The sequence below is a fragment of the Streptomyces sp. NPDC013457 genome, assembly GCF_043089925.1.
In the GTDB taxonomy this organism is placed as follows: Bacteria; Actinomycetota; Actinomycetes; order Streptomycetales; family Streptomycetaceae; genus Streptomyces.
Genome location: NZ_JBICBL010000001.1, coordinates 342,023 through 399,693, shown reverse-complemented (window position 1 = coordinate 399,693; position 57,671 = coordinate 342,023). Strand labels below are relative to the sequence as shown.

The 57,671-nt window shown below is 72.6% G+C and carries 41 protein-coding genes (2 of these 41 running past the window's edge); 18 read left to right on the top strand and 23 right to left on the bottom strand.

Annotated features, from left to right (window positions below; genetic code table 11):
* On the bottom strand, positions 1–468 hold the 5' end (the start) of the coding sequence (locus ACF1G2_RS01725) for a serine hydrolase domain-containing protein (RefSeq protein WP_391796304.1). The gene continues 786 nt to the left of window position 1, outside the view; the window shows 468 of its 1,254 coding nt (coding positions 1–468); its start codon is at positions 466–468; its stop codon lies off the left edge, out of view.
* Between the two features lie 222 nt (positions 469–690).
* Complete coding sequence (locus ACF1G2_RS01720; RefSeq protein WP_391796303.1) at positions 691–1,494, bottom strand: endonuclease I family protein; 804 nt, start codon at positions 1,492–1,494, stop codon at positions 691–693.
* A 290-nt stretch (positions 1,495–1,784) separates the two neighbouring features.
* On the opposite strand from ACF1G2_RS01720, the gene ACF1G2_RS01715 reads away from it, so the two are divergent.
* Complete coding sequence (locus tag ACF1G2_RS01715; RefSeq protein ID WP_391796302.1) at positions 1,785–3,167, top strand: flavin-containing monooxygenase; 1,383 nt, start codon at positions 1,785–1,787, stop codon at positions 3,165–3,167.
* 21 nt (positions 3,168–3,188) lie between these two features.
* Here ACF1G2_RS01715 and ACF1G2_RS01710 read toward each other — a convergent pair whose 3' ends face one another.
* The 7 genes from ACF1G2_RS01710 to ACF1G2_RS01680 form a co-directional block, all read right to left on the bottom strand.
* Positions 3,189–4,295 carry a tryptophan dimethylallyltransferase family protein gene (locus ACF1G2_RS01710; RefSeq protein ID WP_391796301.1) on the bottom strand — a complete coding sequence of 369 codons (1,107 nt, stop codon included), beginning with the start codon at positions 4,293–4,295 and terminating at the stop codon, positions 3,189–3,191.
* 269 nt (positions 4,296–4,564) lie between these two features.
* The gene (locus ACF1G2_RS01705; protein WP_391796300.1) at positions 4,565–5,908 is read right to left on the bottom strand and encodes a cytochrome P450; all 1,344 of its coding nucleotides are present in this window, start codon (positions 5,906–5,908) and stop codon (positions 4,565–4,567) included.
* 15 nt (positions 5,909–5,923) lie between these two features.
* Positions 5,924–6,517: an ATP/GTP-binding protein gene (locus tag ACF1G2_RS01700; protein ID WP_391796299.1), complete on the bottom strand. Its 594-nt coding sequence runs from the start codon at positions 6,515–6,517 to the stop codon at positions 5,924–5,926.
* The gene (locus ACF1G2_RS01695) at positions 6,492–6,872 is read right to left on the bottom strand and encodes a DUF742 domain-containing protein (RefSeq protein ID WP_391796298.1); all 381 of its coding nucleotides are present in this window, start codon (positions 6,870–6,872) and stop codon (positions 6,492–6,494) included. Before ACF1G2_RS01695 ends, ACF1G2_RS01700 begins: the two co-directional genes overlap by 26 nt.
* The gene (locus ACF1G2_RS01690; RefSeq protein WP_352188906.1) at positions 6,869–7,270 is read right to left on the bottom strand and encodes a roadblock/LC7 domain-containing protein; all 402 of its coding nucleotides are present in this window, start codon (positions 7,268–7,270) and stop codon (positions 6,869–6,871) included. Before ACF1G2_RS01690 ends, ACF1G2_RS01695 begins: the two co-directional genes overlap by 4 nt.
* On the bottom strand, positions 7,267–8,436 hold the full coding sequence (locus ACF1G2_RS01685; RefSeq protein ID WP_391796297.1) for an ATP-binding protein: 1,170 nt from the start codon (positions 8,434–8,436) through the stop codon (positions 7,267–7,269). Before ACF1G2_RS01685 ends, ACF1G2_RS01690 begins: the two co-directional genes overlap by 4 nt.
* 282 nt (positions 8,437–8,718) lie before the next feature.
* Complete coding sequence (locus ACF1G2_RS01680) at positions 8,719–9,699, bottom strand: LuxR family transcriptional regulator (protein WP_391796296.1); 981 nt, start codon at positions 9,697–9,699, stop codon at positions 8,719–8,721.
* A gap of 152 nt (positions 9,700–9,851) precedes the next feature.
* Between ACF1G2_RS01680 and ACF1G2_RS01675 the strand changes: the two genes are divergently transcribed.
* Positions 9,852–11,264: an aminopeptidase P family protein gene (locus tag ACF1G2_RS01675; RefSeq protein ID WP_391796295.1), complete on the top strand. Its 1,413-nt coding sequence runs from the start codon at positions 9,852–9,854 to the stop codon at positions 11,262–11,264.
* 89 nt (positions 11,265–11,353) lie between these two features.
* Positions 11,354–13,399, top strand: a complete 2,046-nt coding sequence (gene recQ / locus ACF1G2_RS01670; protein WP_391796294.1) for a DNA helicase RecQ — start codon at positions 11,354–11,356, stop codon at positions 13,397–13,399.
* 38 nt (positions 13,400–13,437) lie between these two features.
* On the opposite strand, the gene ACF1G2_RS01665 is transcribed toward recQ, so the two are convergent.
* Positions 13,438–14,547: a winged helix DNA-binding protein gene (locus ACF1G2_RS01665; RefSeq protein WP_391796293.1), complete on the bottom strand. Its 1,110-nt coding sequence runs from the start codon at positions 14,545–14,547 to the stop codon at positions 13,438–13,440.
* Between the two features lie 120 nt (positions 14,548–14,667).
* The gene (locus ACF1G2_RS01660; protein ID WP_391796292.1) at positions 14,668–15,615 is read right to left on the bottom strand and encodes a methionyl-tRNA formyltransferase; all 948 of its coding nucleotides are present in this window, start codon (positions 15,613–15,615) and stop codon (positions 14,668–14,670) included.
* A gap of 252 nt (positions 15,616–15,867) precedes the next feature.
* On the opposite strand from ACF1G2_RS01660, the gene ACF1G2_RS01655 reads away from it, so the two are divergent.
* The 4 genes from ACF1G2_RS01655 (at position 15,868) to ACF1G2_RS01640 (ending at position 33,105) form a co-directional block, all read left to right on the top strand.
* Positions 15,868–17,220 carry a lysine N(6)-hydroxylase/L-ornithine N(5)-oxygenase family protein gene (locus ACF1G2_RS01655; RefSeq protein ID WP_391796291.1) on the top strand — a complete coding sequence of 451 codons (1,353 nt, stop codon included), beginning with the start codon at positions 15,868–15,870 and terminating at the stop codon, positions 17,218–17,220.
* Positions 17,221–17,368: 148 nt separating this feature from the next.
* Complete coding sequence (locus ACF1G2_RS01650) at positions 17,369–18,415, top strand: iron-siderophore ABC transporter substrate-binding protein (protein ID WP_391796290.1); 1,047 nt, start codon at positions 17,369–17,371, stop codon at positions 18,413–18,415.
* A 174-nt stretch (positions 18,416–18,589) separates the two neighbouring features.
* Positions 18,590–32,899 (top strand): amino acid adenylation domain-containing protein, encoded by a 14,310-nt coding sequence (locus ACF1G2_RS01645; protein ID WP_391796289.1) that lies wholly within the window; start codon positions 18,590–18,592, stop codon positions 32,897–32,899.
* Positions 32,896–33,105 carry an MbtH family protein gene (locus tag ACF1G2_RS01640; protein WP_391796288.1) on the top strand — a complete coding sequence of 70 codons (210 nt, stop codon included), beginning with the start codon at positions 32,896–32,898 and terminating at the stop codon, positions 33,103–33,105. The genes ACF1G2_RS01645 and ACF1G2_RS01640 overlap by 4 nt, the downstream gene beginning before the upstream one ends.
* Positions 33,106–33,316: 211 nt before the next feature.
* On the opposite strand, the gene ACF1G2_RS01635 is transcribed toward ACF1G2_RS01640, so the two are convergent.
* Positions 33,317–35,107 (bottom strand): ABC transporter ATP-binding protein, encoded by a 1,791-nt coding sequence (locus ACF1G2_RS01635; RefSeq protein ID WP_391796287.1) that lies wholly within the window; start codon positions 35,105–35,107, stop codon positions 33,317–33,319.
* 71 nt (positions 35,108–35,178) lie between these two features.
* Positions 35,179–36,876 (bottom strand): ABC transporter ATP-binding protein, encoded by a 1,698-nt coding sequence (locus tag ACF1G2_RS01630; RefSeq protein WP_391796286.1) that lies wholly within the window; start codon positions 36,874–36,876, stop codon positions 35,179–35,181.
* Positions 36,877–37,140: 264 nt separating this feature from the next.
* On the opposite strand from ACF1G2_RS01630, the gene ACF1G2_RS01625 reads away from it, so the two are divergent.
* The 7 genes from ACF1G2_RS01625 (at position 37,141) to ACF1G2_RS01595 (ending at position 43,363) form a co-directional block, all read left to right on the top strand.
* Complete coding sequence (locus ACF1G2_RS01625) at positions 37,141–38,217, top strand: FecCD family ABC transporter permease (protein WP_391796285.1); 1,077 nt, start codon at positions 37,141–37,143, stop codon at positions 38,215–38,217.
* Positions 38,214–39,320: a FecCD family ABC transporter permease gene (locus tag ACF1G2_RS01620; RefSeq protein WP_391796284.1), complete on the top strand. Its 1,107-nt coding sequence runs from the start codon at positions 38,214–38,216 to the stop codon at positions 39,318–39,320. The genes ACF1G2_RS01625 and ACF1G2_RS01620 overlap by 4 nt, the downstream gene beginning before the upstream one ends.
* The gene (locus tag ACF1G2_RS01615) at positions 39,317–40,189 is read left to right on the top strand and encodes an ABC transporter ATP-binding protein (RefSeq protein WP_391796283.1); all 873 of its coding nucleotides are present in this window, start codon (positions 39,317–39,319) and stop codon (positions 40,187–40,189) included. The genes ACF1G2_RS01620 and ACF1G2_RS01615 overlap by 4 nt, the downstream gene beginning before the upstream one ends.
* Before the next feature lie 15 nt (positions 40,190–40,204).
* Positions 40,205–41,785, top strand: coding sequence for an amidohydrolase (locus ACF1G2_RS01610; RefSeq protein WP_391797013.1), 1,581 nt, complete (start codon positions 40,205–40,207; stop codon positions 41,783–41,785).
* Positions 41,782–42,009 carry a hypothetical protein gene (locus tag ACF1G2_RS01605; protein WP_391796282.1) on the top strand — a complete coding sequence of 76 codons (228 nt, stop codon included), beginning with the start codon at positions 41,782–41,784 and terminating at the stop codon, positions 42,007–42,009. The genes ACF1G2_RS01610 and ACF1G2_RS01605 overlap by 4 nt, the downstream gene beginning before the upstream one ends.
* Entirely contained in the window at positions 42,003–42,749 is a 747-nt protein-coding gene (locus ACF1G2_RS01600; RefSeq protein ID WP_391796281.1) for a 4'-phosphopantetheinyl transferase family protein, read from the top strand. Before ACF1G2_RS01605 ends, ACF1G2_RS01600 begins: the two co-directional genes overlap by 7 nt.
* Before the next feature lie 89 nt (positions 42,750–42,838).
* On the top strand, positions 42,839–43,363 hold the full coding sequence (locus ACF1G2_RS01595) for a GNAT family N-acetyltransferase (protein WP_391796280.1): 525 nt from the start codon (positions 42,839–42,841) through the stop codon (positions 43,361–43,363).
* An 83-nt stretch (positions 43,364–43,446) separates the two neighbouring features.
* On the opposite strand, the gene ACF1G2_RS01590 is transcribed toward ACF1G2_RS01595, so the two are convergent.
* The 8 genes from ACF1G2_RS01590 to sigJ all read right to left on the bottom strand — a co-directional run bounded on the left by ACF1G2_RS01590 (position 43,447) and on the right by sigJ (position 51,117).
* Complete coding sequence (locus tag ACF1G2_RS01590) at positions 43,447–43,824, bottom strand: hypothetical protein (RefSeq protein ID WP_391796279.1); 378 nt, start codon at positions 43,822–43,824, stop codon at positions 43,447–43,449.
* A 238-nt stretch (positions 43,825–44,062) separates the two neighbouring features.
* The gene (locus tag ACF1G2_RS01585; protein ID WP_391796278.1) at positions 44,063–45,253 is read right to left on the bottom strand and encodes an acetylornithine transaminase; all 1,191 of its coding nucleotides are present in this window, start codon (positions 45,251–45,253) and stop codon (positions 44,063–44,065) included.
* Complete coding sequence (argB, locus tag ACF1G2_RS01580; RefSeq protein WP_391796277.1) at positions 45,250–46,233, bottom strand: acetylglutamate kinase; 984 nt, start codon at positions 46,231–46,233, stop codon at positions 45,250–45,252. The genes ACF1G2_RS01585 and argB overlap by 4 nt, the downstream gene beginning before the upstream one ends.
* A gap of 20 nt (positions 46,234–46,253) precedes the next feature.
* Positions 46,254–47,405, bottom strand: a complete 1,152-nt coding sequence (gene argJ, locus ACF1G2_RS01575; protein WP_391796276.1) for a bifunctional glutamate N-acetyltransferase/amino-acid acetyltransferase ArgJ — start codon at positions 47,403–47,405, stop codon at positions 46,254–46,256.
* A complete protein-coding gene (gene argC / locus ACF1G2_RS01570) occupies positions 47,402–48,439 on the bottom strand; it encodes an N-acetyl-gamma-glutamyl-phosphate reductase (RefSeq protein ID WP_391796275.1) in 1,038 nt (345 codons plus the stop codon). Before argC ends, argJ begins: the two co-directional genes overlap by 4 nt.
* A gap of 76 nt (positions 48,440–48,515) precedes the next feature.
* A complete protein-coding gene (locus ACF1G2_RS01565; protein WP_391796274.1) occupies positions 48,516–49,184 on the bottom strand; it encodes an isochorismatase family protein in 669 nt (222 codons plus the stop codon).
* Positions 49,185–49,314: 130 nt separating this feature from the next.
* Positions 49,315–50,034 (bottom strand): DUF2470 domain-containing protein, encoded by a 720-nt coding sequence (locus ACF1G2_RS01560; protein ID WP_391796273.1) that lies wholly within the window; start codon positions 50,032–50,034, stop codon positions 49,315–49,317.
* A 147-nt stretch (positions 50,035–50,181) separates the two neighbouring features.
* Positions 50,182–51,117, bottom strand: a complete 936-nt coding sequence (gene sigJ / locus ACF1G2_RS01555) for an RNA polymerase sigma factor SigJ (protein WP_391796272.1) — start codon at positions 51,115–51,117, stop codon at positions 50,182–50,184.
* Between the two features lie 152 nt (positions 51,118–51,269).
* On the opposite strand from sigJ, the gene ACF1G2_RS01550 reads away from it, so the two are divergent.
* Positions 51,270–51,686, top strand: a complete 417-nt coding sequence (locus tag ACF1G2_RS01550) for a hypothetical protein (protein ID WP_391796271.1) — start codon at positions 51,270–51,272, stop codon at positions 51,684–51,686.
* 184 nt (positions 51,687–51,870) lie between these two features.
* On the opposite strand, the gene ACF1G2_RS01545 is transcribed toward ACF1G2_RS01550, so the two are convergent.
* Positions 51,871–52,788, bottom strand: coding sequence for a S1 family peptidase (locus ACF1G2_RS01545; RefSeq protein WP_391796270.1), 918 nt, complete (start codon positions 52,786–52,788; stop codon positions 51,871–51,873).
* A 667-nt stretch (positions 52,789–53,455) separates the two neighbouring features.
* On the bottom strand, positions 53,456–54,640 hold the full coding sequence (locus ACF1G2_RS01540; protein ID WP_391796269.1) for a serine hydrolase domain-containing protein: 1,185 nt from the start codon (positions 54,638–54,640) through the stop codon (positions 53,456–53,458).
* A 206-nt stretch (positions 54,641–54,846) separates the two neighbouring features.
* Between ACF1G2_RS01540 and ACF1G2_RS01535 the strand changes: the two genes are divergently transcribed.
* The 3 genes from ACF1G2_RS01535 to ACF1G2_RS01525 all read left to right on the top strand — a co-directional run.
* Entirely contained in the window at positions 54,847–56,670 is a 1,824-nt protein-coding gene (locus ACF1G2_RS01535; RefSeq protein WP_391796268.1) for a glycoside hydrolase family 15 protein, read from the top strand.
* A gap of 113 nt (positions 56,671–56,783) precedes the next feature.
* A complete protein-coding gene (locus ACF1G2_RS01530; protein WP_391796267.1) occupies positions 56,784–57,365 on the top strand; it encodes a PadR family transcriptional regulator in 582 nt (193 codons plus the stop codon).
* A 62-nt stretch (positions 57,366–57,427) separates the two neighbouring features.
* A protein-coding gene (locus tag ACF1G2_RS01525) for an acyl-CoA dehydrogenase family protein (protein ID WP_391796266.1) crosses the window boundary here: on the top strand, positions 57,428–57,671 show its start. Its footprint extends 1,481 nt past the window's final position; only the first 244 of its 1,725 coding nucleotides appear in the window; it begins with the start codon at positions 57,428–57,430; its stop codon lies off the right edge, out of view.

Genomic DNA, 57,671 nt, shown 5'->3' with positions numbered 1-57,671 from the left:
GGTGATCCGGTCCGCCTTCGGTACGAAGGGCAGCCAGCGCTCCACGGTGTCGTCCAGACGGACCTTCCGCTCCTCCACCAGCTGGAGGAGGGCGGTGCCGATGTGGGCGAAGGCCACGGAGCCGGCGCGGAAGTGCATGTCCGGCCGGGCCGGGACGCCGGTCATGGACTCGCCGAGCGCGTCGGTGACGACCTCGCGTCCGCCGACGGTGACCCGCAGCTCCACGGAGTTCAGCCTGAGGTCGTCCTTGGCCCTGCGGGCGATGTCCAGGACCTCACGGCCCGGCCCGTCGAGGGGGCGTGCGGTCCTCACGCAGTCCCGCCCGCCGGAGCCGCCCGGCCCTTCGGCGAACGCGGGTGCGACAGCGGCGGTCTGGACCGTGACGGCGAGGAGAGCTGCACAGAGCAGGGCCGCCCGGCGGGCACGCGCCCGGACGGGCGTGCGTGTGGGGGAGGGGGTGCGTGTCATGAACCGCACTATGGAGGGAGCCCGGCGGGAAGGCGGCCGAACACTCCGGGGACGGTCCGAGACCCGCCCATGTGGGGCAGGGACACGGCGACGGCGTACGCCCCGGAGTACCGCCCCGGCGCGCACCCGGTTGGTGTCCTGGAGCACGGCCCCGGTCACCCCGTTGGTCCCGGGGCCCGGGCTCCCCGCCCGTGGGCGCGGAGCCCGGCCGACCGCGCGGGTCTACCAGATCGCCTCGACCCATTCCGGGTGGTCGATGAACGGATTGCGATTGCCCTGGTAGGTGCCGAAGATGATGTCGTTGCGGCGCTCCTCGAAGGCGCTCGGCGGGTCCTGCTCGTTCCACTGCTTCAGGACCGAGAGCCGGCCGTGCCAGGGCACGCTGCCGTTGGACGTCGACTCGTTCGGCTCCAGGTCCGCCCAGGCGTCGTCGCCCTCGTAGCGGACGGCCATGTAGAGGATCATGCGGGCCACGTCGCCCTTGTCCGCGTTGCGCGGCTCGAAGGAGTTGGAGTCCGTGTAGCTGCCGGGCGCGCCGCTGACCGCGCTGCCGCCGTTGTCGAAGTCCTTGTTGCCGCGGATGCTGTTGACCTGGACGTCCGCCGCGCGCAGGTGGTGGAGGTCGGTGCCGGGGCCGGCCGAGGTGCCGAAGCTGCCGTGGGACTGGGCCCAGACGTGCTCGCGGTTCCAGTCGCCCACGTCGCCGCCGTTGAGGCTCTTGCTGCGCGAGGTGCCGCTGTACAGCAGGATCACGTTGGCGCTGTTGTTCGGGTCCTGGTCCGTGACCTTGAGCGCGTTCCAGACCGCGTCGTACGAGATCCGGCTCTGGCTGCCGATGATCGTGTGCAGCGAGGACTTCAGGCTCGTACCGGTCTTGCCGATCGCGTTCTTGTAGTACGTGCTGTCGTACGCCGTGGTCGTGGCGCTCGCCGGGGTCGCGGCGACCGCCGGGAGGGTGAGACCGATGAGGACCGCGGATATGGTCGCGGCCACAGCCTTCCATCTGCCGTTGGGCACAAAGGACATGGGGGGACCTTTCGGGGGGATGGGGACACGCATGGCGTGGGGCTTCGGCTCAACAGCGGTGTGATCTACGCGTGTTGAATTTCCGCCAGCGGGAGCGTGCCACGGGGCGGTGGCCGAATGTGTAACCCGGAGAAGGCTTTTCCGTGACGTTCTCGCATACGGCGGCCCCCGGCTGCCCGGCACCTCCGAAGATCACTTCCGAACGGTGATCGGTATCGTGAGGACTCCGGGCTCCCGCACGGGGAGACAGTGGTGCGAACCGCCCCCGGCGCGAGGACGGATGGTGTGCTGTGAAGCGATCCAAGGGCGGATCACGGGCGGTCGGCGGTTCCTGTGCCGCGACCGTGTGTGTCATCGGTGCGGGCCTGTCGGGACTGGCGACCGCACACGCGCTCTCGCTCAAGGGCATCGACTTCGTCTGTCTGGAGAAGGCGCCCGAGGTAGGCGGGATCTGGCGTCAGCCGGGGGCGGGTGAGCGGGGACCCGGCTACCGATCTCTGCACCTGAATACCGCCAAGCAGCTGACCGGATACAGCGACTTCCCAATGCCGGCCGACCTGCCGCTCTACCCGGGGCACACCGAGGTCGCCGCCTATCTGCGGGCGTTCGCCGAGTGGGCCAGGCTGCTGCCGCATGTGGAGACGCGGACCGAAGTGCTCTCCGTACGACAGGATGGTGGAGGGGACGACGGGGGAGATGACGAGGTAGACGGTGGTGCCGGCTCCTGGACCGTCACCAGCCGGGACGCGCGGGGCAAGGTGAGCGAACGGCGCTTCACGCACGTGGTCGTCGCCTCCGGCCACAACACGGTGGCGGCGGCGCCGAACCCGCTGCCGCCGGGCTCCGATTCCTTCACCGGCAGGATGCTGCACTCCCTCGACTTCCATGACGGCGCCGACTTCTCCGGGCAGCGCGTCGTCGTCGTGGGAATGGGGGCGTCGGGCGTGGACATCGCGTCGGACCTGTCCCGCCATGCCGAGCGGACCGTGCTCTCCGTCCGCCGTGGGCTGCACGTCGTCCCCAAGCAGCTCTTCGGTATGTCCGTCGACCTCATCGCCGACGCGCCGTGGTGGCAGGACATGTCCTTCACCGAGCAGCGGAGCTTCGTCGAGCAGGCGCTGCTCGTGGCACGCGGGAACCTCTCGGACTACGGTCTCCCCGAGCCCGACCACGCGATCTTCGCCTCCGCCGTGACCATCTCCGACGAGATACTCAGCCGGATCCGGCACGGCGGCGTGATCCCCAGGCCCGCGATCGGCTCCGTCGACGGCGGGCGGGTCACCTTCACCGACGGAAGCGTGGAGGAGGCCGACGCGATCGTCCACTGCACCGGATTCCGGATGGACTTTCCCTTCCTGCCCGCCGGTTGTCCCACCTCCGAGGAGCACGGGGCGGTCCGGCTGTACCGGCGGGTGGTCGCACCCGAGCGGACCGGCCTGTACTTCGTCGGACTCATCCGCCCTGTCGGCTCGATCACACGTCTCGTGGAGGCGCAGGCGCGATGGGTGGCGGGGATCGTCGACGGCGACGCCACGCTGCCGTCCGCGGATCTCATGTGTGAGGAGATCGACGGCTACCTGAAGGACATCGAGGCGCGCTACGGGCGGACTGAGGGCGGAGCCTCCGTCCAGGTGGACGTCGGCCCCTACCTGCGCGAGCTGCAGGAGGTGTGACGTCCGTCCGCCGGCGCGCGGTCAGTGGACGGCTTGCACCGCGCGCGGAAGGGGTGCGTCGACCGGCGGCCTGACGCGGTACGCCTCCGAGGAGATGTAGGCCGTCACCCGGGTCGGCTTCCCCCGCTGATGGGCCAGGGCCAGATAGGCGATCAGCCCCACGCCGTCCTCGGGCCGCCGCCCGGTGACGGCGCGCAGAGCCCGGACGAGCGGCGCGGGGTCCATGCCCTGGCGTCGCAGCAGGGTCACCGCCCGGTCGAGGGCCTCCCCGTCGTGCCGGGCGTAGTCGCGGACGGGGATGTGCAGGGTGAACCCGCTGGGCCGGTCCGCCCCGGTCTCCGTGAAGGAGTGGCAGGTCAGTCCCGGCCGCCGGTCCAGCGGCACGTCGAGGGTGTCCGGTCCGCCGAGCCCGTCCAGGGCGGCGAGCCCGTCGGCATCCATGCCTGCATCCGGGCCCATGGCGGTGTCGAGCCCCACCGCCGTGCGGAAGAAGCGCGAGACGGCCCCGCGTCCCGGGCCGCCGGCCATCCGGGACAGGCCAGCCGCCTCGCGGGCCGACAGATCGTCGTGCACGAGGTAGACCTTCGCGCGGGGTTCGTTCCAGTCACCCAGGTCGAGGGCGAGGAACAGATGACGGTCGCTCGGGGGGAGCGCCGGGAACGCCTGGTCGTGGCCGAGCCGCCGCAGCGCCTCCCGTACCGTCTCGGCGGAACGTTCCTGCCCGGAGGCCGCCGGGTTCAGATAGACCTTCACCTTGGGTACGCCGCCGGGGAGCAGCTCCAGCGCGCACCAGAGGGCCAACGGCCCCTCGGGGTCCGGAGGGAAGAAGAGGTCCTCCAGCTCGTCGAGCCGCGCGGTGTCGAAGCCCCAGCGCCGCCCCATCGCGCGCACGGCCTGGAGGCCGACGCGCCCGTTCTCCGCCAGATCCGCCGCCTCGCACCCCGGCTCCAGGAGGACCCGCAGGGTCGGCCCCGAGCAGGCGGTGAAGGTGAGCGAGAACTCCACCGGCGTGTGGTCGTCGGAGAGGAAGGAGTCGTAGGGCGGCGGCAGGTCGAGGGGGCGCTCGGCGGCCGGGCCCAGGATCGTGAGGAGCGTCCGAGCGTACTCCGCGGAGTCGGAACCGCTCAACCCTGCGGCTTCACAGAGCCGCAGGGCCTGTCTCGCGGTATGCCCCCCGAGCGTCTCCCGCCGTGGGGGCGGCCAAGAAGATACCCGCCCGGCGGGGCGGGTATCGGGGGTGCCGAACTCGGCGAGATGGAGCAGGACATCCGGGTCGGTGGATATCTGTTCCACGACACCTCCTCAGCCTCATGAGCACGCTTGAACAACGCGGTGCTCACTACCCCCTACGGTCGGCGTTCATGCTGTGCCGGGCGCTCCGGCGGGAGTTGCCTTCATCACTTCGCCAGCCAGGTGAGGAACTGGCTCCACATTCCGCCGCGCTTGCGGCCACCCGGCTCGGCCGCGGCGTCCGCCGCGGGCCGTGCCTGGGGCACCTCGGCGGTCCGGCCTGCGGGCTCGGTTGGCGTGAACCGGACGGGCAGCGCGGTGAGACCCCGGTTGAACGGGCCCGGGCGCCAGACGAGACTCTCCTCCGGCACGGCCAAATCGACATCGGGGAGCTGATTGAGCAGCTTCTCGATGGCCGTGACGGTGATCTGCCGCGCGGGCTCCTTCGACGGGCAGGCGTGCGGGCCCGCGCTCCACGCCAGATGGGACCGGTTGCTGCCGGACGCGCGCGCGGCGGTCAGGTTCGGCCCGGTGTTGGCGGCCGCGAAACTGACCAGCATGAGGTCGCCCGCCTGGACCTTCGTCCCGGCGAACTCCATGTCGGTGGCCGGGTAGTGAGGAGCGTAGTTGGGCATCGGCGGGTTGTCCCACAGAGTGTCGTCGAGTGCCTCGTCGATCAGGCCCCCGCCGTCGGCGTACCGGTCGTGGGTGAGCAGCCGGTGCATCGTGTTGCCGATCAGATTGCCCAGGGGATCGGTTCCCGCGCCCAGGAGCAGGGCGACCTGATGCATCATCTCCTCGTCCGTCAGCCGCGCCTGATGCTGCATCAGCCAGGTGGTGACGTCCTCACCCGGCTTGGCCCGCTTCAGCGCCACCAGTTCACCGACAGCGCCGAACAGCACCTCCACGGCCCGCTCGGCGTTGACGCCGTCGAACATGCCGGTGATACCGAACAGCACACGGTCGCCGATGTCCGCCGGGCAGCCGAAGAGTTCGTTGAACACGAAGAGCGGCAGCTGTCGCGCGTAGTCGCCGAGCAGGTCAGCGGAGCCCCGTGCGGCGAACCGCGAGACGAGGTACGCGGAGACCTGCTCCGTGGTCCGGCTGAGCTTGCGCGCGTCGATCCGGGCCATGCTGTCGGTGACCGCCTGGCGCAGCCGCAGGTGCTCGGCGCCGTCGCTGAACATGCAGTTGGGCCGGTACGCGAGCACGGGCACGACCGGGTTGTCCGGGCCGATGAGCCCCTCGTTGAGGTGCCGCCAGCGGCGCGCGTCCTTGCGGAAGGAGCCCGAGTCCTGGAGCAGTTGCAGCGCGGTCGCGTAGTCCGTGACGAGGGTGGCCTCCACCCCGGGAGCGAGCTCCACGGGCGCGGTCGGACCGAAGTGGCGCAGGTAGGCGTAGTACGCCTGCGGATCGGCCTGGAACTCCGGCCCGTACAGCGGTACCCGGCCGCCGTCGGCGTGCGCGGGGCACCCGGGCGGGGGTACGGGTGCGGTGGAACGAGCGTCCATGATTTCTCTCTGCTTCTAGTGAGCGCGGTCCAGCAAATAGCGGACGAGGGTGATCAGCGCGTCGGCGGACGACTTCTCGTCGCGCGCGTCGCAGGTGACGACCGGGGTGTCGTCGAGCAGGTCCAACGCCTCGCGCAGCGCCCGCTCCTCGCGGTCCTGCGTGCCGTCGAAGTGGTTGACGGCGATGGCGTAGTCGAGGCCGTACTGCTCGATCAGATCGATGACGGCGAAGGAGTCGGCGAGCCGCTCGGGGTCGACGAGCACCAGGGCCCCGAGCGCGCCGCGGGCCATGTCCTCCCACATCTGCACGAAGCGCTGCTGACCGGGCGTCCCGAACAGGTACAGCACCACGCGTTCGCTGATGGTCAGCCGTCCGAAGTCCATGGCCACCGTGGTGGTGGTCTTGCTCCGGACCCCCTTGAGGTCGTCGTACGACTCCCCGGCGCGGGTCATCGTCTCCTCGGTGGTCAGCGGAGGGATCTCCGAGATCGCACCGATGAAGGTGGTCTTGCCCACGGCGAAGTGACCGACGACGAGGATCTTCACGGCGGTCTGTGTCGCTCCGCCGCGCACATAGGCCTGCTCATCCAAACTTGGCGCGGAGCCCATTCAGGACCTCCTCGAGAATGTCTCGGTCCGCGAGCGCGGCACGCTGCACGGGTGGGCGGGTGATGAGGTAGCCGCCCTCGTCGAGGGCGGAGAGCAGGATCCTCACCACCCCGATGGGCAGCCGCGTGTGGCCCGCGACCTCGGCGACCGAGAGGTAGCCGGCGGTGCACAGGTCCAGCAGGCTCTGCTCCTCGGGAGAGAGCCGCGTCGGGCGCCGCTGCTGCCCCTCCTCGGCCGCGGTGACCAGGGTGACCAGCGACAGCTGTGCCTCGTCCGGCAGGCCGCGGCCCTTGGTGATGACGTACGGGCGGACTAACTCCGCCGCCTCGGGGCCCAGTTCGTCGAAGCCGCTCATGAGCGGACGCCGAGGTTCTCGCGCGGCGGTGTCGTCAGCGCCTTGCCCAGCTGACCGACGAGCTGCTGCATCCGGAACGTGATGTCCTGCATGTCGACGTCCGGCGAGGCGGAGACGCCGAGGTACGCGCCCTCTCCGGCGGAGATCAGGAAGACCCAGCCGCCGTCGAACTCGACCAGCGTCTGGCGCCACTGCAGGCGCCCCTCCTGGACGAAGAACCCGAGAGAGCGGCTGAGCGACTGCATGCCGCTCATCGCGGCGGCGACCGTGTCCGCGTTGTCCTTCCCGAAGTCCCTCGTCCGGGCCATCAGCAGACCGTCGGCGGAGACCAGGACGGCGTGCAGCGCCCCCGGTATCTCCAAAGCACTGTCAAGCATCCATGACAGATCGTCGTTCACGAGATCTCAGGCCCTTCGCTGCTCGCATCACGTGTGCTGATCGTCTGGTCCGCCGCGTCCGGGCGCGTGGCCCGACCGGACTGGGTGCCCCGCTGGAAGGCGCCCATGATCGCGGCGGTCTCCGCGCCGGATCGCGTGGCGGCGGGTGCGGGCGCCTGGGTGCCGCTCACGATGGCCATCGGCCGCTTGCGACGGCGCCGCGGCAGACCGTCGTCGGTGGTGGACGCGGTGACCGCGGGCGTCGGACCGCCCGGGTCGGTCACGGCGACGGCCGGGACGGACGGCGCCGGGGCCTTCTTCTCGGGCATGCCGGTGAGCATCTCGTGCGGCAGGAGGAGGACGGCACGGACGCCTCCGTAGGGGGAGCTGGAGTCCACGGACACCTCGAATCCGAAGCGTTCACAGAGCACGCCGATGACGGCGAAGCCGAACTGCGGCGGGCTGCCGAGGCCGGAGACGCCGGAGACGCGCTCGCTCGTCAGGAGTTTCGCGGCACGGGCCCGTTCCTCGTCGTTCATACCGACACCGGCGTCGTCGACGACGATGCAGATGCCCTTGGGCACGGTACGGATATTGATCTCGACGACGGTGTCGGGGCTCGAATAGCTGGTGGCGTTGTCGAGCAGCTCGGCGAGAGCGAGTGCCACCGGTTCGACGGCCCGGCTGGTGATTCCGAAGTCGACCTGCGACAGGATCTCGACCCGGCGGTAGTGCCGGATCCTTCCCTGGGCGCTGCGGACCACGTCGTACACCGACGCGACGTCACGCTGCCGTCCCAGCCACCCGTCGCAGAGGACGGCGATGGACTGGGCGCGCCGGCCGAACTGGGAGTTGGTGTGGTCGATCTCCAGGAGGTCGTGGAGAATGACGGAATCGCCGTACTTGTTCTGCAGACCCGAGATGACCAACTGCTGCTCGGCGGCGAGGCCCTGGAGCGTCCGCATGGCGGACTTGAGGACCGTCTTCGTCGAGTCCTGGGCCCGCTCCTTCTCGTCCTCGACGGACTTCGAGTAACTGTTCTCCAACTCGGCGTAGTGGGCCTTGAGCTCTGTGGTCTCCTGTCGTAAAGTCCGTATCGCTTTGCGCTGGCGAACGATTACGGCCACAGCGCCGAGCACGGCGATCAGGAGGACCCAGAGTGCTGGGTTCTGTGCGTAAGACGTCATAAGGCTCTCTTCAGGCGACTGACGGTCAGTTGCTGAATTCCGTCAATACGGGTGGACCGGCGGACCGTCCGTACCGGGGGTGCATGCCCGGATGGTCGCCGTGGTCGGAGATGTTCGTTTTGCATCCATCCACCGCTCCGCAAGCGTCGTGATCTTATCACCGGGCGCGAACAGGTGACCGATCGTCAATATGGGGACGACTGCGGCCCATTGCCCTCAATACCTGCCCGACCCCTCGTGTGAGATCGGCCGCTCACGACGACTCCGCACGCGGAACCCGGCTCACAGCCAACCGGAACGCTGCGCCTGCAAAGCCAACTGGAAGCGGTTCGCGGCTCCCAGACGGGCCATCAGGACCTCCAGCCGGCGGAACAGCGTGCGGCGGCTGACGCCCAGCTCCCGCGCGATGACGTCGTCCGTCGCACCGCCCGCGAGGAGCCACAGCAGGCGGCGGTCGCCGGGAGGCAGACCGCTCGGTCGGGTGGTGCGGCCGTGCAAGGGAAGGGCGTTCGTCCAGGACTGCTCGAACAGGGCCACGAGCGCGGAGAGCAGCCCGCTCGGCTGCACCACCAGCAGCGTGTTGACCACGTCCGCCTCTCTGATCGAGAGCGACACGAGCGCGTACGCGTCGTCGATGATCAGGAGCTTCACCGGCACCGAGGGCAGCACCCTGGCCTGTTCGCCGGCCTCGACGCACGGTTCGATGGCCTCCCTCAGCCGGCCGGGGTACTCCAGCGACTCCCGCGCGTACACGACCCGCTGCGTCACCCCGCGGGCGAGCGTGGCCAGCGCGTCCTCCGTCGCGCCGGAGTGCGGGAAGTACGGGGGCGACTCGAGCTGCCGGATCTGCTCGCGGGCGCTCGACCAGGCCCGGCGCATCCTCGGGCCCACGGCGTCCCCGGTGACGACCTCGACGAGGTGGTCGTCGTACGCGGCGGACCGCCGCCGGAACGACTCGAACGCGCCGCCGACGGCGATCCGCGACTCCTCCAGCTCGGCCGCCCGGTGCCGCGCGAGGATCTCCAGGCCCGCGGCCGGCGACACCGGAGCCACCACGTCCGCATCCCCCTCCGCGGCGCCGGCCAGCCCCGCGTCGGAGAGTTCGGCGTACGCCACGACCAGCTCCGCGCCGCTCAGGCCCACCGCTCCGCCGATCGCGCTCAGCGGAGCGGGCGCCTGTTCGAGCAGCGCCAGGTAGACCCGGCAGGCGGACTCGCCGACGCCCAGGATCCGGAGGGCCTCGCCGAGTTTCGCGTTCGTCATGGACGCATTATCGACCGTACCCACCCCCTCTTCATGGCCGATCCGTGCCAGTGGCACTCCTGGGCACCCGGCGCGCGCCTCCCGGACTACCGTCCGGGGCGCAGTCCAGGAACGCACCACCCACCGGTACCGACGGGAAGAAGGGGAACGCCGTGGCCAAGGGCCGAAAGAACGGTCTGTACGCAGGGATCTCCGAGGAGCTGTCCGCCCTCATGCGCACGGGGTGGGCCGACACGGAGCGGCACGATCTGACGCTCGACGAACAGGCTCCGTACGCCGCCCGCCGCCGCGCCGCGCTCTCCGCGCGGTTCCCCGGCGAGCGCCTCGTCATCCCCTCGGGGAATCTCAAGGTCCGCTCGAACGACGACCCCTATCCCTTCCGGCCGTACTCCGGCTATGTGCACATGACCGGGGACCAGGCACGGGACGGCGCGCTCGTCCTGGAACCCCGCGCGGACGGCGGCCACGACGCCTACTGCTACCAGCTGCCGCGGGACGGCAGGGACGACGACGAGTTCTGGACGGGCGCCACGGCGGAGCTGTGGATGGGCCGGCGCCGCTCCCTCGCCGAGGCCGAGCGCGTGCTCGGACTCGCCTGCCGCGACGTCCGCACCGCCGCCGACGACCTGGCCGCCTCCTCCGGCGTGCCCACCCGTATCGTCCGTGGCGTCGACCCGTCGCTGGAGGCCGCCGTCACCACCGACCAGGAGCGCGACGACGCGCTGGAGGAGGCGCTCAGCGATCTCCGGCTCGTCAAGGACGCGTGGGAGCTGGCGGAGATGCGCAAGGCCGTGGACTCCACCGTCCGCGGATTCACCGACGCCGTCGGGGAGCTCTCCCGGGCGGTCGCGTCCTCCGAGCGCTGGATCGAGGGCACCTTCTTCCGCCGGGCGCGCGTGGAGGGCAACTCCGTCGGCTACGGATCGATCTGCGCCGCGGGCGAGCACGCCACGATCATGCACTGGACGGACAACGACGGACCGGTGCGCCCGGGGGAGCTGCTCCTGTTCGACGCCGGCGTCGAGACCCGCACGCTCTACACCGCCGACGTCACGCGCACGCTCCCCATCAGCGGCACCTTCAGCCCGGTGCAGCGCCAGGTCTACGACGCCGTGTACGAGGCGCAGGAGGCGGGCATGGCCGCCGTCAAGCCGGGCGCCTCGTACCGCGACTTCCATGAGGCGTCCCAGCGCCACCTGGCGGCCCGGCTGGTCGAGTGGGGCTTCATCGAGGGCCCGGCCGAGCGCGCGTACGCACTCGGACTCCAGCGCCGCTTCACCATGGCCGGCACCGGTCACATGCTCGGCCTTGACGTGCACGACTGCGCGCACGCCAGGAACGAGGAGTACGTCGACGGAGTCCTGGAGCCCGGCATGGTGCTCACCGTGGAGCCCGGTCTCTACTTCCAGCCCGACGATCTCACCGTGCCCGAGGAGTGGCGCGGCATCGGGGTCCGCATCGAGGACGACCTGGTCGTCACCGAGGACGGCCACGAGAACCTGTCCGCGGGCCTGCCCAGGTCCGCCGACGACGTCGAGGCGTGGATGGCCCGGACCGCGGGCTGAACCGTGGCGGACGAGCCCCCGCCCGCCGGGTTCTCCACAGATCCGGCGGGCGGGCCGGGGGTGTCCGCGCCCGCCGTTAGGCTTGTCCAATGGCCCTTCCGGAAGCTTCCCCCGCGATCTCCGACCCTCTCCAGGTGCTTCACCGCGTCTTCGGATACAGCTCCTTCCGCGGTGAACAGCAGGAGATCGTCGAGCAGGTCGTCGGGGGCGGCGACGCCCTCGTCCTGATGCCCACCGGCGGCGGCAAGTCGCTCTGCTACCAGATCCCGGCGCTGGTCAGAGAGGGCACGGGCATCGTGATCTCGCCCCTCATCGCGCTGATGCAGGACCAGGTGGACGCGCTCAACGCCCTGGGGGTGCGGGCCGGATTCCTGAACTCCACCCAGGATCCGTACGAGCGGCAGACGGTCGAGCAGGCCTTCCTCGCCGGTGAGCTCGACCTGCTCTACCTGGCCCCCGAGCGGCTGCGCACCGAAGCGACGCAGCGGCTGCTCGACCGGGGCACGGTGTCGCTCTTCGCGATCGACGAGGCGCACTGCGTCGCGCAGTGGGGACACGACTTCCGGCCCGACTACCTCGCGCTGTCGATGCTGCACGAGCGATGGCCCAAGGTCCCCCGGATCGCGCTGACCGCGACGGCCACCGAGGCCACCCACGCGGAGATCGCGACGCGCCTCGGTCTGCAGGACGCCCGGCACTTCGTCGCGAGCTTCGACCGGCCCAACATCCAGTACCGCATCGTTCCCAAGAACAGCGCCCAGAAGCAGGTCCTGGAGCTGATCCGCACCGAGCACGAGGGGGACGCCGGAGTCGTCTACTGCCTCTCCCGCGCCTCGGTCGAGAAGACCGCGGCCTTCCTGGTCGAGCAGGGGATCGACGCCCTGCCCTACCACGCCGGCATGGACGCCCGGGCGCGTGCGGCGAACCAGGCCCGCTTCCTCAGGGAGGACGGGGTCGTGATGGTGGCGACGATCGCCTTCGGCATGGGCATCGACAAGCCGGACGTCCGCTTCGTCGCCCACCTCGACCTGCCGAAGTCGGTCGAGGGCTACTACCAGGAGACCGGCCGGGCCGGACGAGACGGGGAGCCGGCCACGGCATGGCTCGCGTACGGGCTGCAGGACGTGGTCCAGCAGCGCAAGATGATCGACGGCTCCGAGGGCGACGAGACGCACCGCCGCTCGCTGGCCGCGCATCTGGACGCCATGCTCGCCCTGTGCGAGACGGTCGAGTGCCGCCGGGTGCGGCTGCTGGCGTACTTCGGACAGTCGGGCGAACCCTGCGGCAACTGCGACACCTGTCTGACCCCGGCCGAGTCCTGGGACGGCACGGTCGCGGCGCAGAAGCTGCTGTCCACGGTCTGGCGGCTGGCGAAGGAGCGGCGCCAGAAGTTCGGCGCCGGCCAGATCATCGACATCCTCCAGGGCAAGAAGACCGCCAAGGTCATCCAGTTCGACCACGACGCGCTGTCGGTGTTCGGCGTGGGCGCCGACCTGGGCACCGCGGAGTGGCGCGGAGTCGTGCGCCAGCTCCTCGCCCAGCGGCTGCTCGCGGTCGAGGGCGACTACGGAACTCTGGTCCTGACGGACGCCAGCGGCGAGGTGCTGGGCGGACGCCGTCCCGTACCGATGCGCAAGGAGAAGGCCCCCGCCGCCGCGGCCCGGACCGGTTCGGGCTCGCGCTCCGGCAAGGGTGCCCGCGTACCCGTCGACCTGCCGTCCGAGGCGGTCCCGGTCTTCGAGGCCCTGCGCGCCTGGCGGGCCGCGACGGCCAAGGAGCAGGGCGTCCCGGCGTACGTCGTCTTCCACGACGCCACCCTGCGCGAGATCGCGACCCGGTTCCCGGCGACGGCCGCGGAGCTGGGCACCGTCGGCGGCGTCGGGGAGGCGAAGCTCGCCAAGTACGCCCAGGGCGTCCTGGACACCCTGGGCGAGTGCCGCGCTCCCGGAGAGCCCCCGGCCGCCGCGCCGTCGTCCGCGCCCCCGGCGCCGTCCGGGTCCGCTCCGTCCGTGTCCGCTCCGTCCGGGTCCGCCCGGCGGGGCCCGGAGCCGGAGCCGGACCTGTTCGACGACGAGCCGCCCGCCGACCCGGACGAGGAGATGGCTCCACCGCCCTGGGACGACGACTGGCGGTAGCGGGGCCGGGCGCGGCGGGGGCCGGGTGGCCCGCCCCGTCAGGGCTGGTGGGCGAGCAGCTCCCCCTCGGAGGGGAAGTACTCCTCCGCCGACATCTCCCGGCCGGCTTCGGTGCGTAAGCGGCGCAGCACGAGCCCGTGTTCGCCGCTCGTGGGGGCATCGGCTCCCGTGACGATCACCACGCCCTCGTCCTCGTGGTGGAGCACGAGGCCGGGGGCGCCGGAGTAGGTCCGCTCGGAGACCGTCGCCGCGAGGAGTTCCAGACGCCGGCCCTGGTGGTGGGTGTAGGCGGTCGGAAAGCGGTCGCGCCGGGCCTCGACGAGCCGGGCGATCCGCTCGGCCGGGTGCGTCCAGTCGATCCGGCCGTCCTCGACGGAGTCCGTACGCGTCCGGGAGTCGTACCGCGTGGGCTCGTGGACGACGCTCGCCGGTGCCGGTTCGAGGTGACGGTGGACACGGCGGAGGAGAGAGGCGAGCTGGTCGCGTTCCTCCGCGTTCAGCGGGGCCAGGATGTCGTCGTCGGTCGAGGCGATGTCCGCGTTGAGCAGATCGAGGAACGAGCGGCCCTCGGGCGTCAGCCGTACGACGACGCGGCGCCGGTCGGCAGGGTCCCGGCCGCAGTCGACATGGCCCGTTCTGACCAGATCGTTGACGATCTTCACCAGGTCGCTGGCGTTCATGTCGAGGCGGGACGCGAGGACGGTCTTCATCTGGGGGCCCAGGTCGGCCACCATCGCCATCACGGTCAGATGCCACAGGCGCAGTCCGTGGGCGGTCAGCCGGTCCGTGAGTCTGCGGCGCGCGGCCTTGCCGATGGCGTACATCAGGTAGGCGTTGAGGTTCAGCACGCTCGGTGGTGTCGTACTGAGCGAGGGCGGGCCGGAGGCGACGGGGGTGCGGGGCTCGTCGTCACCGGATGTCCCGGCACCGTCGGCCCTTCCCCTCGTGTCGTTGCCGGGACTCATGGCGGGTGCCGAGGCGTGGGCCGCGGCGGTGATGTCGACGTCGAGGGTGCCGATCGTCAGGTCGGCGTCGGCGAGGGAGCTGAAGACCTGAGCCCAGTCGGTCGGCATGTTCGATATGCCGACGACGGCGAACCGTGTGCCGTTCGCATCGTGCGCGGTGCCGGAGGTAACCCGTGGTTGCATCGATGTACCTGTTCGCAGTTCAAGTTAGGTGACCCTAACCTACTCGTTCCGGAAGGGGAGCCGGCGCCCCCAGGACCGTCTGGGGGCGCCGGAGTTCAGCGGGACGCGGGGCGGAGGCCGTCAGGGGCGGCCGGTGAGGTAGCCGCCCATCGAGGTGAAGTGGTCGGTGGCGGACAGCTCCCGGCCGTCCTCGGTCCGTACACGTGTGATCGCCAGGCCGTGGTTGCGGCCGGTGCGGGCGTCGGCGCCGGCGACGATCACCACGCCCTCGCCCTCACGGTAGAAGATGCGCCCCGGAGTGCCGCCGTAGCGGCCCTCGGACACCACGGCGGAGAGGACTTCGAGCCGCCGGCCCTTGTGGAAGGTGAACGCGGCCGGGTAGGGCGCCGACTGGGCGCGGACCAGACGCTCCAGGGCATCGGCGGGCCAGTCCCAGTTGATCCGGACGTCCTCCTCGGACCGCTTGTGGAAGAAGCTGGCCTGGGAGCGGTCCTGCTTGGTGAACTCCGTCTGCCCGGAGGCGATCAGGTCCAGGGCGCCGACCGTGACCGGGGCGATGAGGTCGACCGTCTTGTGGAACAGGTCGGTCGCCGTGTCCGTGGGCTCCACGGTCACCGCGCGCTGGTCCACGATGTCGCCGGCGTCGAGTACCTCGTCCATCATGTGGGCCGTGACGCCGACTTCGCGCTCGCCGTTGATGAGGGCCCAGATCAGCGGCGAGAAGCCCGCGTACTTGGGCAGCAGCGAGTCGTGGACGTTGAGCGTGCCGTGGCGGGGGAGGGTGTAGATCCGCGGCGGGATCCAGGTGCGCCAGTTGTTGGCCACGATGATGTCCGGGTCGGCCTCCTTGAGCCGCTGGAACAGCTCCTCGTCGTCAGGCCTGTTGCGGATGACGACGGGGACGCCGTGCTCCTCGGCGAGGTCGGCGACGGAGTCGCTCCAGATCTTCTCGTAGGCGTGCTCGCTCTTGGGGTGCGTCACGACCATCACCACGTCGTGTTCGGAGTCCAGGAGAGCTTGCAGGGTTCGATGCCCCCAGGTCTGGTAACCGAACATGACGACCCGCATGGAGTTCCTCCTCGGAAGAGCGAATGACCGCCGCCAAGTAAAGCAAGGCTTACCTAAGGATGCAACGGCCCCTGTTTTCAAGCGTGTTCAGTGCCGCTTTCTCGCGCGTGACCGATTCGTCCGGTCGACAGCTCGGGGCAAGTCAGGTTAGCTTTACCTAAGTTCGCCCCTGGCCGACGCCACCGGCGGGCTCGGCGTCTCGTACTTTTCATCCTCGCCTGACAGGCGGCTGTCCCGCACGATGGGAGTGACATGTCACAGGTTCTTCCTGGCGACGCACCTCTGATCCATGACCTCATAGGAATCGGCTTCGGGCCGTCCAACGTGGCCATGGCGATCGCGCTCAGCGAGCACAACGCTCGCGTCGGCAGGCAGGAGGCGGTCACTGCTCACTTCTTCGAGCGCCAGCCCAACTTCGGCTGGCACCGCGGCATGCTCATCGACGACGCCACGATGCAAGTGTCCTTCCTCAAGGACCTGGTGACGCTCCGTAACCCGTCCAGCGAGTACACCTTCCTGCGCTATCTGCAGAGCAAGGGCCGGCTGATCGACTTCGTCAACCACAAGAACCTCTTCCCGCTCCGCGTGGAGTTCCACGACTACTTCGAGTGGGCGGCGGCCAAGGTCGACGACATGGTCTCCTACGGCCACGAGGTCGTCTCCGTCGAGCCCGTCGTACGCGACGGAGTCGTGGAGTACCTCGACGTCACGGCCCGCTCGGGCTCGGAGACCGTCGTCCACCGCGCCCGGAACCTCGTCATCGGCACGGGACTTCGGCCCCTCATGCCGGAAGGCGTCGAGCGCGGCGACCGCGTCTGGCACAACTCCGACCTGCTCGCCAAGGTCGACGGCCTGGAGGGCACCGACCCCACGCGCTTCATCGTGGTCGGCGCCGGCCAGAGCGCCGCCGAGAACGTGGCGTACCTCCACCGCCGCTTCCCCAACGCCGAGGTCTGCGCCGTCTTCTCCCGCTACGGCTACAGCCCGGCGGACGACAGCAGTTTCGCCAACCGCATCTTCGACCCCGAGGCGGTCGACGAGTACTACACGGCTCCCGACGACATCAAGCGCCGGCTGATGGACTATCACGGGAACACCAACTACTCGGTCGTGGACATCGACCTGATCGACGAGCTCTACCGGGTGGCGTACCAGGAGAAGGTGCTCGGCGCCGAACGGCTGCGCTTCCTCAACATCTCGCGCCTGACCGGCGTCGAGGAGACCCCGGACACGGTCCGCGCCACCGTCACCTCCCTGGTCACCGGCGAGGAGAACGTGCTGGACGCCGATGTCGTGGTCCTCGCCACCGGCTACAGCCCCGCCGAGCCCCTGGGGCTCCTGGGCGAGGTCGCGAAGAGCTGCCACCGGGACGAGCAGGGCCGGGTCCGCGTCGAGCGGGACTACCGCATCTCGACGGACCCCGCGGTGCGCTGCGGCATCTACCTGCAGGGCGGTACCGAGCACACCCACGGCATCACCTCGTCCCTGCTCTCCAACACCGCGATCAGGGTCGGCGAGATCCTGGACTCGATCCTCGACCGTGGTCAGGAGTCCGCCCTGGACGAGCCCCGGCCGGTCGCCGACGGCATCGGCTCGGTCCGCTGACCCCGTCCCCTCTCCGCCAGGCTTCCTCCGCCTGCCAGAACCCCACCCCCCATCGCCCCACCAGCCCCACCCGCCCCGACTGTCTCGTAGCGTCCTCGTACGCGGCGGTCGCGGCACGCACCGTGTGATCCCCGTGAAAGGAACCTCCGTGTCCACTGGTACGCGCCCCGCTCTGACGCGGTTCGTCAGACACTTCCCGCAGGTGGCCGTCGCCACCGTCGCCGCGCTCGCGCTGTCCGCCTGTGGGGGCGGCACCGAGAAGTCCGAGTCCAAGCCCTCGGGCGAGGCGAGCAGCTCCTCGTCCGCCGCCTTCCCCGTGACCGTGGAGCACAAGTACGGCTCCACCACCATCGACGCGGAGCCGAAGCGGGTCGTCACCCTGGGGCTTTCGGACCAGGACGCGGTGCTGGCGCTGGGGATCAAGCCGGTCGGCGCGGTGGACTGGTTCAAGGAGCAGCCGTACGGCAAGTGGCCGTGGACGAAGGACAAGTGGGGGTCCGCCAAGCCCGAGATCGTCGGCGAGCGCGACGAGTACAACATCGAGAAGATCGCGGCCCTGAAGCCCGACCTCGTCATCGCGCAGTACTCGGGGATGAAGAAGGAGCAGTACGACACGCTCTCGAAGTTCACCAAGGTCGTGGCCCAGCCCAAGGGCCTGCCCGACTACGGCGCGTCCTGGCAGGTCATGACGCGGCAGATCGGCAAGTCCCTCGGCAAGGACGCGGAGACCGAGAAGCTGATCTCCGGCATCGACGCCCGCTTCAAGGCCGTCCGCGACAAGCACCCCGAGTTCGCCACGAAGACCCTCGCCGTCGCCGACAGCTTCGAGGCCGGCAAGTACTCGGCCTTCACCAAGACCGACCCGAAGGCGATCTTCTTCTCCGAGCTCGGCTTCAAGCTGAAGCCCGAGATCGACACCCTGGCGAAGCCGGGCTGGAACGTCGCCGAACTGAGCGCCGAGAAGCTGAACGTGCTCGACGTCGACCGGCTCGTCTGGGTCACCTCCAGCACCGAGGCCAACGACCGCATCAAGGCCGAGCCGCTCTACAAGAAGCTGAAGGTCAACTCGGCGAAGCGCGACCTGTTCGTGCCCTACCAGGACCCGGACATCGGCGCGGCCTTCTCCTTCAACACCGTCCTGTCGATCCCGTACGCCATCGACGAGGTCGAGCCGCTGATCGCGGCCGTCAAGTAGCGCCCGTCACCGGCATCCGGCCCGTCCGCCTCCCGGCGGAACCGCGCCCCGCTCCCGGCAGCACCGCGCCATGCCACCGCACACACGGTGGCCCCCTCCCCGGCGCGGGGCCCGGGAGCGGGGCGCGCCGGACACACCTCACCGACGCACACCAGGGAAAGGCCCATTCGAACGATGTTTGACGTCGAGTCGGACCGGACGTCCACCTCCGGCATACCCGTCACGGGCGGGCAATCCGGTATCTGGCTTGCCCAGCAGATCGACCCGGACAGCTCCGCCTACAACATCGTGTTCGCCCTGGACCTGCACGGCGACGCCGACGTCGAGCGCCTCACCGCCGCCGTGCGGCAGGCCGTCGAGGAGGCCGAGAGCCTGCACGTGCGCGTCCGCGCGGGCGACGGCGGCCCCCGTCAGACCCCTGCCCCCGCCCCCGTCGACCTGCCCGTAGTCGACCTGCGCGGTGCCGCCGACCCCGAGCGGGCCGCCGCCGACTGGATGGCCGCCGACCGCGAAAGCCCCATGGACCTCGCCCGGGGCCCTCTCTTCGGCCACGCGCTGCTGCGCCTCGCCGACGACCACGTCGTCTGGTACCAGCGCTACCACCACATCGTCGTGGACGGCATGGGCGTCGCGCTCGTCACCCGCCGGGCCGGTGAGCTGTACACCGCCGGCGAGGAGGCGCCCGCCCCGCGCGACTGGGCGGTCTCCCGCCTGGTCGACGCCGACCTCGCCTACCGCGCCTCCGCCTCGCACCAGGAGGACCGCGCCTACTGGCTGGCCCGCATGGCCGACCGGCCCGAGCCCGTACGCCTCGTCGAGCGCGCCCCGGTACCCATGACCCGGCGCGTGCGCCGTACGTCCGAACTGAGCTCCGGGCAGGCCGAGCGGCTGCACGCCGCCGCCGAACGCGCCGGCACCCGGCCGTCCCGCCTTCTCGTCGCGGCCGTCGCCGCCTACCTCCACCGGGTCAGCGGCGAGCAGGACCTCGTCCTCGGCCTGCCGATCGCCGCCCGCCAGGACGCGGTCTCCGCCGACGTCCCCGGCATGGTCTCCAACATCGTGCCGCTGAGGCTCTCCGTCCGCCCCGGCACCACCGTCGCCGGACTCCTCGCCGAGGTACGGCGCGCGGTCGGCGAGGCGGTCGCCCACGGTCGCTACCGTGCCGAGGACCTGGCCAGGGAACTGGGTCTGCCCGACGGGGTGCACGAACTCGTCGGCCCCACGGTCAACGTCCTCCCGCGCCCGGACGACCTGCGGTTCCGTGACCTCGCGACCGAGCTCGAACCCGTCTGGCTCGGCCCGGTCAGCGACCTGGCCCTCAGCTTCGCCGAGTGCGGCGACGGGCGTGGCGTGTGCGTCCACCTCGACGCCGACGCCGAGGTCTGCGACGAGGCGACGCTGCGGGACCACGAGCGCCGCTTCCTCGCACTGCTCGACGCCTTCGTCGAGGACCTCGACCGCCCGGTCGGCCACATCGACCTGACCTCGTCCCCCGAACGGACGCGGCTCCTGGACGAGTTCGGCGACAGGCCCCGGGAGTCGCCCGAGCTCTCCTGGCCCGCCGCGTTCGAGCGGCAGGTCCGCCGTACCCCGGACGCCGTCGCCCTCGTCTGCGAGGACCGCGAGCTCACCTACGCCGAACTGAACGCGACCGCCAACCGGCTGGCCCGTCTCCTGGCCTCCCGCGGCGTCGGCGCCGAGGACATCGTCGCCGTCGCCGTCCCGCGCTCCGCCGACCTCGTCGTCTCCCTGCTCGCGGTGATGAAGGCGGGTGCGGCCTATCTGCCGCTGGACGCCGACCACCCGCAGGACCGGATCGCCTACATGCTCGACGACGCCGGCGCGCGCACGGTCCTCACCACCCGCGAGCTGTCGGGCGCGCTGCCCGACGCCCCCGGCGTCGCCCACCTGCTTCTCGACGAGCCGTCGCTGACGGCCGAACGCGACGCCCTCGACGGCTCCGACCTCGGCCTCGACATCGCCCTGGACCGGGCGGCGTACGTCATCTACACCTCGGGCTCCACCGGCCGCCCCAAGGGCGTGGTCGTCTCCCACGACGGCGTCGGCAGCCTCGTCGCCACCGCCACCGACCGCATCGGGATCACCGCCGAGAGCCGCGTCGTCCAGTTCGCCTCCGTGGGCTTCGACGTGACGGTCTGGGACCTGATCATGTCGCTGTGCGTCGGCGGCCGGATCATCGTGGTCCCCACCGAGCGCCGTGTCGCCGGTCCCGCGCTCACGGAGTACATCGCCCGCCACGGCGCCACCCACATGATCCTGCCGCCGTCCCTCGTCTCCGCCCTGCCGCAGGACTGCGAACTGCCGGACGGCGCCGTCCTGATCGTCGGCACCGAGGCGGTCCCCAGCGAGCTGATCGCCCGCTGGGCCGGACGCCTCCAGGTCGTGGTCGCGTACGGACTCACCGAGGCGACCGTCAACTCCACCCTCTGGGTCGCGACGCCCGACCGGCCCGGACCCGCGCCGATCGGCGAACCCGACCCCAACACCCGTGCCTACGTGCTCGATGCGGCGCTCCGCCTCGTCCCCGTCGGCACCGAAGGCGAGCTGTACGTCTCCGGACGCGGCCTCGCCCGCGGCTACCTGGGCCGGCCGGGCCTCACCTCCGAGCGCTTCGTCGCCGACCCGTACGCCGACGAGCCCGGCGCGCGGATGTACCGCACGGGCGACCGCGTCCGCTGGGGCGCCGACGGCAACCTGGAGTTCCTGGGACGCGCCGACGGCCAGATCAAGATCCGGGGCCACCGCATCGAGCCCGGCGAGATCGAGAGCGCCTTCATGGCCTGCCCGGGCATCGCCCAGGCCGCCGTCCTCGTCCGTGAGGACCACCGGAGCGCCAAGCGGCTCGTCGCCTACCTCGTCGCGGAGGCCGGTACGGACCCGGAGGCCTCCGTCGCCGAGGCACGGGCCCGGACCGCCGGGACGCTGCCCGACTACATGGTCCCCTCCGCCGTCGTCCGGCTCGACGGTCCGCTGCCCCTGACGCCCAACGGCAAGCTCGACAGCCGCGCCCTGCCCGAGCCCCGCTGGACAGCGACGGCCGGCGGCGACGCGCCCACCACCCCGGCCGAGACCGCGCTCGCCGCGCTCTTCGCCGAGGTGCTCAGTCTGCCGTCGGTAGGGGTCCACGACAGCTTCTTCGAACTGGGCGGCGACAGCATCGTCGCGATCCAGCTCGTCAACCGCGCCCGTGAGGCCGGGCTCGTGATCACCCCGCGCGACGTGTTCCGGCAGCGGACCGTGGCGGCGCTCGCCCGGACCGCCGCGCCGGTCACCGCCGAGGCGGCCTCCGAGGCCCCCCGGGCCGTGGAGCTCGACGCGGACGCGCTGCCCGTCTCCCCGCTCCAGGAAGGTTTCTTCTTCCACGCCGAGTTCGACCGGGAGGCCGCCGATCTCTACGTCGTCCAGGAACTCCTCGACCTCGAGGGCACCGTCGACCCCGACCGGCTCAGGCACGCGCTCCAACTGCTCCTCGACCGGCACGCGCTGCTGCGCGCCTCCTTCCGCCAGCTCCCCGGCGGCGAGGTCGTCCAGCGGATCGCCGACCGCACCGACCTGCCCTGGAGCGAGGCCGACACGGCCCGCACCCCGGTGGCGGACATCCTGCGGCAGGACCGTGCCGAGGGCTTCGACCTCGCCCGGCCCCCGCTGATGCGGGCCACCCTGATTCGCGACGGGCAGCGCCACCGCCTGCTGCTCACGCTGCACCACATCATCGCCGACGGCTGGTCGGTCTCGGTCCTGCTGCGCGAACTGACCGCCGCCTGCACGGGCGACGCCCTGCCCGAACCGCCCGCCCCGGACGCGTACCTCACCTGGCTCGCGAGCCGGGACCTCGACGCCGCCCGCGACGCGTGGCGCCAGGCCCTGGCCGGCCTGGACGGTCCGACCCGGCTGCCCGCCCTCGCCTCCGCCGCGGGCGACCAGGCAGCGCCGGCCGCCCGGCCCGAGCACGTCGACGTCCGGCTGCCGGAGTCGCTCACCGCCGACCTCGCGGCCCGCGCCCGCAGTCACGGGCTCACCCTCAGCACCGTCCTGAACGGAGGCTGGGCCCTGCTCCTCGGCGGTCTGACCGGCAGCCGGGACGTGGTGTTCGGCACCACCGTCTCCGGACGTACGACCGAGGTCAGGGGGCTGGACTCGGCGGTCGGCCTGTTCATCAACACCGTCCCCGCCCGGGTCACCCTGCACGGTGGCGAGACCCTCGTCGAGCTGCTGCGGCGCGTCCAGGACGAGCACGCGGCCCTCCTTGACCACCAGCACCTCGGGCTCGCCGAGATCCAGCGGATCGCGGGCGGCGGAGAACTCTTCGACACGCTCGTGGTGTTCGAGAACTTCCCCTCCGGAGAGCTGGCCCCGGCACCGCGCCCCGAGACGCTGCGCGTCACCGGCGCCGAGGTCTTCGACGCCGTCCACTACCCGCTCGCCCTGATCGTCGAGCACGACGGGGACCACCTCGCCCTGCGGTTCAAGTACGACGCGGCCCGCCTCGACCAGCTGACCGTGGCCGTCGTCGCCCACCGGTTCGAGGCCCTGCTGCGGACGCTCGTCGACGACCCGGCCCGGCCCGTCGCCCGCGTCGGGACGCTCTCCGGCCGGGAGGAGGAGCGTCTCGCCGCGCTGAACGCCACGACGCACCCGCTCCCCGACCCCGACGCCACCCTGGCCTCCCTCTTCGCCGCACAGGTGGCACGGACGCCGGACTCCCCGGCCGTCGTATTCGAGGGCACCACACTGTCCTACGCCGAACTCGACCGGCGCGCCGAGGCGCTGGCCCGGCGGCTGCGGGCGCGGGGCACGGGCCCCGAACACTTCGTCGCGGTCGCGGTGCCCCGCTCCGCGGAGCTCATGGTCGCGCTGCTCGGCGTCCACAAGGCGGGCGCCGCCTACCTGCCCCTCGACCTCGACTACCCCGCCGACCGGGTCGCGTTCATGCTCGCCGACTCAGGCGCCCGTACGGTCGTGACCACCGCCGACGCGTCCGGCCGGCTGCCCGACGTCCCCGGACTCGCCCACGTCCTGGTGGACCGTGACGAGGAGACGGCCGACACACCGGTCGTGCACGGGGGACCCGACCACCCCGCGTACCTCATCTACACCTCGGGCTCCACCGGCCGCCCCAAGGGCGTCGCCGTCACCCACCGCGCGATCGTCAACCGGCTCGCCTGGATGCAGGACGAGTACGGGCTCACCGTCCACGACCGCGTGCTCCAGAAGACGCCGTCCAGCTTCGACGTCTCCGTCTGGGAGTTCTTCTGGGCCCTCGTCGAAGGCGCGACCGTCGTCCTCGCCCGGCCCGACGGCCACCGCGACCCGGCGTACCTCGCCGAGCTGATCGCCACCGAGCGGATCACGACCACGCACTTCGTGCCCTCGATGCTGGCCGCGTTCGTCCAGGTCATGGAGGCCGCGCCGGGAACCCCCGAGTGGGCCAGGAGCCTGCGCCGCGTCTTCTGCAGCGGCGAGGCCCTCACCGGAGCCGACGCCCGCCGCTGGGCGGAACTGACCTCCCGCCGAGGCCACGGCCCGGTGCCGCTGCACAACCTCTACGGCCCCACCGAGGCCGCCGTCGACGTCACGTACTTCCCGTACGAAGGGGACGACGAACTCGCCGTTCCGATCGGCCGACCCGTCTGGAACACCCGCCTGTACGTCCTCGACGCCTTCCTGCGCCCCGTCCCGGACGGCGTCCCCGGCGAGGCGTATCTCGCCGGCGTCCAGCTGGCCCGCGGGTACCACGACCGGCACGGGCTGACCGCCGAGCGGTTCGTCGCCGACCCGTTCGGCGAGCCCGGTGCCCGCATGTACCGCACCGGCGACCTGGTCGCCCGGCGCGCCGACGGCGCCGTCGACTACCTCGGCCGCACCGACCGCCAGGTCAAGGTGCGCGGCAACCGCGTCGAACTGGGCGAGATCGAGGCCGCCCTTGCCGCCCTCCCGGGGGTCGCCCGCGCCGCCGTCGTCGTCCGCGACGGCACGCTCCTCGGCTACGCGGTCCCGGCGCCGGGCGGCTCCCGTCCCGTGACCGCCCTGGACGGCGAAGCCCTCCACGCGGCGCTCGCCGACGCGCTGCCCGCCGCGGTGGTGCCGACGGCCGTCATGGCCCTCGACACGCTGCCGCTGACCCCCAGCGGCAAGCTCGACCAGAACGCCCTGCCCTCGCCGACCGTCGCCCCCAGGGCCGGTGGACGCGCGCCGCGCGACGAACGCGAGGGCGCCCTCTGCGAGATCTTCACCGATGTCCTCGGTATCGCCGGGATCGGTGCCGACGACGACTTCTTCGTCCTGGGCGGCGACAGCCTCACCTCGATCGCCGTCGCCACCCGGGCCCGTGAAAGGGGACTGACCATCAGCCCGCGCGATGTGTTCGAGCACCGTACGCCCGCCGCGCTCGCCGCGACGGCCGCGGACGTGCCGGACGAACCCGCCGTCGAGACCGCTCCCGAGGAGCCCGCCGCCGGGGTGAGCATGACCGCCGCCGACGCGGGGCAGGCCGCCGCCGCCCTCCAGGCGATGCTCGCCGCGCAAGCGCAGTCCGGCGCCGCCGTCGACCCGGCCCTCCAGGCGCTGCTCGCCCGGCTGACCGCCGGCGCCCCCGCCGAGCCCCCGGCCCCGGCGCCGCTCGGCGGCCTCGAACTGACCGCCGAGGAGACCGCCCGCGTCGAAGCCGTCGCGGGACTCCCGGTCGCCGACGTCTGGCCGCTCTCCCCGCTCCAGGAGGGCATGTACTTCCACGCCACCTACGACACCGGCGACGCCCTCGACGTCTACCTGTCGCAGGAGACCCTGGACTTCGACCGCCCCCTGGACGCCGACCGGCTGCGCGCCGCCTGCCGGGCGCTCCTGGAACGCAACGCGAGCCTGCGCGCCGGCTTCACCAGCGACGGCCTGCCCCGGCCCGTCCAGTTCATCGCCGACGGCGCCGAGATCCCGCTGACGGAGACCGACCTCTCCGGGCTGTCCGCCGAGGAGCGGCGCGCCCGCGTGGACGCGCTCCTCGCCGCCGACCGCCGGCAGCGCTTCGACCTGTCCGCCCCGCCGCTCTGCCGCCTCCAGCTGATCCGGCTCGGCGACGGGCGAGACCGGCTCGTCGTCACCCACCACCTCATCCTGTGGGACGGCTGGTCCGCCTGGCTCTTCCTGGAGGAGCTGTTCACGCTGTACGAGCGGGCCGGCGACACCACCGGTCTGCCCGCGCCCGGGTCGTACCGCGACTACCTGGCCTGGCTCGACCGTCAGGACACCGGCCAGGCCCTCGACGCCTGGCGCGGCGCGCTCGCCGGCTTCGACGAGCCGACCCTCGTCGCACCGACCGGCCGCGACGCGGGCCCGGTCATCCCGGCCGACTTCGACGCCGTGCTCGGCAAGGAGACCAGCGACCGCCTCCGCGCGCTGGCCCGGCAGCACGGTCTCACCCTGAACACCGTGCTCAACGCCGCCTGGGGCCTGGTCCTCTCGGCGATGACAGGCCGAGGCGACGTCGCCTTCGGCACCGCGGTCGCCGGCCGCCCCGCGGACGTTCCGGACGTCGCCGGCATCATCGGCATGTTCCTCAACACCATCCCCGCGCGCGTCGCGTTCGCCCCGGACGAGCCGCTGCTCGACCTGCTGCGCCGGATGCAGTCCGAGCGCGCCTCGGTCATGCCGTACGAGTACGTCGGCCTCGGGACCCTCCAGCAGGAGACCGGCCACCGGCGGCTGTTCGACACCCTCTTCGTGCTGCGCTCCGCCGACGGCGAGGACCGTGCCGCGGAGCTCCGGCAGCGGCACGGCATCACCGACGTCTCGAACGTGGACGGCACCCACTTCCCGCTCACCCTGATCGTCACTCCCGAGACCCGGCTGCGGGTCACGCTGGCGGCGCGGCCCGACCTGTTCGACGCGGAGGCCGCGCACACGATCCTCGGCCGGTTCACCACCGTCCTGGAGCGGCTCGGCGAGATCCTCGCCCGCCCGGACGCCGTCACCGCCCGCACCGTCGGCGTGGACCTCCTGCTGCCCTCCGAGCGCGCCGCCCTGGCGGCCGGGGTGGCCGGCAGCCGGGAGCCGGTGCCGAACGAGACCATCGCCGACATGCTGACGGCCCAGGTCGCCCGCACCCCGGACGCGGTGGCGCTCGTCTTCGGCGAACGCGCCCTCACCTACGCCGAACTGGACGCGCACGTCAACCGGATCGCCCGGCTGCTCCTCGCCAGGGGAGCGGGCCCGGAGAAGGTCGTGGCGCTCGCCCTGCCCCGCTCCATCGACATGGTCGCCGCGCTCTTCGCCGTCCTGCGGACCGGCGCCGCCTATCTGCCGCTCGACCTGGACCACCCGGCCGACCGGCTCCGACTGATGGTCGAGGACACCGGACCCCTCTGCCTGGTCACCACCACCGCCGTCGCCCCCACCCTCCGGGGTCCCGAGGGCGCCGTCGCCCCCGAGCTCCCGCTGGACGACGAGACCGTGGCCGCCGAGCTGTCCGCCCTCCCCGGCGGGGAGATCACCGACGCCGAGCGGCCCGCCTTCGCCCACGGCGTCGAGGACCGGCTCGAACACCCGGCGTACGTCATCTACACCTCCGGCTCCACCGGCCGGCCCAAGGGCGTCGTCACCCCCTACCGGGGTCTGACGAACATGCAGCTCAACCACCAGAAGGAGATCTTCGACCCGGCCATCGCCTCGGCCGGAGGCCGGCGACTGCGCATCGCCCACACCGTCTCCTTCGCCTTCGACATGTCCTGGGAGGAGCTGCTCTGGCTCGTCGAGGGCCACGAGGTCCACGTCTGCGACGAGGAGCTGCGCCGCGACGCGGAGGCGCTGGTCGCCTACTGCGACCGGCACCGGGTCGACGTCGTCAACGTGACCCCCACATACGCCCAGCTGCTCATCGAGGAGGGCCTCCTCGACCACGACGAGGCGGCCGGGAAGCACCGCCCCGCGCTGGTCCTGCTCGGCGGCGAGGCCGTGTCCGACACCGTGTGGAGCACGCTGCGCCGCACCGAGGGCACCTACGGCTACAACCTCTACGGGCCGACCGAGTACACCATCAACACCCTCGGCGGCTCCACCACGGACAGCGCGACCTCCACCGTCGGCATGCCCATCCGGAACACCCGCGCCCACGTCCTGGACGCCATGCTGCGCCCGGTTCCGCCCGGCTGCCCCGGCGAGCTGTACATCGCCGGCACCGGCCTGGCCCGCGGCTACCACGACCGGCCCGGTCTCACGGCCGAGCGGTTCGTGGCCGACCCGTTCGGCGAGCCGGGGGAGCGGATGTACCGCACCGGCGACCTCGTACGGCAGCGGCCCGACGGGCTCCTCGACTTCCTGGGGCGCACCGACGACCAGGTGAAGATCCGCGGCTACCGGATCGAACTCGGCGAGATCTCCACGGCTCTGTCCTCGCACCCCGAGGTCGCCCACGCGGCCGTCGTCGTCAACGAGAGCACCGGCACCAGGCGTCTCGTCGGCTACTTCGCACCCGAGGACGGCACCGCGCCCGGAGAGGAGCTGCTCCAGCGGCTCCGCGACCACCTGAAGGCCGCGCTGCCCGACTACATGGTCCCCTCCGCGCTCGTCCCCGTGGACACCCTCCCGCTCACCGTCAACGGAAAGCTCGACGTACGGGCCCTGCCCGCACCGGACTTCGCCGGAACCGGCACGAGCCGCACCCCGCGCACGCCGCGCGAGGAGACGCTCTGCGCGCTCTTCGCCGAGGTGCTCGGCCTGCCGGAGGGCAGCGTCGGCATCGACAGCGACTTCTTCGAGCTCGGCGGCCACTCGCTGCTCGCCACCCGGCTCGTCAGCCGGGCCCGTACCGCGCTGGACGCCGAACTCGCCATCCGCGACCTCTTCGAGGCGCCCACGGTGGCCGAGCTGGTCGAGCGTGCGGACCGCTCCGGCGGCGCCGCACGGCCGGCTCTGACCGCGGGGGAGCGGCCCGACGAACTCCCGCTCTCGCACGCCCAGCAGCGCCTGTGGGTCATCCAGCAGATCGAGTGCACCTCGGCCGCGTACAACTTCCCGCTGGTCATGCGGTTGCGCGGCGCCCTGGACGTGGCGGCCTGGGAGACGGCGCTCGCCGACGTGACCGCCCGGCACGAGGCCCTGCGGACGGTCTTCGTGGAACACGAGGGCCAGGCCGTCCAGCGCGTCCTGCCCGTCGACGAGGCACGTCCCGTCGTGGAGCGGCTGCACGCCACCGAGGACCAGGTGCCCGATCTCGTCGAGGCCGCCGTCAACCGGCCCTTCGACCTCGCCGCCGAACTTCCCCTGCGCGCCACGGTCGTCGAGCTGGCACCCGAGGACCACGTGGTCGTCCTGCTGCTCCACCACATCACCACCGACGAGTGGTCGGACCGCCCCTTCCTCCGCGACCTGGCCGCCGCCTACGCGGCCCGCGTCGACGGCGCGGCCCCGCAGTGGGAGCCGCTGCCCGTCCAGTACGCCGACTACGCCCTGTGGCAGCAGCGGCTGCTCGGCGACCCGGCGGACACGGAGAGCCTGGCCGCCCGCCAGCTGGAGTACTGGCGCACGACCCTGGACGGCGCACCCGAGGAGCTGGAACTGCCCACGGACCGGCCCCGCCCGGCCCGGCCGGCGTTCACCGGCGCCGAACTGGACATCGCCTTCGACGCCGACGTCCACGAAGGCCTGAAGCGGCTCGCCCGCGAGAGCGGCGCCAGCATGTTCATGGTCGTCCACGCGGCCGTGGCCGCCCTGCTGCACCGCATGGGCGCCGGTACGGACATCCCCGTCGGCTCGCCCATCGCCGGGCGCGGCGACGAGGCCCTCGACAACCTGGTCGGCTTCTTCGTCAACACCCTGGTGCTGCGCACCGACCTGAGCGGCGACCCGAGCTTCACCGAGCTGCTCGCCCGGGTGCGCGAGACCGACCTGGCCGCCTTCTCGCACGCGGACGTTCCCTTCGAATCCGTGGTGGAGAAGCTCAACCCGACCCGCTCCCTCTCCCGGAACCCGCTGTTCCAGGTGATGGTCGGCTACCACGCCCGTACGGGCGACGCCCTGGAACTGACCGGCCTCGGCGCCGAGTACGTCCCCTTCCGCATCCGCTCGGCCAAGTTCGACCTCGTGTTCAGCTTCACCGAGCACACGCCGGCCGACGGCGGCACCGGCTCCCTCGGCTGCCGTCTGGAGTTCGCCACCGAGCTGTTCGACCACCGGACCGCCCAGCGTCTCGGCGAGCGCCTCCGCGCCCTCGTCGCGGCCCTCGTCGCCGCGCCCGCGCTGCCCGTCTCGCGGGCCGAGATCCTCGGCGACGACGAGCGGCGGCTGGTCCTGGACGGCTTCAACGCCACCTCCCGCGAGGTCGACGAGGAGTCCTTCCCGGCCCTGTTCGCCCAGCGGCTCGCCGAGCGCCCCGACGCGGTCGCCGTCGTCGACCGAGACCGGTCCGTCACCTACGCGGAGCTCGACGCCCGAGCCAACCGCCTCGCCCGGCTGCTCGCGGCACGCGGAGCCGGCGCCGAGAGCGTGGTCGGCGTGGCCGTCCCCCGCTCGGTCGACATGGTCGCCACGGTGCTCGCCGCGCTGAAGCTGGGCGCCGCGTTCCTCCCGCTCGACCTGGTCCACCCGGCCGACCGCCTCACGTACATGATCGAGGACTCGCGGGCGGCGCTCGTCGTCGGCACCGAGCCGGTCGCCGGGAAGATCCCCGAGGTGGCGGGCGTGCCGGTGGTGCTGCTCGACGAATCGTCGGTGGCCGCCGAGCTGGAGACCCTGCCGCAGACCGCGGTCGACGGGAGGCCGGTCCTCCTCGACCAGGCGGCGTACGTCATCTACACCTCCGGCTCCACCGGACGGCCCAAGGGCGTCGTCGTCCCGCACGAGGGAATCTCCAGCCTCGTCGCCACCGCCGTCGACCGCATGGGTCTCGAACACGACAGCCACGTCCTGCAGTTCGCCTCGATCGGCTTCGACGTCTTCGCCTTCGAACTGTCCATGGCGCTCTGCCACGGCGGCCGGCTCGTCCTCATCACGGACGAAGCACGGGTCGCGGGGCCGGCGCTCACCGACTTCCTCGCCGAGCAGCGGATCACCCACATGATCCTTCCGCCGTCCCTCGTGTCGGCCCTGCCTCCCGGCTGCGAGCTCCCGGAGGGGTCGACCGTCCTCGTCGGCACGGAGACCGTGCCGCCGGACGTCTTCGAGCGGTTCGGTGCCACGGCCCATCTGATCTGCGCCTACGGACTCACCGAGGCGACGGTCAACTCCACGCTCTGGCCCTCGCGCGAGCACGGAGGCCGCCCGTCCGGCCGGGTGCCCATCGGCCGGCCCGACCCGAACACCCGCGCCTACGTCCTGGACGAGCACCTGCGGCCGGTCCCGCCCGGAGTCGTCGGCGAGCTGTACGTCTCCGGACGCGGCCTCGCCCGCGGCTACCTCGGCAAGACCGCGCTGACCTCCGAGCGGTTCGTCGCCGACCCGTACGCCACCGAGCCCGGCGCGCGGATGTACCGCACCGGCGACCGCGCCCGCTGGCGCGCCGACGGCAACCTCGACTTCCTCGGCCGCGTCGACACCCAGGTCAAGGTGCGCGGCTTCCGCATCGAGCTGGGCGAGATCGAGGCTGCCCTCGCCGGTCACCCCTCGGTCGCCCAGGCAGCCGTGCTGCCCGACCGCGACGGCGACATCGTCCGCCTCGTCGGCTACGCCGTCCCGGAGGCGGGGGAGTCCGTGGAGCTCGACCCGCAGGAGCTGCGCGCCCACGTGGCCGGGCTGCTGCCCGAGTACATGGTCCCCGCGCTCGTCGTGCCGCTGGACGGCCCGCTGCCGCTGACCCCGAACGGCAAGCTGGACCGCAAGGCGCTGCCCGCGCCCGACTGGGCGGCGATGACCGGGGACGCGTCGCCCGCCAACGAGACGCAAGGCCGGCTGGCCGCCCTGTTCGGCGAGATCCTCAAGCTGGAGCGGGTGGGCGTCCACGACAACTTCTTCGCGCTCGGCGGCCACTCCATGGCCTCCATGCGGCTCCTGGGCCGCATCCGGGCCGAGTTCGGCGTCGAGCTCAGCATCAGGGACGTCTTCGACGCGCTGACCGTCGCCGGCATCGAGGGCAAGCTCAAGGGAGCGTCGACGGCCCGCCCGGCACTGCGCCCGGCGGAAGTCCGGCAGAAGTCCGACCGGCAGGAGCCGCACCTGCAGGAGGACCAGCGTCAGGACGAACTCCTCGCCGCGCCCGTCCAGCGCTGGCAGTGGGACGCGTACCTCCGTACACCCCGCTTCGACCACGCGCTGGTGCTGCGCTCGGCCGGAGGCCTGGACGCGGACGTGCTGTCCGCCGCCCTCGCCGACGTGGCGGCCCGGCACGAGCCGCTGCGCACGGCGTTCACGGAACGCGGCCGCGCGCTGCACCACCGGGCCGTCCAGCCCCCGGTGCTCGTCCTGGAGGAGTGCGCCGACCTGGACGCGCGCCTGACCGAACTGGCCGCCGGAGCACCGGATCCCGGCCGTGCGGCACCGCTCGGCGCCCGCCTGCTGACGGCGCCCACCGGCGCGCAGGCGCTGCTCCTGACCATGCACTACCTGGCTGTGGACGAATGGTCGGTGGTCCCGCTCTTCCGTGACCTGACGGCGGCCTACGCGGCGCGTACGGAAGGCGGCGCCCCCGCGTGGCGGCCGCTGCCGGTGTCGTACACCGACTACGCCCGGTGGGCCCGCGAGGTCCTGGGCGACCTCGACGACCCGGACAGCCGCGGCGGCCGGCAGCTCGCCTACTGGCGCGAGACGCTGAAGGACGCACCGGCCGAGCTGGCCCTCCCGGCGGACGGCCCGCGCTCGTCCACGCCCGGCGCGGACCATGTGGGCTTCGTCCTGGACGAGCGGCTGCACGCCGCCGTGGACGAGCTCGCCCGGACGACCGGCACCAGCATGTTCATGGTGCTGCACTCCGCCCTGGCGGCCCTGCTCACCGCCCACGGCGCCGGCACGGACCTGCCCATCGGCACCCTGGTCGCGGGCCGTACGGACGACCAACTGGCCGACCTGGTGGGCTGCTTCTTCAACACGGTCGTGCTGCGCACCGACACCGGGGGCGACCCGACCTTCGCGGAGCTGCTCTCCCGCGTACGGGAGACCACGCTCGGCGCCCTCGACCGGCAGGACGTGCCGTTCGACGAGGTCGTCCGGGTGGCCGGACTGCCCCAGGAGGGCCCGCAGGTCATGGTGATCCACCATGAACAGGCGGACCTGGAGCAGCTGGAGGGCGGGGTCGGCTCCCTCGAAGCCGTACCGACCGGGTCCACCAGGGCGCGGCTGACCCTCAGCTTCTACGAGCCGCAGGGTGACGGGCCCGTCCACTGCGGACTGATCCACGCGACCGACCTGCTCGGCACCGCGAAGGCGCGGCGACTCGCCGACGAACTTCAGAGGCTGCTGCACGCCGTGGCAGCCGATCCCGGACAGCCGCTCTCCGAGCTGTTCACCGCCGTGACCGCGCGTTCGACAAGGAGTGACAACGCATGAGCACCAACCCGTTCGAGGACCCGCAGGGCCGCTTCCTGGTCCTCGTCAACGACGAGAACCAGCACTCGCTGTGGCCCTCGTTCGCCGAGGTACCGGCCGGCTGGCGCACGGTCTTCGGCGAGGAGACGCGCGAGGCGTGCCTGGCGTACGTCGAGGAACACTGGACGGACCTCCGCCCGGCCGGCCTGGCGGCCCGGCAGTCCTGACCGTTACGACCCGACGCCGCCGCCCCGGAGCCCCGCTCCCGGGCGGCGGCGTCTTGCCGAGTGTCCCGTTCCGTGTGGGCAATCGCCCTGCCCAGCGGGACGATTGCCCACGACGGGGCGGATTGCCCACGACGGGGCGGGGCGGGCTGCCGCATGGAGAAGGCTCCCGACCGGAATCCCGGGCGGGAGCCTTCTCCATGCGGCGCGAGGCCTACGCCGGGACCGACGGCTCCCGCCGGCTGTCCGACCACGCCGACCACAGCTCCGCGTACCGTCCCCCCGCCGCGACCAGTTCCTCGTGCGTGCCCGTCTCCACGACCCGCCCCCGGTCCAGGACCACGACGCGGTCGGCGGTCGCCGCCTGGGGGAGGCGGTGGGCCACCATCAGGCCCGTACGGCCCTCCAGGGCGCGCAGCGCGGCCGTCTCGAGGACGCGGGCGCCCGCGCTGCCGGCGTCGGCGGTGGCCTCGTCGAGGATCGCGATCGGCGGGTCGGTGAGGACCAGCCGGGCCAGGGCCAGGTGCTGGGCCTGGGTCACCGTGAGGCGGTGGCCGCCCTCGCCCACGACCGTGGCCGCCCCCTCGGGCAGCGCGTCGACCCACTCCAGGGCGCCGACACGGTCCAGCGCGGCGCGCAGCTCCTCGTCCGTCGCCCCGGGGCGGGCCAGCCGCAGGTCCTCGGAGAGCGGCCCGGCGAAGACGTGGACCTCCTGGCTGATCAGGGTGACCGCCCGCCGGACCCCGGCCGGGCCCAGCTCCCGGGAGTCCACACCTCCCAGGGAGATCGTGCCGGTCGACGGGTCGTGCACGCCCGCGATCAGCTTCGCCAGCGTGGTCTTGCCCGCGCCGCTGGCACCGACGAGGGCCACCCGCTCGCCCTCCCGGACCTCCAGGTCCACGGAGGCGAGCACCGGGTGGCCGTCCACGTACGCGTGGCCGAGGTCCGTCACCTTGACCGAGCCGTCCACCGGCACGGCGGCCCGCTCGTCGGCCTCCCGCTCGGCCGGGAGGCTCGACACGCCGACCAGGCGGGCGAGGCTCGCGCCGGCCGACTGGGCGTCGTCGATGAGGAAGAGCGCGGCGTTGATCGGGTTGAACAGACCGTGGAAGTAGAGCGCCGCCGCCGTCGCCGTACCGATGCTCACCGAGCCGTGGTCGACCAGGAAGAAGCCGGTGACGAGGATCGACGTCATACCGATGAACTCGGCGATGTTGAGGCGCGAGAAGAAACCCGAGACCAGGCGCATGCCCCGCGCCGCCAGGTCCACCGCCGTCTGTGAGCGCTGCTCCAGGAGTTCCGCGTGCCGGCCGTTGAGACGGAACGCGCGGACCGTACGGACGCCGCCGATGCTGTCGAGCAACTGGTGCTGCAGCGCGCCCGTCGCCACCCGGTGCTCGCCGTAGATGCTCGCGGCGCGCGGGATGTACCAGCGCACGGTGAGGACGTGGACCGGGACGGCGATCAGCACGGCGAGCAGGAAGCGCCAGTCGAGGACGGTCAGACCCACGAGGGTGAGCACGATCGTGAGGAAGGCGCCGGCGAACTCGGGAAGGGCCTGCCGTACCGCCCGAGCGATCAGGGTCACGTCGCCCGTCACCCGCGAGGTGAGGTCGCCCGAACCGGCCTGCTCGACCCGTTCGAGCGGCAGCCGCAGTGCCCGCGCGATGAACCGTTCCCGCAGGTCCGCGAGGACCGTCTCGCCGAGCCTGGCGACGAGTGACTTGCCGATCGCGGTCGCGATGCCGCGGGCGACGGCGACCGCGAGGAGGAGCAGCATCGGGACGGTCAGCGCGGACGCGCCGCTCTTCTCCACGACGAGGTCCACGATCCGGCCCAGCAGCGGCGCCGTCAGCAGCCCGATGGCCGTGCCGACGACGAGGACGGTCACCGCGCCCACGGCGAGGAGCCGGTGACGGCGCACCAGCTCGCGGACGACGGCGAGGGTCCGGGCGCCGCTCGCGGTGGGCAGCAGCTCGCGTTCGGGTGTGCCGGGTCCGCTCATCGTCCGTCCTTCGTCCTGCGGGTCTCGGTCCTGCGGGTCTCGGTCCTGGCCGGCTCGGTCCGGGGCGGTTGTCATGCCAGCACCGCCGAGCGGTACGTCTCGTGCTCGGCGACCAGCTCCGGGTGGCTGCCCTCGGCGGTCACCCGGCCGTCGTCGAGCATGACGACCACGTCGGTCCCGGCGAGCAGCGCGGGGCTCGTGGTGACCAGGACCGTGGTGCGGCCGCGGCGGAGGTCCCGCAGCCGGCCGGCGATGCGGGCCTCGGTGACGGTGTCGACGGCCGTGGTCGGGTCGTGGACGACGAGGACCGGCGGGTCGGCGGCGAGAGCCCTGGCGAGCGCGACGCGCTGGCGCTGACCGCCGGAGAGCGACTTGCCGCGCTCGGTGAGGACGGTGTCCACGCCGTCGGGCAGCGCCTGGGCGACGTCGTCGGCGGCCGAGGCCGCGAGTGCCGGACCCAGGGCCGCGCCGTCGAGCTCCGCCCCGGCGCGCACGTTGGCGAGCAGGCTGTCCTCGAACAGGTCGGCGTCGTGGTGCGCGACCAGGATCGCGCGGCGGGCGTCGTCCGGGCCGAGGTCGGTCAGCGGTACGCCGTCGAGCTCGACGCTCCCTTCGGCGGGGTCGAGTTCGCGGCCCAGGCAGAGCAGCAGGTCGTTCGCGGCGGCCGCGTCACGGGCGACCACGCCGACGAGGCTGCCGGGCGCGATGTCGAGGTCGACCCCGCGCAGCGCGCCCTGGGTGACCCCCCGCAGCCGCAGCCGCCCGGCGACCGGGTCGGCCAGGGGGGCCGTGCCGGCGGGGACGGCGGGCGGCGAGGCGAGGACCTCGGCGATCCGCTCGGCGGAGGCCCGGCCCTGGGCGAACTCGCCGTTGACGTAGGTGAGGAGCTGGAAGGGGCCGAGGAGGTACTGGGCGAGGCCGACGGCCGCGACCAGCTCGCCCACGGTGATGCTGCCGTTCATCGCGAGGTGCGCCCCGACGAGCCCGATCGCCGCGATGAAGATGCCCGTCAGGGCGAGGATCGCGCCGTCGTGCCAGGCCCGGCTCGTCGCGGCGCGCAGCGCCGAGGCCAGCGAGCTGCGGCTCGTCTGCCGGTACCGGGAGACCGCCGCCGCCTCGGCCCCGATGCCCTTCAGCACGCGCAGGCCGGCGACCAGGTCGGCGGCGACCCCGGAGGCGTGGGCGGCGTGCTCCTGCTCCGCCTCGCTGCGCCGTTCGAGCGGGCGGCTGATGACATGGCCGAGCCACAGCAGCGGCGGGACGCCGAGGAGGACCAGCAGGCCGAGCGGTACGGAGATGCGGAGCAGGGCCACGGCGCTGATCGCCAGTCCGGCGACGGCGGACAGGGTGTACGGGAGCGCGGCGGCGACCGATCCGACCCGCTTGGCGTCGCCGGTCGCGACGGCGGTCAGCGCTCCGGGCAGCCGCCCGCTGTCGGCGCCGCCCCGTGAGTCGAGCACCCGGGCTGCGAGGTCCTGCCGGATGCGGTGCGCCGCCGACTCGCCCGCGCCCTCGGCGAGCCGCGCCGAGTTGCGGTAACAGGTGGAGAGTACGAGGAAGAGGCCGGCGAGCACGAGCAGCCACCGCAGCAGGGCGCCGGAGGAGCCGGTCGCCACCGCCTCGTCGATGACCAGACCGATGACGACCGGGACGAGAGCCTCGCACACCTGATGCGCCATGCCGAGGAGCGAGGCTCCGGTGACACGGCGCCGTTGATCGGCGAGTGCTCTGCGGAGGACGAAGCCTCCCGTTGGTCCTCCAGCGGGCATGCGACGCCTCCACAGAAACAGAGCTGGATTGTTAGGTAAGGCTACCTTAAACACCGGTGGTGCCAAGGGTGCCCGGGGGCTCTCCAGGCACGCGTGCGGATGGCCGAAATGCCATGCTGCGCAGCCACGTTGACCTCTTCGCGGCTGTACGGTTAGGCTCACCTAAGTTCGATCGGCGGTGTGTCATGTCGTGTGCCGCACCACCGTGTTCCACGCTTCGCGCCGCTCGCGGAGCGCTCGATTCCGCCGCCAGGGGAGTGGTCGTTGTCCGTCGAAACCCGGGCGGCGCCCGGAAGCGAGAGTGCGGGTCCCGCCGATCCGGCCGCGCCCACGGCACGTCCGGCCGCGGTGGCCCTGCGGAGCCTCGGACTCCTCGTGTCGCTCGGCGCACTGGTCCTCGTCTCGCTGCTCAGTGTCTGGGTGGGCACCCGGGGCATCCCGTTCGCCGCGACCTGGGACCTCCTCTGGGCGCCCGACGCCTCGGAAGCCGCCACCATCGTCCATGAGTACCGGATCCCCCGGACCCTCCTCGGACTGCTCGTCGGAGTGGCCCTCGGACTCTCCGGGGCCCTGATGCAGGCACTGACCCGCAACCCGCTCGCCGACCCCGGACTGCTCGGCGTGAACCTCGGCGCCTCCGCGGGCGTCGTCGTGGCCATCGCCTTCCTCGGCGTCGCCGCGCCGCTCGGCTACCTGTGGTTCGCCCTCGCCGGCGCCGCCGTCGCGTCGGTCGGCGTCTACCTCCTCGGCTCCTCAGGGCGGAAACTGGCCACCCCCGACCGGCTCGTCGTCGCGGGCGCGGCGGTCACCGCCGTCCTGTACGCCTTCAACTGGGCCGTCCTGCTCTTCGACCCGGAGGCGTTCGACCAGTTCCGCTTCTGGACCGTGGGGTCCCTCGCGGGCCGGTACTACGACATCGTCCTGCTCGTCGTGCCGTTCGTCGCCGTCGGGCTGGTCGTCGCCTTCCTGCTGGCCCCGTCCCTGAACGCCCTGGCCATGGGCGACCAGATGGGCCGCGCCCTCGGCGTCCACGTCGGCCGTACCCGTGTGCTCGCCGCGGTCGCCGTGATGCTGCTCTGCGGGGCGGCCACCGCGGCCGCCGGTCCGATCAGCTTCGTCGGCCTGGCCGTCCCGCACATCGCCCGCTTCATCGTGGGGGCCGACCAGCGCTGGGTGTTCGCTTACTCGATGCTCCTCGCCCCGGTCCTGCTCATCGGCTCGGACGTCATCGGCCGGGTGCTCGGCGCGCCGGGCGAGGTGCAGGTCGGCATCGTCACCGCCTTCATCGGGGCCCCCTTGTTCATCGCGCTGTGCCGTCGTCGAAAGCTGGTCATGCTGTGAGCGCCGTAGGGGAGTCGACCGGCTCCGTGCCCGTGTCCACCAAGGACCACGTTCCCCGTGCCCCCCGGGTCATCAGCGGCCGCGTCGTCCGGACGGGCGGTGTCTCGCTCCGCGTCCAGGGCCGTACCGTCGCCGTCACCGCCCTGCTGGCCGCCCTGCTGGTCGTCGTCATGGGCATCACCCTGACCACCGGCGACTTCCCGCTCACCGTCGGCGAGGTCGTCGGGGCGCTGACCGGAAACGGTTCCGGCGCCGCCGACTTCGTGGTCAACACGCTGCGGATGCCGCGCCTGCTGACCGCGGTCTTCGTCGGCGCGGCCCTCGCCGTGAGCGGGGCGATCCTGCAGAGCCTCACCCGCAACTCCCTCGGCAGCCCCGACATCATCGGCTTCACCAACGGCTCGGCCGTGGGCGCGCTCGTCGTCATCATCCTGCTGCACGGCAGCATGACCCAGATCGCGTTCGGCGCGCTCGTCGGCGGCCTCGCCACGGCCCTCGCCGTCCATCTCCTGATGATCGGCCGCGGGCTGCAGGGCTTCCGGCTGATCGTCATCGGCATCGGCGTCAGCGCCCTGCTGCTCGCCGCCAACTCGTACCTGATCACCCGGGCGACCTTCCAGGAGGCGCAGGAGGCCCAGGCCTGGCTGATCGGCAGCCTGGGCAACCGGCTCTGGACGCACGCCAACGCCATCGGCATCGCCCTCGCCGTCCTGCTCCCTCCGGCCCTGCTGCTCTCCCGCCGGCTCGCCATGGTCGAGATGGGCGACATCACGGCGACGGCCCTCGGCGTCAACGTGGCCCGCACGCGCACGGCCCTCCTCGTCATCGGCGTCGCTCTCGCCGCGTTCGCCACCGCCGTCACGGGCCCCATCTGGTTCATCGCCCTGGCCGCGCCGCAGGTCGTCCGCAGACTCACCGGGTCCTCCGCACCCTCATTGCTGTCGTCCGCCCTCATGGGCGCCCTCCTGCTCGTCGTGAGCGACCTCGTCGTGCAACGGGTCTTCGCGCCCGCGCTCCTCCCGGTGGGCACGGCGACGGGCGCCATCGGGGGGCTCTACCTCATCTGGCTGCTGATCACCGAGTCGCGAAAGAGCCGCGCATGACTGGAACCAACGCCCCGCAGCCCCGGCTCCGCGCCGAGGAGCTGACGCTCTCCTACGACCAGCGGACCGTCGCCTCGTCCCTGAGCGTCGACATCCCCGACCGCTCCTTCACGGTCATCGTCGGACCGAACGCCTGCGGCAAGTCGACGCTGCTCACAGCGCTCGCGCGGATGCTCAGGCCCAAGGCCGGGCAGGTCTACCTCGACGGCGCGGCCATCGCCTCGTACCGTTCACGCGAAGTGGCCCGGCGGCTCGGTCTGCTCCCGCAGACCTCCAGCGCTCCCGGCGGCATCACCGTCGGCGACCTGGTGGCCCGCGGTCGCTATCCGCACCAGCGGCTCCTGAAGCAGTGGTCCGCCGAGGACGAGACGGCCGTCGTCGAGGCGATGCGCCAGACCGGTGTGCTGGAGCTCGCCGACCGTCCCGTCGACGACCTCTCCGGCGGTCAGCGGCAGCGCGTCTGGCTCTCCATGGTGCTCGCACAGCAGACGTCCATCCTGCTGCTCGACGAGCCGACCACCTTCCTCGACATCGCCCACCAGGTCGAGGTGCTCGACCTCTGCGCCGAGCTCCACGCCCGCAAGGGCCACACCGTCGTCGCGGTCCTGCACGACCTCAACCAGGCCTGCCGCTACGCGACGCACCTCATCGTGATGCGTCCCGGCGGAACCATCGCCGCCGAGGGCGACCCGGCCACCGTCATGACCGCCGACCTCGTCGAGGACGTGTTCGGGCTGCCCTGCCGGATCATCGACGACCCGGAGACCGGGACCCCGCTGATGATCCCGGCCGCGCCCCGGCGCTTCGAGGCCGACGCCGCCCCCGCCCGGGACGCGGCCGACGACGCCGTACTCGCCGAGACCCCCTAGGACGGACTGCGCATGATGCTCTGCACGAGGCTGACGAACGCGCGCATCCTCACCATGGATCCCGATCACCCCGTCGCCCACGACCTGGGTATCTGGCAGGGCAGGATCGTGGGCCTGGACGAGGCCGTGACCTCCCTGCCGGTCCGTGAGGTCGTCGACCTGCAGGGCGCCACCGTCCTGCCCGGCTTCATCGACAACCACGTCCACCTGTCCTGGACCGGCCTCAGGGCGAGCTCCCCGAGCATCGCGGGCCTCGACCGTGTCGAGGACGTCCTCGGCGTCGTGGCGGAGGCCGCCTCCCGCAGGAACACCCCCGGCGCGTGGGTCAGCGTCGGCGGGTACGACCAGCGGATCCTGGGGCGGCACCTGACGGCCGAGGAACTCGACCGGGTCGGCCAGGGCCACAAGATCTTCGTGATGCACGACTCCGGCCACGCCTGCGTCGTCAGCAGCGCCGTGCTCGACCTGCTCCCGCCGGAGGTCCCGCACGACAACGGGGTCCTCGTGGAGAGCGCGATGGGCGCCGTGCGCAGGCTCCGGCTGCCGTACGCGCAGGAGGAGCTCGCCGACGCCATCGAGTACGCGGGCCGCGTCTGCCTCGCCGAGGGCGTCACCGCCTGTGCCGAGGCCGGGATCGGCGGGGGGCTGCTCGGCCACAGTCCGGTCGAGCTCGGCGCGTACCAACTCCTGCGGGACCAGGGCCGTCTGCCGCTGCGGGTCCAGCTCATGCCGGGCGGCGACACGCTTCGGCCGCAGGGCGCGCACGAGCGCGACGGCATCCCGCGCGCGCTCGACCTCGGCCTGCGCACCGGGTTCGGCGACGACTGGCTCTCCGTCGGCGCCCTGAAGATCTACACCGACGGCGGCATGATGGCCCGTACGGCCGCGCTCACCGCCCCGTACGAGGGCATGGACCACACCGGCCAGCTCCAGGACGACCCCGACCGCCTCACCTCCCTCATCGTCGACGGCCATCTCGCCGGATGGCAGCTCGCCGTCCACGCCATCGGCGACCGGGCCGCCGACCTCGCCCTGGACGCCATCGAACGGGCCCAGGAGCTGCGCCCCCGCACCGACGCGCGCCACCGCATCGAGCACGCCGGGCTCATCAGGCCCGACCAGCTCGCGCGCTTCGCCCGGCTCGGGCTCAGCGCCGTCGTCCAGCCCAACTTCCTGCGCTACTTCGGCGACGACTACGCGACGATCATGGGCCCCGAGCGCGCGCCCTGGATGTACCGCGGCCGGGGCTTCCTCGACCACGGGGTGACGCTCGTCGGCAGCTCCGACCGGCCCGTCACCGACGGATCGCCTCTGCGGGCCGTCCAGTTCATGGTCGAGCGCGCCTCGGTCTCGGGGCGTCTCATCGGCCCCGACGAGGCGATCACGGTCGACGAGGCGCTGCGCGCCTACACTGTCGCCGGTGCGTACGCCTGCCACTGGGAGGACAGCGCCGGCACGCTCAGCCCCGGCAAGCGCGCCGACCTCGTCGTCCTCGGCGACGACCCGCACCGCGTCGACTCCTCGCGGATCGGCGACATCGAGGTCCTCGCGACCTTCGTGGACGGACGAGAGGCGACGGAGGGGCGGAAGCTGTGAGCAGGCGGACCGACGCCCTGGCAGTCCACTCCGACCTGTGGGAGGTCCCCGCGGTTCCGCCCCGCTGGGTCGTCTGGCACGTCCGCGAGGGTGAAGTCCTCGTCTTCGACCGTGAGTTGAACATACCGGTCGACGTGGACGACGCCGCTCTGGCGGAGGTCGTCCGCCGGATGCGCGAGGCCGGTGCGCCCGAGAGCCACGACTACCCGGGCCGTCCGTGCTGACCGGGGCGACCGCGGCCCGCCTGGGCGAGGACCCGCTGCCGGGACCCTGGCGGTCCGGGCAGGGGCCGCGGCTCTGGATCGTGCCCGTGGGCGCGTACGGGCAGCGGTCGGACGGGCTGCGCGAGCTGCTCGACGAGGGCGAGCGGACCCGCCTCCAGGGCTTCGTACGGGCCGCCGACCGCGCCCGCTACCGCGTCGCCCATGTCGCTCTGCGGCAGCTGCTCGGCGCGTACCTGGACACGGACCCGGCGAAGGTGGGCTACGTCCGCGAGGCGTGCCCCGGGTGCGGCGGCCCGCACGGCCGCCCGGCCGTGGCCCCCGCCCTGCGGTCCCTACCGCTCCACTTCTCGCTCTCCCACTCCGGCGACGTCGTCCTGCTGGGTTTCGCGGACACGGCGGTGGGTGTCGACGTCGAGGCGGTACCGGCCCCGGACGTGGCGGCCGAGGTCGCCGAGCTGCTCCACCCGGTCGAGCGCGCGGAGCTCGCGGCTCTGCCGGAGCCGGCCCGCGCCTCCGCCACCGGGCGCTGCTGGGCCCGTAAGGAGGCGTACCTCAAGGGCGTCGGCATCGGCCTCGGCGAGGATCCCTCCGTCACCTGCGTGGGGGCGGGGGCCACTCCCGCCGCTGTTCCCGGCTGGTCGGTGAGCGACGTGCCGGTGCCTCCCGGATACGCGGCGGCGTGCGCCGTCCGGTCGGCGGGCGGGCCGGCTCCGGACGCGTCGACTTGGCCCTCAACTTAGCCAAGGCTAGCCTTAGTTCGACTGTTCCACCGGGTTGGGCGGCGACCCCACCGTCCCTTCGCGCACGGTGGAACCGAGGAAGGAAAGCCTTGACCACGGCCCCGCCGCGCCAGGCCACGCTGTCGCCTCGCGTACCCGCCACTCCCGGCCTCCCCCCGCTCTCCCTGCGACCCGCCCGGCCCGAGGACGCCTCCGCACTCGCCGCGCTCTCGCGGCCCTTCGTCCGTTCCGGAGCCCTCCGCGCCCGCCCGCTCTCCCTGTACGCCGACCAGGCCGCCGACTTCCTCGTCGCGGAGACCCCCGGCGGCACGCTCGACGGCTGCATCGGCCTCCGCGTCCACCCGGTCGGCGCGGGCGTCCTCTACAACTTCTGCGTCGCCGGCCGCCGTCAGGGATGCGGCCTGGGAGCCCAGCTGCTGACCGCCACCCTCGCGCGGGCCAGGAACGAGTCCCTCCGATCCCTGTTCACGGCCACGACCGGCGGGGGCCATCTCTTCCTCCGCCACGGCTTCGCACCGTCCCGCGCGGACCTCGCGCCGGCGGCCTGGGCCCGATCCCTCGACCCCCGCCGCAATGCCCGGATCCTCGCCCGTGCCGTCCGGTCCGATTCCTGACGTCGCTGCTCGGGGGCGCGCGACGCCACCGGCTTGGCCGCGCCGAGGAGTTTCAACGGCACCGGCACCTCGCCGCTCTCCGCCTAGAGGACCAGCGTTCCCCCGGTGATCCGCACCACCGTCCCGCAGGTCGTCGTGGAGCCGTGTTCGACGCGCAGCGCCGGCTCGTCACGCGGCGGCCCGTACCAGGTGGTGGCCACCGCTGCGACGAGCAGCGCCGCGCACGAGGAGGTGGCGACGACGCCGCGCCTGAGCGCGACCACCGAGTCCAGTGCCTCTGAGTGGGCGCGGACGGCGGCAGGTGGCAGGTCACGCAACGGGACGACGCCGAAGCGGCCGTGTGCCGCCCGCAACAGCAGGGCCGCGCCACAGCCGCCGCAGGCCGGCGCCGCGAGGAGCATGGCGCCGACCGCCTCGGACCAGCCCTCGGCGAGCCGGCCGACGTCGGACCGGCCCTTCACGAGGCCGAACCCGACGAGCCCGGCGAGCAGGGCTCCCAGGCCGTTGAGCCACGCGAGGGCGGCGAACCTGATGCGGGGCAGTTCGCCGCGAGCCCCGGAGCTCGCCCGGCGCCTCAGCGCGGTCCGTGAACGGCTCGACCGTCCGCCCAGCCGCCCCTGATCACCGCTCGCGGGCGGCGCCCCCGCCGGCCGGTACGGCTCAGGGCCCGCCGCCCGCGTGCAGGTGGCGCGGTGGGCGTCAGGCGGCGTCCAGGATCGACGGGAACGCCTTCACCAGCTGGTCGACCTGATGCTCCGTCACCGTCAGGGCCGGAGCGAGGCGCACGAGACCCGGTCCCGCCGCGTTGACCAGGAACCCGGCGTCCTGCGCGGCCCGTTGGACGGACGCGGCGACCGGCTCGGTGAGGACGACCGCCAGGAGCAGGCCCGCACCCCGGACCTCGGTGACCTTGGGGTGCGCCGCCGTCTCGATGCCGCGGCGCAGCCGCTCACCCGTCCGTACGACGCGGGCGAGCAGCCCCTCGGCCTCGATGGCCTCCAGCACGGCCAGACCGGCCGCGCACGCCACCGGGTTGCCGCCGAACGTCGAGCCGTGCTGTCCGGGCACCAGCAGCTCGGCGGCCCGGCCGAAGGCGACGGTCGCGCCGATCGGAAGCCCGCCGCCGAGCCCCTTGGCGAGGGTGATCACGTCCGGATCCACCCCCTCGTCCGCCTGGTGCGCGAACCAGCGGCCGGTGCGACCGATCCCCGTCTGCACCTCGTCGAGGACGAGCAGGCTCCCGGCCGCCCGGGTGATCTCGCGGGCGGCCCGCAGATACCCCTCCGGTGCCGGGACGACTCCGGCCTCGCCCTGGACCGGTTCGAGCACGACCGCCGCGGTGTCCTGCGTCACGGCGGCGCGCAGCGCCTCGACGTCCCCGAACGGCACGTGGGTCACATCGCCGGGCAGCGGCAGGAAGGGTACCTGCTTCGCCGGCTGGCCGGTGAGAGCCAGCGCCCCCATCGTGCGCCCGTGGAAACCGCCCCGCGCGGCGACGAGGTGAGGGCGCCCCGTCCGGCGGGCGATCTTGAAGGCGGCCTCGACCGCCTCCGTACCGGAGTTGGCGAAGAACACCCGTCCGCGCTCCCGCCGGCCCAGCAGGGCGAGCAGCCGTTCGGCCAGCGCCACCGGCGGCTCGGAGACGAACAGGTTCGACACGTGCGCCAGCCGTCCGATCTGCGCCGTGACGGCCGAGACGACGGCGGGGTGTGCGTGGCCGAGCGTGGTGACCGCGATCCCGCCGGTGAAGTCCGTGTAGGCGCGGCCCGACTCGTCCCAGACGGTGCTGCCCTCACCCCGGACGAGCGCCAGCGGCGGCGTGCCGTAGGTGTCCATCATGACCTCGCTCCAGCGGTGCGCGAGGGGTACGGCGCCGTCGGCGGCGGTCATGCGCGGGCCTCCTCGGTCACCCGGGTCTCCCCGGATCGCTGTGACTCCTGGGGCTCCTCGGCCCCGGCGTTCTGGTCGGGGACGATCGTCGTACCCGGTCCCGCCTCCGCGAAGACGCCGCGCAGCAGCGCGTGCGGCACCCGGCCGTCCAGGACATGGGCCCGGCGGACCCCTTCGCGGACCGCCCGCAGGCACCCCTCCATCTTGGGGAGCATCCCGCTCGTGAGACCCGGCAGCAGGGCGCCCAGCTCGGCGGCCGTGAGCCGGGGGATCACCTCGGTGCTGCGCGGCCAGTCCGCGTACAGACCCTCGACATCGGTCAGCACCACCAGCCGCTCGGCACCGAGCGCGACGGCCAGTGCCGAGGCCGCGAGGTCGGCGTTGACGTTGTAGATCTCCCCGTCCACGCCCCGTGCCACCGGTGACACCACCGGGATGCGGCCCTCGTCGAGCAGCGTGCGTACGGTTCCGGGATCCACGGCGACGACCTCACCCACGAGGCCGATGTCCACCGGGCGTCCGTCCACCCAGGCCGGGCGTCGCACCGCCGTCATGGTGTGCGCGTCCTCGCCCGACATGCCCACCGCGAACGGCCCGTGGGCGTTGAGGGCGCCCACGAGGTCCCGCTGGACCTGGCCCGTCAGCACCATGCGGACCACCTCCATCGTCTCGGGCGTCGTGACGCGTAAACCCGCCTCGAAGCGGGTCTCGAGGTCGAGACGGTCGAGCATCGCGCTGATCTGCGGCCCGCCGCCGTGCACGACGACCGGGCGCACCCCCGCGTGCCACAGCTCCACCACATCCTGGGCGAACGTCCGGTGGAGCGCCGGGTCCACCATGGCGTTGCCGCCGAACTTGACGACCACCGTGCGGCCTTGGAGCTCCTCGAGCCAGGGCGTCTCGGCCGCACGCGGGCCGGTCGCCGTGCCGGTCGTCCGGCCGGCGGGCGCGTCGGCGCGCTCGGGGGAGAGCGATCTCATCCGTGTGGTCCCCTGCCCCTTCATGAGCTGTACGCGCTGTTCTCGTGGACGTACTCGGCGGTGAGGTCGTTGGTCCAGATCACCGCTGAGGCGTCCCCGGCGCGCAGGTCCACCGTGATCGTGATCCGCCGTCCCGACAGGTCGACCTTGTCCCTGGCCTCGCCCGCCGCGCCGTTCCGGCACACCCAGACGTCGTTGATCGCCACGTCCAGCCGGTCGGGGTCGAAGGCCGCCGACGTGGTACCGATCGCGGACAGCACCCGGCCCCAGTTCGGGTCCTCCCCGTGCAGGGCGCACTTGAGGAGGTTGTTCCGTGCCACGGACCGCCCGACCTCGACGGCGTCCTCCTCCGAGGCCGCGCCGACGACCGTCACCTCGATCTCCTTGGACGCCCCCTCGGCGTCCGCCACCAGTTGCCGGGCGAGATCGAGGCAGACGGCGTGCACTGCCTCGGCGAACTCCGCGAGGCCGGGGGCGACCGCAGAGGCGCCCGAGGCCAGCAGCAGTACGGTGTCGTTGGTGGACATGCAGCCGTCGGAGTCCACCCGGTCGAACGTGGTGCGCACCGCCCGGCGCAGTGCCGCGTCGAGCGCGTCCGCGCCGAGGTCCGCGTCCGTGGTGAGGACGACCAGCATCGTGGCGAGGCCGGGCGCGAGCATGCCCGCACCCTTGGCCATGCCCCCCACCGTCCAGCCCTCCCCGGACACCACGGCGGTCTTGTGCACCGAGTCCGTCGTCCTGATGGCGACGGCCGCGTCCTCTCCGCCCCCGTCCGTCAGCCGGTCCACGGCGGTGTCGATGCCGGCTGTGACCCGCTCCATCGGCAGCCGGACGCCGATGAGGCCGGTGGAGCACACCGCGACCTCGTGCGGGTCCACGTCCAGGGCCCGCGCGGTGCGCTCGGCCATCAGCAGCGCGTCGACCGCGCCCGCCTGACCCGTACAGGCGTTGGCTCCACCGGAGTTGAGGACGACGGCCGTGAGGCGGCCGTCCTCCAGGGCGCGGCGGGACCAGCGTACGGGCGCGGCCTGTACGCGGTTGGAGGTGAAGACGCCGGCGGCGGCGCGCGAAGGCCCTCGGTTCACCACGAGGGCGAGATCGCGATCACCGGACTCCTTGATGCCGGCGGCCACGCCGCTCGCAAGGAATCCACGGGCAGCGGTCACACTCACGGAGCCACTCCATTCGTGGGCAGGCCCAGCCACTCCGGCAGGCCGAGGGCGAGATTCATGCACTGCACCGCGGTGCCCGCGGTGCCCTTCACCAGGTTGTCGATGGCGCTCACACAGATCAGGCGGCCCGCGTCCGGGTCCACGGCGATCTGCACCTGGGCGGTGTTGGAGCCGAGGACGGCCGCGGTCGAGGGCCACTGTCCGGGCGGCAGCAGACGGACGAAGGGTTCGTCGGCGTACGCGGCCTCGTAGACCGCGCGCACCACGTCCTCCGGTGCGGCGGCCGCGTCGGGGCGGAGCCGGGCCGAGCCGGTGGCGAGGATGCCGCGCGGCATCGGGGCAAGCGTCGGAGTGAAGGAGACGGTGACATGCTCGCCGGCCACCAGGGAGAGGTTCTGGGTCAGCTCGGGGGTGTGGCGGTGGCCGCCGCCCACTCCGTACGGACTCATGGACCCCATCACCTCGGCGCCGAGCAGATGCGTCCGGAGCGCGCGTCCGGCGCCCGACGTGCCGCTGGCCGCGACGACGACCGCCTCCGGCTCCACCAGACGGGCCGCGTAGGCGGGGAAGAGCGCCAGAGTGACCGCCGTGGGGTAGCAGCCGGGCACCGCGATCCGGATAGCGCCCTTCAACTCCTCGCGGACCCCGGGGAGTTCCGGCAGTCCGTAGGGCCAGGTGCCGGCGTGGGCGGAGCCGTAGAACCGCTCCCAGGCCGCGGGGTCGCGGAGCCGGAAGTCCGCTCCGCAGTCCACGACCACCGTCTCGGGAGGGAGCTCCCGCGCGAGGGCGGCAGACTCTCCGTGCGGCAGGGCAAGGAAGACCACGTCGTGCCCGCGCAGGGTCTCCGCCGAGGTCTTGTCGAGAACCCGCTCGGCGAGCGAGGCCAGCTGCGGCTGTACGGACGAGAGCGGGCGGCCCGCGCTGCTGTGCGCGGTGAGCGCGCCGATCTCCACTCCGGGATGGGCGTCCAGCAGGCGGAGGATCTCTCCGCCCGCGTAGCCGCTGGCACCGGCCACGGCGACCCGTACGGTCATCTTCTTCGTCTCTCCCTGTGCGTGTGGGGCTGCGGTGACAGAGTCGGCGCCGCAGGTCGCCGTCAGGGGGACCCGGTCACGCGTCCCGGTGAACGGCTGGTGGAACCCTGTTGAGCAGGAGGTCGCGGAGCATGGCCTCGGTCGTGCAGACGACACCGCTGCGGGCGGCCCAGCGCAGCGCCATGGCGTGTTCCTCGGGGGAGAAGTCCGCCACGGCGTCGGCGACGACGAAGGGCTGGATGTCGTTCATGAAGGCGTCCGCGGCGGTCAGCAGGACGCCGAGATGGGCGTACACCCCGCAGACGATCAGCTGGTCGCGGCCCTCCGAACGCAGCAGCCTCCCGAGATGGCTGCGGAGGAAGGCGTTCTGGCGCACGTTGGGGAGCAGATGCTCGCCCGTGCGGGGAGTGAGCGGCGCGATGATCGCGGCCGCGTCGGGCTCGTCGCCGATGCCGGGACCCCAGATGTCGGCGACGAGCCCGCGCTGGCCGGGCCGCTGGGCGGCCGGCTCGGCGCTGAAGACGACGGGCATGCCGAGGGCCCCGGCGAGTTCGCGCAGGGCCGCGATGTTCTGGACGAGTTCCACGACCGGGCTCTGTCCGGCCGGGAACACCTCCACGAAGTGGTTCTGCATGTCGTGGACCAGGAGCGCGGCGCGGCCGGGGTCGACGGACCAGGAGGCGCAGGACCGGGGGAGGGCCGCCCGCTCGGGCAGGGGGTAGGGGCCGACGGTCGGCAGGCCCATGGTGGTTCCTCCCCCCCCGGATGGCGTGCGCGTGTCCGCGCCGCCACCTCTCGTGTGTGGTTTAGCTTAGCCTAACCTAAGTGTCATGCCCGGGGTGGAACAACTGGCCTTCTGGTAGGCCGAGTTGGTGTCACGGCCTCGTGGAGGGGCGCCGGTGATGCGAGCAGGAGGGGGTCGTCAGGAGCCGCCGGACCTGCTCCCCGGCCTCGGCCGCGTCCCGCGCCTCGGCGGGGAACTGCAGGCGGAGGTCGCAGTGTCCTTCGCGGTACTCGCAGCGCAGGGTGATGCCGTGCCGGTCGACGGCGAGCGGAAGGGCCCGGACCACGCCGAAGGGAAGGCGCGAGCCGGCGAGGACGATCAGGTCCGCGACCATGTCCTCGTGGGCGTCGGCGAGATGCGTGAGCATCGCGGCCTCCTGGACGGCGATCGGGTCGGGCTGCGCGAGCGTGAACCGGTCGAGGTCGACGTCCTGGGTGCCGGCCGGGGTCCGCAGGGTGACGCGTGCCAGGTCGAGCCGGAGCCCCTCGCCCTCCGGACCGGCCGGGGTCAGCCGGCCCGAGATCGTCACCCTGGCCCGGACCCGGTCGCGCAGGGGTGTCGGCGCGATGTCGGTGAACTCCAGGAGGGCGGCGAGGCTGCCGCGCGGGGCGGAGGCGACCTGTGCTTCCAGGGGGCTGTCCGGCTGAGGGGTGAGGGTGATCCGTCCGTTGCGGTCGATCGCGTGCATGCCGATGAGGTCGTAGCACTGCGCGTCCGTGGTCAGGGACAGGGAGACCGCCCGGGCCAGCACGGAGCGGACCAGCTCCGCCGCGGCCTGCTCGTGCGGGACGGTGTCGGTGGCGGCGTTCAACGGAACTCCTCGCGGGACGGTGGGCGTCGGGGCACGTCCGGCGCGGACGGAGACCCGGCTCGGACTAAGGTAAGGCTAACCAAAGTCACCCCGAAGAGCGGTGTCCAGCCCCGGGCGTGTCCGGCGATCCGTCGGAACCTGGCCGGATCACCCCTCTCCGTCGGCGCTCCACCCCCGGAGCTTCTCCGGGTTCCGGACCGCCCAGATGTGGGTGACGCGCGCCTCGGTGACATCGAACGCGGCCACGGTCACGGTCACGCCCGCGTGTTGGGCGACCAGGCCGGGACGGCCGTTGACCGTCCGTTCCAGGAGCGTCAGCCCGGGCGCCCTGTCGGCGATGTGGATCAGGTACTGGGCGATGCGCGCGGCGCCCTCGACCGGCCGGAGCACCGTGCCGACCAGGCCCCCGCCGTCGGCGGTCATCGTGGCCTCGGGGTCGAGGAGGGTGACGAGCGCCCCGATGTCCCTGGCCTCCCACGCCTCCTTGAAGTGCCGTACCAGTCCGGCCTGCCCGGCCGTCGCGGCCGCCGGGGCGCTCGCGGCACGGACGCGCCGCCGGGCCGACGACGCCAGCTGCCGGCAGGCGGCGGGCGTCCGGTCGACGATCGCCGCGACCTCGGCGAAGGGATAGCGGAAGACGTCGTGCAGGACGAACGCCACGCGTTCGGCAGGGGTCATCGACTCCAGGACGACGAGAAACGCCATGCTGACCGACTCGTCCAGGGTGATCCGGTCGGCGGGGTCCGCCGATTCGGCCCCGCCGTCCCCGGCCCGCCCGCCGACCCACTCCGTACGGTCGGGCACCGGCTCGGGTATCCACGCGCCGACGTACCGCTCACGCCGGGCCCTCGCGGAGCCGAGCACGTCCAGGCAGACCCGGCCGGCCACGGTCGTCAGCCAGGCGCCGGGCGACTCGATCGCCTCCTGCTGCCGCCGCGACATCGCGTACCAGCGGGCGTAGGCCTCCTGCACGGCGCCCTCCGCCTCGGCGAGCGAACCGAGCAGCCGGTAGGCCAGGTTGATCAGCCGGCGCCGCTCGCCGACGACCGCGCCCTGCTCCGGCTCGAAGGGTGTGCTGCTCATGCTCGTGACCGCTCCTCGCCGCCCTGGGCGGCGTCCGCTCCCGCCGCCCCCGCCTCCTCCGACGACACCGCCTCACATTTCGCGGGGCCACGTCGTCGAACAGTCGAGACAGTACCGATCAAGTGCCGAGAGGCAGAAAAGGGGTTGGCGACATGACCACAGCCACGGTGACGGCGACGCGGCGGGACGGCACCGCCTTCGTGAGGACCGCGATCGCCCTGCAGACCCTCTCCCTCCTCTTCCAGGCGGCCACCGCCGGACTGCTGCTGTCCTCGTCCCACGGAGAGGTGCTGCACAGCGTGGGGGCGCGCGTGATGTACGGGGCCTCGATGCTGTACGTGCTCGCCGCCGTCCTGGCGTGGCGGCCCGGCGGAGGGTCGCCACGCCCGATCCTGTACGCGAGCGGCTTCCTCGTCCTCGCGTCGGTGCAGGTGGTGCTGGGCATCGCCCACATGCCGGCGCTCCATGTTCCGCTGGGCACCCTGATGTTCGCCCTCAGCGTGCTGGCGCTCGGTCAGGCCCTCAGCGAGCGGCTGAAGGGCCCCGGCCGGGACCTCACGTCGCGTTGAAGGCGGTCGTCCGATCGGACTGCCCGGGCTCGCTCGGACCTGCCGGGGGCCCGCCCCGGGGTCGCACGGCGGAACGCCGACGGGACTCCGGCGGCTCCGTCGGAGCAGAGGACGGCGCCGGGCGTGCCGAGGCCGGCGGCCCCCCGAAGGGACGCCGCCGGCCCGTGTGGCCTCTCCGCGCGGGCTAGAAGACGCTCACGCCGTACGCGCTCAGGGCCTCCGTCACCGGCTGGAAGAACGTGGTCCCGCCGCTGGTGCAGTTGCCGCTGCCGCCCGAGGTGAGCCCGAGCGCGGTGGTGCCCGAGAACAGGGCGCCGCCGCTGTCGCCCGGCTCGGCGCAGACGTTGGTCTGGATCAGGCCGTACACGATGTCGCCGCCGCCGTAGTTGACGGTGGCGTTGAGACCGGTGACCGTACCGCCGCGCAGCCCGGTCGTGCTGCCGCTGCGCTGCACGGACTGACCCACGGACGCGTTGGCGGCGCCGGTGATGTCGCGGTAGCTGCCGTTGTAGAGGTAGACCCGGCCGTCGGCGGCCGAGGCGTTGGAGTGCCGGATGATGCCGTAGTCGTTGGTCGGGAAGCTGGAACCGGCGCGGGTGCCCAGCACGGTGGTGTTCGCCGAGTTGGTGTACCAGGTGCTGCCGATGTTGGTGCAGTGGCCCGCGGTCAGGGCGTAGTAGGTCGAGCCGCTGCGGACGTTGAAGCCGAGCGAGCAGCGTCCGCCGCCCGCGTAGATGGCCTGGCCGCCCGCGATGAGCTTGTTGAACGTGCCCGGGGTCCGCTTGATCTCCAGGTCGGCGGCGCGGTCGCCCGCCGCCTTCCTGATCTTGGCGATCTCGGCGGCGGAGACGGTGGAGTCGGCGGTGACGACGATCTTCCCGGTAGCCGCGTCCGTGTACCACGCGGTGCCGGGCACGTCGGCGCCGCGTACGGCCTGGTCGGCGGCGGCGAGCTGGGCGGTGGTGGCCCGGCCGTCGTCGACCGTCGCGGCGGACGACATGGGGGCGGCAAGCGCTGAGGCGGCGAGGAGCGCGGAGGCCACGGCGATCAGCCGTGCGCCCTTTGCTACGCCGCCGAGGGGGGACAGGCGCTTGAGGTTCACTACATCCTCCGGTGGGGGAGTGGTGGGGGGACCCGCTGGGTGGGCGGACCCTTGCCGCGGAGCCGGCAGGTTCAGGGGGCGGCGGGTGGACACCCGGGATCTCCGCCATGGACCTGTCAAGCTCGACAAGGGGAATCCTCGAATCCGAAGGCGTCGGCGACAAGCGTGCCTTTCGGCCGATCTACGCGCGTTCATGTGGTCCGGAGCTCGGGCGGCATGGGTGTGCGGGTGGGTCGGCGGTCGCCGCCGGGTTGCAGGAAGCGGCTGCTGCAAATGCTTGCGACAGTTTACTGATGGGCTTTCAGATTTGTTCACGCGGAAACGATGTGACGTCGCGGGGGTGCGATGCGGAAGCGGAAGATGTCGCACCGTTTCTCCTGCTCACTCACCCGGGCTCACTCGTTCCGCGCCCGGGGCGCGCCCGGCGGCGGCGCACCGGCCGACGGGCCCTCGGGTGTAGGCGGGAGCGGTAGCGGGCGCACAGATCCGGCCGCGGATCGACGTCGCGCCGAGGCGGGAACGGTGTGGGAACGGTGCGGGCGCGGGGTGGTGGGACGGTCCCTCCCGGACCGCTGGGCGTCGAGTGGTACAGGTGCCCGGCGCCCCCCAATGCCGCAATCGTTCGTTCCGTCCCGCCGACCCGGTGTCCGGATTCCGTGTCTTGCCGTCAGAGCGCCTCGTAGACGGCGGTCACCAGGGCCATCTTGCGGGGGTCGTCCGCGATGGCCGGGCCCATGCGGTTCATCACGTACCCGAGCGAAATCCCCGACTCCGGGTCCGCGAGGCCGCAGGAGCCGCCGAAGCCGTCGTGGCCGAAGGCCCTCGGGTTGGGCCCGTACGAGCCGTTGGGGCCGCTCAGCCACAGCCCGAGGGCGCACTCCGTGTCGTGGGCGAACCCCGTGCCGAGCACCAGGTCGCGGCCGGCCCCCTGCCCCTCGCGGGCCCGTTCGACGGCCGGTCCGGAGAGGACGCGGTGCTCGCCCAGGAGGCCGCGCCCCGCGAAGACGCCGTAGAGCTGCGCGACCGCCCGGGCCGTCCCGTGACCGTTGGCCGCGGGCAGCTCGGCGGCGCGCCACCCAGGGCTGTTGGCGTGGCCGGCGCCGACGAGCGGGTTGGCCAGCGCCGCCTGCGCGACGGGCTCCAACTGGGCGAAGACCGCAGCCTGTTCGCTCGCCGAGGAGGTCCGCGGATGCACCAGCTCGGCCACCCGGACCGCTTCCTTCTCGGGCAGGCCGATGGTGAAGTCGATGCCGAGCGGTCCGGTGATCTCCCGCCGGAGGAAGGCGCCCGGCAGCTCGCCGGTGATCCGCCGGATCACCTCGCCGATGAGGAAGCCGTACGTCATCGCGTGGTATCCGGAGCGGGTGCCCGGCTCCCACCACGGCTCCATCGCGGCGAGGCGGGCGGTCGTCACCTCCCAGTCGTAGAACTCCGCCAGGCTGAGCGGTTCGCGCAGGCCGGACAGCCCCGCGCGGTGGGAGAGGAGGTGGCGCACGGGGAGGGTCTCCTTGCCCGCCGCGGCGAACTCCGGCCAGTACGAGGCGACCGGCGCGTCCAGGTCGAGCAGCCCGCGGTCCGCGAGCAGATGGGCGCAGAGCGCGGTCACGCCCTTGGTCGTGGACCAGACGTTGACCACGGTGTCGCGTTCCCAGGGGCGGGTGCGGGCGGAGTCCGCCCAGCCGCCCCACAGATCGACCACGGGCTCGCCGTGAAGGCGGACCGACACCGCGGCGCCGAGTTCGTCCCTCGTGCGGAAGTTGGCCTCGAAGGCCTCCCGTACGGCGCCGAAACGGGGATCGCAGTGACCCTCGATCGCGGGGGCCGGCGAGCGGAGCGGATCGGGCGCGGGCATGACGTCCTCCTGGGGGCCTCGGCGGTTGCGAGCAACATACCGACTGGTCGGATCGGTGGGAAGGGAGCCGCCGCCGCGGGCGCCGCCGCGGCCTGTTCGCCCGCTCGGGCGGCTCCTGTTGCCGAACCGGCCCGCTGCGGGTTGCGTGGGACCGAGACGGCGCGCGGCACCGGAAGGCCCGAGCCGCGGCGGAAGCGAGGTCCCGGGTGCCCGGCTATCCACCGATCGCGGACCACGGACTGATCGGCGACCTCCAGTGCGCGGCCCTCGTCTCCGCCGGCGGCGCCGTCGACTGGTTCTGCGCACCCCGCTTCGACTCGCCGAGCATCTTCGCCTCCCTGCTCGACCAGGAGCGCGGCGGCCACTTCACCATCGCTCCCGTCGCCGACGACGTGACCGTCCGCCAGCTCTACCTGCCCGACACGGCCGTCCTGATCACCAGGTTCCTCACCCCGGAGGGGGTGGGCGAGGTGGTCGACTTCATGCCGGTGAACGAGCAGCCCGACGTGGCGACCGACCGGCACCGCATGGTGCGCGCGATGCGCGTGGTGCGCGGGACCCTGACCTTCCACGTGCAGTGCCGGCCGCGCTTCGACTACGGCCGCGCACCGCACACGCTCAGCCTCGACGGCGCGGCCGCCACCTTCCACGGCCCCGTCCTCGATGTGCACCTGCGGGGCACCGTGCCTCTGGAGGCCGACGGCCAGGACGTCCGTGCCACCGTCACCCTCCGGCAGGGCGAGATCGCCGGAATCGCGCTGGAGACCACCTCCTCCGGAGCGGAGCCCTCCCCCGTCACCGAACGGGCGCTGGAGGCGGACGTCAAGGAGACCCACGCCTTCTGGCACCGCTGGATCCGGCGCTGCCGTTACCGGGGGCGCTGGCAGCACATGGTCAACCGCTCGGTCATCACCCTCAAGCTGCTCATCTACGCCCCGACCGGCGCGCCGATCGCCGCCGCCACCATGGGCCTGCCCGAACTGGTCGGCGGGGAGCGGAACTGGGACTACCGCTACACCTGGATCCGCGACGCGTCCCTCTCCGTGCGCGTCCTGCTCGACCTCGGCTTCGTCGAGGAGGCCGACTCCTTCCGCCGCTGGCTCAGCCTGCGCGCCCACTCACCCCGCGCGCCGGGCTCCGAGCCGATGCAGATCATGTACCGCATCGACGGCGACCCCCATCTCTCCGAGGAGACCCTGGACCACCTGTCCGGCTACCGCGACTCCTTTCCCGTACGGGCCGGGAACGGCGCGGCCGAGCAGCTGCAGCTCGACATCTACGGCGAGCTCGCCTACGCGATGACGCACTCCCCGGATCTGGCGGACCTCGCAGGCTACGAGGGATGGCAGCGGTTCGCCGGGCTCCTCGACTGGCTCTGCGACCACTGGGACCGTCCGGACGAGGGTATCTGGGAGACCCGCGGCGGCCGGAAGGACTTCACGTACAGCCGGGTGATGTGCTGGGTCGCCCTCGACCGCGGCATCCGCCTGGCCAACGAGTACGCCCGCCCGGCCGACCTGGCGCGCTGGACCGCGCAGCGCGACGCGATCCTCACCCAGGTGATGGAGCGGGGATGGAACGCCGAGCGCGCGGCGTTCGTCCAGCACTACGACAGCGAGGTCCTCGACGCGTCACTGCTGCTCATGCCGCTGGTCGGCTTCATCTCCCCGAAGTCGTCCCGGTGGCTCTCCACGCTGGACGCCATGGACCGCGAACTCGTCACGGACAGTCTCGTGTACCGCTACAACCCCGAGGCGTCCCCCGACGGTCTGCGCGGCTCCGAGGGCACTTTCTCGCTCTGCAGCTTCCTCTACGTCGAGGCGATGGCCCGGGCCGGCCGCCTGGACAAGGCCCGATACGCGATGGACAAGATGCTCACCTACGCCAACCATGTCGGTCTCTTCGCCGAGGAGATCGGCCCGACGGGCGAGCAGCTCGGCAACTTCCCCCAGGCGTTCACCCACCTCGCCCTGATCACGGCGGCGATGGCCCTCGACGAGGAGCTCGACAAGGATGCCGACCGCGAGTGACGCCCGGAGAGCCGTCGCCGAACGCTTCGGGCTCCGGTGACCACCGGGTGAGCCGCGTCTCACCCGGGCGGTCACGCTTGCCTATGCAACGAGTTGCATAGAAGGATTCGGGTGTGGCGATCGAACACGCGATTCTCGTGTCCCTGCTGGAGAAGCCCGGTTCCGGCTATGAGCTGGCCCGGCGCTTCGAGCGGTCCATCGGGTACTTCTGGACCGCGAGCCACCAGCAGATCTACCGCGTGCTCAAGCGGATGGAGAGCGAGGGCTGGGTCGACGTCCAGGACGTGCCGCAGCAGGGGCGCCCGGACAAGAAGGAGTACTCCGTCGCGGCCCTCGGACGGACCGCCCTGGCCGCCTGGCTGCACGAGCCCATCGAGCCCGAGAGCATCCGGCACGACCTGGCGGTGAAGATCCGCGGCGCGGCCTTCGACGACCCCGCCGCGCTGATCGGCGAGGTCGAGCGGCACCGCCAGGCGCACACCGAGCGCCTCGCACGCTACCTCGCGGGCGAGGAGCGCGACTTCACGGGGCCCGACGCGCCCGGTGCGGCAGGCGACCCGTCCGGCGACCCGTCCGACGCCGGGAGGGAGCTCCAGCACGTCGTGCTGCGCGGAGGCATCGCGTACGAACGGATGACGCTCGCCTGGCTCGACGACGTCCTCGCCACCCTCCACCGGCTCGGTTCCGGGCGCTGACTCCCGCGACCATCCGCGCCACCCTGCCCACCGCACCCTCAACGGACCGAAAGACGGAGCCCATGGCCGACTCGCTGCTCTTCAACCCGCACACCTACGACCCGGCGCACTTCGATCCCGAGACCCGCCGGCTGCTGCGCGCCACCGTCGACTGGTTCGAGCAGCGCGGCAAGCGCCGGCTCATCGAGGACTACCGGACCCGGGCCTGGCTGGGGGACTTCCTCGCCTTCTCCGCGAAGGAAGGCCTCTTCGAGACCTTCCTGACGCCCTCCTCCGAGGCCGCCGAAGGGCAGCGGGACAAGCGCT

What these genes read in the sequence shown, in the direction of transcription:
- ACF1G2_RS01705 (WP_391796300.1), bottom strand. Translation starts at nt 5,908, where the DNA reads ATGGACGCTCGTTCCACCGCACCCGTACCCCCGCCCGGGTGCCCCGCG.
- ACF1G2_RS01640 (WP_391796288.1), top strand. Translation starts at nt 32,896, where the DNA reads ATGAGCACCAACCCGTTCGAGGACCCGCAGGGCCGCTTCCTGGTCCTC.
- ACF1G2_RS01610 (WP_391797013.1), top strand. Translation starts at nt 40,205, where the DNA reads ATGCTCTGCACGAGGCTGACGAACGCGCGCATCCTCACCATGGATCCC.
- ACF1G2_RS01550 (WP_391796271.1), top strand. Translation starts at nt 51,270, where the DNA reads ATGACCACAGCCACGGTGACGGCGACGCGGCGGGACGGCACCGCCTTC.
- ACF1G2_RS01665 (WP_391796293.1), bottom strand. Translation starts at nt 14,547, where the DNA reads ATGCAACCACGGGTTACCTCCGGCACCGCGCACGATGCGAACGGCACA.
- ACF1G2_RS01700 (WP_391796299.1), bottom strand. Translation starts at nt 6,517, where the DNA reads ATGGGCTCCGCGCCAAGTTTGGATGAGCAGGCCTATGTGCGCGGCGGA.
- argC (WP_391796275.1), bottom strand. Translation starts at nt 48,439, where the DNA reads ATGACCGTACGGGTCGCCGTGGCCGGTGCCAGCGGCTACGCGGGCGGA.
- ACF1G2_RS01565 (WP_391796274.1), bottom strand. Translation starts at nt 49,184, where the DNA reads ATGGGCCTGCCGACCGTCGGCCCCTACCCCCTGCCCGAGCGGGCGGCC.
- sigJ (WP_391796272.1), bottom strand. Translation starts at nt 51,117, where the DNA reads ATGAGCAGCACACCCTTCGAGCCGGAGCAGGGCGCGGTCGTCGGCGAG.
- ACF1G2_RS01720 (WP_391796303.1), bottom strand. Translation starts at nt 1,494, where the DNA reads ATGTCCTTTGTGCCCAACGGCAGATGGAAGGCTGTGGCCGCGACCATA.
- ACF1G2_RS01660 (WP_391796292.1), bottom strand. Translation starts at nt 15,615, where the DNA reads ATGCGGGTCGTCATGTTCGGTTACCAGACCTGGGGGCATCGAACCCTG.
- ACF1G2_RS01655 (WP_391796291.1), top strand. Translation starts at nt 15,868, where the DNA reads ATGTCACAGGTTCTTCCTGGCGACGCACCTCTGATCCATGACCTCATA.
- ACF1G2_RS01685 (WP_391796297.1), bottom strand. Translation starts at nt 8,436, where the DNA reads ATGACGTCTTACGCACAGAACCCAGCACTCTGGGTCCTCCTGATCGCC.
- ACF1G2_RS01645 (WP_391796289.1), top strand. Translation starts at nt 18,590, where the DNA reads ATGTTTGACGTCGAGTCGGACCGGACGTCCACCTCCGGCATACCCGTC.
- ACF1G2_RS01695 (WP_391796298.1), bottom strand. Translation starts at nt 6,872, where the DNA reads ATGAGCGGCTTCGACGAACTGGGCCCCGAGGCGGCGGAGTTAGTCCGC.
- recQ (WP_391796294.1), top strand. Translation starts at nt 11,354, where the DNA reads ATGGCCCTTCCGGAAGCTTCCCCCGCGATCTCCGACCCTCTCCAGGTG.
- ACF1G2_RS01615 (WP_391796283.1), top strand. Translation starts at nt 39,317, where the DNA reads ATGACTGGAACCAACGCCCCGCAGCCCCGGCTCCGCGCCGAGGAGCTG.
- ACF1G2_RS01630 (WP_391796286.1), bottom strand. Translation starts at nt 36,876, where the DNA reads ATGCCCGCTGGAGGACCAACGGGAGGCTTCGTCCTCCGCAGAGCACTC.
- ACF1G2_RS01585 (WP_391796278.1), bottom strand. Translation starts at nt 45,253, where the DNA reads ATGACCGCCGCCGACGGCGCCGTACCCCTCGCGCACCGCTGGAGCGAG.
- argB (WP_391796277.1), bottom strand. Translation starts at nt 46,233, where the DNA reads ATGAGATCGCTCTCCCCCGAGCGCGCCGACGCGCCCGCCGGCCGGACG.
- ACF1G2_RS01680 (WP_391796296.1), bottom strand. Translation starts at nt 9,699, where the DNA reads ATGACGAACGCGAAACTCGGCGAGGCCCTCCGGATCCTGGGCGTCGGC.
- ACF1G2_RS01635 (WP_391796287.1), bottom strand. Translation starts at nt 35,107, where the DNA reads ATGAGCGGACCCGGCACACCCGAACGCGAGCTGCTGCCCACCGCGAGC.
- ACF1G2_RS01540 (WP_391796269.1), bottom strand. Translation starts at nt 54,640, where the DNA reads ATGCCCGCGCCCGATCCGCTCCGCTCGCCGGCCCCCGCGATCGAGGGT.